This window comes from Shinella kummerowiae, assembly GCF_009827055.1.
Classification (GTDB): Bacteria; Pseudomonadota; Alphaproteobacteria; order Rhizobiales; family Rhizobiaceae; genus Shinella; species Shinella kummerowiae.
The window spans coordinates 1-57005 of the sequence record NZ_WUMK01000016.1; the positions used below are offsets into that span (position 1 = coordinate 1).

The 57005-nt window shown below is 58.6% G+C and carries 51 protein-coding genes and 8 pseudogenes (1 of these 59 running past the window's edge); 24 read left to right on the forward strand and 35 right to left on the reverse strand.

What is annotated here, in order from left to right:
* From GR138_RS28170 to GR138_RS28220, 11 genes are all read right to left on the reverse strand, one after another.
* Positions 1–273, reverse strand: a 273-nt coding sequence (locus tag GR138_RS28170) for an arsenate reductase ArsC (protein WP_160862598.1), incomplete at its 3' end; no start/stop codon positions are given.
* 15 nt (positions 274–288) lie between these two features.
* Positions 289–729 carry an arsenic resistance N-acetyltransferase ArsN2 gene (arsN2, locus tag GR138_RS28175; RefSeq protein ID WP_160862599.1) on the reverse strand — a complete coding sequence of 147 codons (441 nt, stop codon included), beginning with the start codon at positions 727–729 and terminating at the stop codon, positions 289–291.
* Positions 726–1079 carry an ArsR/SmtB family transcription factor gene (locus tag GR138_RS28180; protein WP_160862600.1) on the reverse strand — a complete coding sequence of 118 codons (354 nt, stop codon included), beginning with the start codon at positions 1077–1079 and terminating at the stop codon, positions 726–728. Before GR138_RS28180 ends, arsN2 begins: the two co-directional genes overlap by 4 nt.
* A 338-nt stretch (positions 1080–1417) precedes the next feature.
* Positions 1418–2185 carry an SDR family NAD(P)-dependent oxidoreductase gene (locus tag GR138_RS28185; RefSeq protein ID WP_160862601.1) on the reverse strand — a complete coding sequence of 256 codons (768 nt, stop codon included), beginning with the start codon at positions 2183–2185 and terminating at the stop codon, positions 1418–1420.
* Between the two features lie 63 nt (positions 2186–2248).
* Entirely contained in the window at positions 2249–2947 is a 699-nt protein-coding gene (locus GR138_RS28190) for an NADPH-dependent F420 reductase (protein WP_160862602.1), read from the reverse strand.
* Positions 2948–3134: 187 nt separating this feature from the next.
* On the reverse strand, positions 3135–4046 hold the full coding sequence (locus GR138_RS28195; RefSeq protein ID WP_202402894.1) for a LysR family transcriptional regulator: 912 nt from the start codon (positions 4044–4046) through the stop codon (positions 3135–3137).
* Between the two features lie 144 nt (positions 4047–4190).
* Positions 4191–4562 (reverse strand): DUF427 domain-containing protein, encoded by a 372-nt coding sequence (locus GR138_RS28200; protein WP_160862652.1) that lies wholly within the window; start codon positions 4560–4562, stop codon positions 4191–4193.
* Between the two features lie 96 nt (positions 4563–4658).
* A complete protein-coding gene (locus GR138_RS28205; protein WP_160862603.1) occupies positions 4659–5456 on the reverse strand; it encodes an NADPH-dependent F420 reductase in 798 nt (265 codons plus the stop codon).
* A 325-nt stretch (positions 5457–5781) separates the two neighbouring features.
* Complete coding sequence (locus tag GR138_RS28210; protein ID WP_160862604.1) at positions 5782–6690, reverse strand: LysR family transcriptional regulator; 909 nt, start codon at positions 6688–6690, stop codon at positions 5782–5784.
* A gap of 297 nt (positions 6691–6987) precedes the next feature.
* On the reverse strand, positions 6988–7614 hold the full coding sequence (locus tag GR138_RS28215; RefSeq protein ID WP_160862605.1) for a hypothetical protein: 627 nt from the start codon (positions 7612–7614) through the stop codon (positions 6988–6990).
* A 483-nt stretch (positions 7615–8097) separates the two neighbouring features.
* Positions 8098–11688: a TonB-dependent receptor domain-containing protein gene (locus tag GR138_RS28220; RefSeq protein ID WP_202402895.1), complete on the reverse strand. Its 3591-nt coding sequence runs from the start codon at positions 11686–11688 to the stop codon at positions 8098–8100.
* A gap of 204 nt (positions 11689–11892) precedes the next feature.
* On the opposite strand from GR138_RS28220, the pseudogene GR138_RS28225 reads away from it, so the two are divergent.
* Positions 11893–12069 (forward strand): annotated as a pseudogene (locus tag GR138_RS28225) (ATP-binding protein); the annotation flags it as partial.
* On the opposite strand, the pseudogene GR138_RS30995 reads toward GR138_RS28225, so the two are convergent.
* From GR138_RS30995 to GR138_RS28255, 6 genes and pseudogenes are all read right to left on the reverse strand, one after another.
* Positions 12070–12252, reverse strand: a pseudogene (locus tag GR138_RS30995) (hypothetical protein); the annotation flags it as partial.
* Between the two features lie 127 nt (positions 12253–12379).
* On the reverse strand, positions 12380–13735 hold the full coding sequence (locus tag GR138_RS28235; protein ID WP_160862606.1) for a HipA domain-containing protein: 1356 nt from the start codon (positions 13733–13735) through the stop codon (positions 12380–12382).
* The gene (locus GR138_RS28240) at positions 13735–14250 is read right to left on the reverse strand and encodes a helix-turn-helix transcriptional regulator (RefSeq protein ID WP_202402896.1); all 516 of its coding nucleotides are present in this window, start codon (positions 14248–14250) and stop codon (positions 13735–13737) included. Before GR138_RS28240 ends, GR138_RS28235 begins: the two co-directional genes overlap by 1 nt.
* Positions 14251–14651: 401 nt before the next feature.
* Entirely contained in the window at positions 14652–15833 is a 1182-nt protein-coding gene (locus tag GR138_RS28245) for an MFS transporter (protein ID WP_160862607.1), read from the reverse strand.
* 50 nt (positions 15834–15883) lie between these two features.
* Positions 15884–17293, reverse strand: coding sequence for a chromate efflux transporter (chrA, locus tag GR138_RS28250; protein WP_160862608.1), 1410 nt, complete (start codon positions 17291–17293; stop codon positions 15884–15886).
* 1 nt (position 17294) lies between these two features.
* Positions 17295–18110, reverse strand: coding sequence for a chromate resistance protein ChrB domain-containing protein (locus GR138_RS28255; RefSeq protein ID WP_160862609.1), 816 nt, complete (start codon positions 18108–18110; stop codon positions 17295–17297).
* A 345-nt stretch (positions 18111–18455) separates the two neighbouring features.
* Here GR138_RS28255 and GR138_RS28260 point away from each other — a divergent pair, with 345 nt between their 5' ends.
* The 7 genes and pseudogenes from GR138_RS28260 to GR138_RS28290 all read left to right on the forward strand — a co-directional run bounded on the left by GR138_RS28260 (position 18456) and on the right by GR138_RS28290 (position 26622).
* Complete coding sequence (locus GR138_RS28260; protein WP_160862610.1) at positions 18456–21041, forward strand: AMP-binding protein; 2586 nt, start codon at positions 18456–18458, stop codon at positions 21039–21041.
* Between the two features lie 36 nt (positions 21042–21077).
* Positions 21078–21829, forward strand: a pseudogene (locus tag GR138_RS28265) (IS6 family transposase).
* A gap of 75 nt (positions 21830–21904) precedes the next feature.
* Positions 21905–22166, forward strand: a pseudogene (locus GR138_RS28270) (transposase); the annotation flags it as partial.
* Between the two features lie 275 nt (positions 22167–22441).
* Positions 22442–23749, forward strand: a complete 1308-nt coding sequence (ugpB, locus tag GR138_RS28275) for a sn-glycerol-3-phosphate ABC transporter substrate-binding protein UgpB (RefSeq protein ID WP_160862612.1) — start codon at positions 22442–22444, stop codon at positions 23747–23749.
* 87 nt (positions 23750–23836) lie between these two features.
* Positions 23837–24718 carry a sn-glycerol-3-phosphate ABC transporter permease UgpA gene (gene ugpA, locus GR138_RS28280; protein WP_160862613.1) on the forward strand — a complete coding sequence of 294 codons (882 nt, stop codon included), beginning with the start codon at positions 23837–23839 and terminating at the stop codon, positions 24716–24718.
* Positions 24719–24727: 9 nt separating this feature from the next.
* Entirely contained in the window at positions 24728–25576 is an 849-nt protein-coding gene (gene ugpE, locus GR138_RS28285) for a sn-glycerol-3-phosphate ABC transporter permease UgpE (RefSeq protein ID WP_160862614.1), read from the forward strand.
* Positions 25576–26622, forward strand: coding sequence for a sn-glycerol-3-phosphate import ATP-binding protein UgpC (locus GR138_RS28290; protein ID WP_160862615.1), 1047 nt, complete (start codon positions 25576–25578; stop codon positions 26620–26622). The genes ugpE and GR138_RS28290 overlap by 1 nt, the downstream gene beginning before the upstream one ends.
* A gap of 132 nt (positions 26623–26754) precedes the next feature.
* On the opposite strand, the pseudogene GR138_RS28295 reads toward GR138_RS28290, so the two are convergent.
* Both GR138_RS28295 and GR138_RS28300 read right to left on the reverse strand, forming a co-directional pair.
* A pseudogene (locus GR138_RS28295) lies at positions 26755–27329 on the reverse strand (IS5 family transposase); the annotation flags it as partial.
* Between the two features lie 1262 nt (positions 27330–28591).
* Positions 28592–28788 (reverse strand): annotated as a pseudogene (locus GR138_RS28300) (IS6 family transposase); the annotation flags it as partial.
* A gap of 284 nt (positions 28789–29072) precedes the next feature.
* Here GR138_RS28300 and GR138_RS28305 point away from each other — a divergent pair.
* Both GR138_RS28305 and GR138_RS28310 read left to right on the forward strand, forming a co-directional pair.
* Complete coding sequence (locus GR138_RS28305; RefSeq protein ID WP_160862616.1) at positions 29073–29810, forward strand: SDR family oxidoreductase; 738 nt, start codon at positions 29073–29075, stop codon at positions 29808–29810.
* Between the two features lie 289 nt (positions 29811–30099).
* A complete protein-coding gene (locus tag GR138_RS28310) occupies positions 30100–30660 on the forward strand; it encodes a TetR/AcrR family transcriptional regulator (RefSeq protein ID WP_246200798.1) in 561 nt (186 codons plus the stop codon).
* Positions 30661–30823: 163 nt separating this feature from the next.
* On the opposite strand, the pseudogene GR138_RS28315 reads toward GR138_RS28310, so the two are convergent.
* From GR138_RS28315 to GR138_RS28340, 6 genes and pseudogenes are all read right to left on the reverse strand, one after another.
* Positions 30824–31021, reverse strand: a pseudogene (locus GR138_RS28315) (IS6 family transposase); the annotation flags it as partial.
* A 149-nt stretch (positions 31022–31170) separates the two neighbouring features.
* Positions 31171–31536 (reverse strand): patatin-like phospholipase family protein, encoded by a 366-nt coding sequence (locus GR138_RS28320; protein WP_160862618.1) that lies wholly within the window; start codon positions 31534–31536, stop codon positions 31171–31173.
* Positions 31529–31981: a Mov34/MPN/PAD-1 family protein gene (locus GR138_RS28325; RefSeq protein ID WP_210253456.1), complete on the reverse strand. Its 453-nt coding sequence runs from the start codon at positions 31979–31981 to the stop codon at positions 31529–31531. The genes GR138_RS28320 and GR138_RS28325 overlap by 8 nt, the downstream gene beginning before the upstream one ends.
* The gene (locus GR138_RS28330) at positions 31933–32505 is read right to left on the reverse strand and encodes a hypothetical protein (RefSeq protein ID WP_160862620.1); all 573 of its coding nucleotides are present in this window, start codon (positions 32503–32505) and stop codon (positions 31933–31935) included. Before GR138_RS28330 ends, GR138_RS28325 begins: the two co-directional genes overlap by 49 nt.
* A gap of 14 nt (positions 32506–32519) precedes the next feature.
* Entirely contained in the window at positions 32520–33770 is a 1251-nt protein-coding gene (locus GR138_RS28335) for a ThiF family adenylyltransferase (RefSeq protein WP_160862621.1), read from the reverse strand.
* Positions 33771–33773: 3 nt separating this feature from the next.
* Positions 33774–34628, reverse strand: a complete 855-nt coding sequence (locus tag GR138_RS28340; RefSeq protein WP_160862622.1) for a ComEC/Rec2 family competence protein — start codon at positions 34626–34628, stop codon at positions 33774–33776.
* 403 nt (positions 34629–35031) lie between these two features.
* Between GR138_RS28340 and GR138_RS28345 the strand changes: the two genes are divergently transcribed.
* The 4 genes from GR138_RS28345 to GR138_RS28360 all read left to right on the forward strand — a co-directional run bounded on the left by GR138_RS28345 (position 35032) and on the right by GR138_RS28360 (position 36371).
* Positions 35032–35241, forward strand: a complete 210-nt coding sequence (locus tag GR138_RS28345) for a cold-shock protein (protein WP_130520340.1) — start codon at positions 35032–35034, stop codon at positions 35239–35241.
* Positions 35242–35362: 121 nt separating this feature from the next.
* Entirely contained in the window at positions 35363–35587 is a 225-nt protein-coding gene (locus GR138_RS28350) for a hypothetical protein (RefSeq protein WP_160862655.1), read from the forward strand.
* Positions 35588–35617: 30 nt separating this feature from the next.
* Positions 35618–35998, forward strand: coding sequence for a DUF6481 family protein (locus GR138_RS28355; RefSeq protein ID WP_160862623.1), 381 nt, complete (start codon positions 35618–35620; stop codon positions 35996–35998).
* 97 nt (positions 35999–36095) lie between these two features.
* A complete protein-coding gene (locus GR138_RS28360) occupies positions 36096–36371 on the forward strand; it encodes a hypothetical protein (protein ID WP_160862624.1) in 276 nt (91 codons plus the stop codon).
* A gap of 374 nt (positions 36372–36745) precedes the next feature.
* Here GR138_RS28360 and groL read toward each other — a convergent pair whose 3' ends face one another.
* Both groL and GR138_RS28370 read right to left on the reverse strand, forming a co-directional pair.
* Complete coding sequence (groL, locus tag GR138_RS28365; RefSeq protein ID WP_160862625.1) at positions 36746–38374, reverse strand: chaperonin GroEL; 1629 nt, start codon at positions 38372–38374, stop codon at positions 36746–36748.
* 53 nt (positions 38375–38427) lie between these two features.
* Complete coding sequence (locus GR138_RS28370) at positions 38428–38742, reverse strand: co-chaperone GroES (protein WP_160862626.1); 315 nt, start codon at positions 38740–38742, stop codon at positions 38428–38430.
* Positions 38743–39024: 282 nt separating this feature from the next.
* Here GR138_RS28370 and GR138_RS28375 point away from each other — a divergent pair, with 282 nt between their 5' ends.
* From GR138_RS28375 to GR138_RS28385, 3 genes are all read left to right on the forward strand, one after another.
* Positions 39025–39297, forward strand: coding sequence for an usg protein (locus tag GR138_RS28375; protein WP_160862656.1), 273 nt, complete (start codon positions 39025–39027; stop codon positions 39295–39297).
* Between the two features lie 151 nt (positions 39298–39448).
* Complete coding sequence (locus GR138_RS28380) at positions 39449–39925, forward strand: Hsp20 family protein (RefSeq protein ID WP_160862627.1); 477 nt, start codon at positions 39449–39451, stop codon at positions 39923–39925.
* 73 nt (positions 39926–39998) lie between these two features.
* Positions 39999–40298: a DUF982 domain-containing protein gene (locus GR138_RS28385; RefSeq protein WP_160862628.1), complete on the forward strand. Its 300-nt coding sequence runs from the start codon at positions 39999–40001 to the stop codon at positions 40296–40298.
* Positions 40299–40753: 455 nt separating this feature from the next.
* Here the strand turns inward: GR138_RS28385 and GR138_RS28390 are convergent, their stop codons facing one another.
* Positions 40754–41665 (reverse strand): LysR substrate-binding domain-containing protein, encoded by a 912-nt coding sequence (locus GR138_RS28390; protein ID WP_160862629.1) that lies wholly within the window; start codon positions 41663–41665, stop codon positions 40754–40756.
* 99 nt (positions 41666–41764) lie between these two features.
* Between GR138_RS28390 and GR138_RS28395 the strand changes: the two genes are divergently transcribed.
* The 5 genes from GR138_RS28395 to GR138_RS28415 all read left to right on the forward strand — a co-directional run bounded on the left by GR138_RS28395 (position 41765) and on the right by GR138_RS28415 (position 47069).
* Positions 41765–41983: a YdcH family protein gene (locus tag GR138_RS28395; RefSeq protein WP_160862630.1), complete on the forward strand. Its 219-nt coding sequence runs from the start codon at positions 41765–41767 to the stop codon at positions 41981–41983.
* A gap of 389 nt (positions 41984–42372) precedes the next feature.
* Complete coding sequence (locus GR138_RS28400; RefSeq protein WP_160862657.1) at positions 42373–43356, forward strand: TerC/Alx family metal homeostasis membrane protein; 984 nt, start codon at positions 42373–42375, stop codon at positions 43354–43356.
* A 763-nt stretch (positions 43357–44119) separates the two neighbouring features.
* The gene (gene folE / locus GR138_RS28405; protein ID WP_160862631.1) at positions 44120–44728 is read left to right on the forward strand and encodes a GTP cyclohydrolase I FolE; all 609 of its coding nucleotides are present in this window, start codon (positions 44120–44122) and stop codon (positions 44726–44728) included.
* Between the two features lie 38 nt (positions 44729–44766).
* Positions 44767–45474: an SDR family NAD(P)-dependent oxidoreductase gene (locus tag GR138_RS28410; protein WP_246200800.1), complete on the forward strand. Its 708-nt coding sequence runs from the start codon at positions 44767–44769 to the stop codon at positions 45472–45474.
* 47 nt (positions 45475–45521) lie between these two features.
* Positions 45522–47069, forward strand: a complete 1548-nt coding sequence (locus GR138_RS28415) for a cryptochrome/photolyase family protein (protein ID WP_160862632.1) — start codon at positions 45522–45524, stop codon at positions 47067–47069.
* A gap of 36 nt (positions 47070–47105) precedes the next feature.
* Here the strand turns inward: GR138_RS28415 and GR138_RS28420 are convergent, their stop codons facing one another.
* From GR138_RS28420 to GR138_RS28440, 5 genes are all read right to left on the reverse strand, one after another.
* On the reverse strand, positions 47106–47633 hold the full coding sequence (locus GR138_RS28420) for a lipocalin family protein (protein ID WP_160862633.1): 528 nt from the start codon (positions 47631–47633) through the stop codon (positions 47106–47108).
* A gap of 163 nt (positions 47634–47796) precedes the next feature.
* Positions 47797–47991 carry a hypothetical protein gene (locus GR138_RS28425; RefSeq protein WP_160862634.1) on the reverse strand — a complete coding sequence of 65 codons (195 nt, stop codon included), beginning with the start codon at positions 47989–47991 and terminating at the stop codon, positions 47797–47799.
* Positions 47992–48165: 174 nt separating this feature from the next.
* Entirely contained in the window at positions 48166–48636 is a 471-nt protein-coding gene (locus GR138_RS28430) for a fasciclin domain-containing protein (RefSeq protein ID WP_160862635.1), read from the reverse strand.
* 274 nt (positions 48637–48910) lie between these two features.
* Complete coding sequence (locus GR138_RS28435; protein WP_160862636.1) at positions 48911–49828, reverse strand: DUF6671 family protein; 918 nt, start codon at positions 49826–49828, stop codon at positions 48911–48913.
* 73 nt (positions 49829–49901) lie between these two features.
* Positions 49902–50819, reverse strand: coding sequence for a LysR family transcriptional regulator (locus GR138_RS28440; RefSeq protein ID WP_160862637.1), 918 nt, complete (start codon positions 50817–50819; stop codon positions 49902–49904).
* Positions 50820–50936: 117 nt separating this feature from the next.
* Between GR138_RS28440 and GR138_RS28445 the strand changes: the two genes are divergently transcribed.
* Entirely contained in the window at positions 50937–52520 is a 1584-nt protein-coding gene (locus GR138_RS28445; protein WP_160862638.1) for a proton-conducting transporter transmembrane domain-containing protein, read from the forward strand.
* A gap of 4 nt (positions 52521–52524) precedes the next feature.
* On the forward strand, positions 52525–54942 hold the full coding sequence (locus tag GR138_RS28450; protein ID WP_160862639.1) for a YbcC family protein: 2418 nt from the start codon (positions 52525–52527) through the stop codon (positions 54940–54942).
* Between the two features lie 81 nt (positions 54943–55023).
* Here the strand turns inward: GR138_RS28450 and trpB are convergent, their stop codons facing one another.
* Positions 55024–56250: a tryptophan synthase subunit beta gene (gene trpB / locus GR138_RS28455; RefSeq protein WP_160862640.1), complete on the reverse strand. Its 1227-nt coding sequence runs from the start codon at positions 56248–56250 to the stop codon at positions 55024–55026.
* Between the two features lie 267 nt (positions 56251–56517).
* Positions 56518–57005: pseudogene (msrQ, locus tag GR138_RS28460) on the reverse strand (protein-methionine-sulfoxide reductase heme-binding subunit MsrQ) (it continues 136 nt past the right edge of the window).

A 57005-nucleotide genomic window follows, 5' to 3' on the forward strand; every position in this document is an offset into this window, starting at 1 on the left:
CGCGCTGTCGCAGACGGTGAAGATGAAATCCATCTGCGGCGCGCCGGGTTCTGCGAACACGTCCCAGCTCTTCGATGAGAAGCCCGTCGATGGATAGCCCAACGCTTCCAGTTCTTTCAGGGCATGCGGATTGACTTCGCCCTTCGGCTGGCTGCCGGCGGAGAAGGCTTTAAATCGTCCGCCACCTTCCTTGTTGAGAATGGCTTCGGCAAGAATAGAACGAGCGGAATTGCCCGTGCAGAGGAACAGCACGTTATAGGTCCTATCGGTCATGGTCGTGGTCCGTGGTTAGGTCGGCGGCCGGGTAAGCCTCATGATGGTCGCTGACGATGGGCAGATGGAGGAAAGCTGGCGGGTCGCCAGCACTGCTGCGGGAACGATGTCCCGTTGGACTTCAGAAAATCCGATGCGCGTGAAGAACGGTGCTGCATTCGTCGTGGCAAGGAAGACGTCGCCGGCATGGTCGAGACCCGCCACCGCCCGCTCGACCAAAACGCTGCCCAGTCCTTGCCCCCGATGATCGGGAAGCACGACAACCGAACGGAGGAGAAAGTCGTCACCGCAGCGCTCGACACCGAGGAAACCGATAGCCCGGCCATCCGATGACTGCGCCCTGAAGAAGGTGCGACCGTGATCCTCGATGTCATCAGTTGGCAAATGCGCTTCCGTCAAGGCTGCCTTGAGGCCAGCGTCGTTGCCATCAATTTGCTCCAACCTGATCGCGCTCATGACAGCTTCGCCTCGGGGGCGCAGCAAGGCGTCAACTCGGCGATGAGCGGAGCGCAAAGCTCTGTCGATCCGCCGCAGCAGTCCTTCAGGAGGAACAGCGTCAATTCCCTCAGGCCGTTGAGGTCTGCCCGGTAGATGATCGACCGGCTCTGCCGCTCGCTCGTCACCAAGCCTGCCCGCGAAAGCGTTGCGAGATGCGCCGACATGGTGTTTTGCGGCACATCGATGAGGCGGGCCAGCTCACCGGCCGGGATGCCGTCAGGCTCGTGCCGCACAAGAAGCCGGAAGGTCTCCAGTCGCGTGGTCTGTGCCAAGGCGCCGAGCGCCGCGATCGCCGTGATATTATCCATATATCCAGAATAGCAGATATGTTGAGATTGTCAATTGGAGACGACTACTGACATCGCGTAGGGCTAATCCGTGCTTGGCCCTATAGACGCCTGAGCAGCAGGATGGCCGCTTCTCGAGATTTGATCGCGAGAGCAGACTGTCAGCAACCGGCCCCATACCGGACATTCGAGAGCAAGTGGTTGGCCGGGTTCGAAAATTTAATGCGAATGTAGCCAATGAATGACGGGGTCGGCGGTTCGAATCCCGTCAACTGCTTCATAGAATTCAAAGGTGAGATCAGTTCTGGCATTATCGTTGAATATCCTCGTAATTCTGCAGGACTGATCTCACCAGGGGATTAGAGCCTGTAGCCGCCACTCGCTTCGATAACCTGGCCGGTCACCCACCGGCCTTCATCCGAGGCCAGGAAGGCCACCACCGCGGCGATGTCCGACGGTTCGCCGAAGCGGCCAAGGGCGGTATCTGTTTCTATGGCGGTCACCATTTCGGCGCTTTCGCGGACAGCCGCGTTCATATCGGTTCGCGTCCAGCCCGGCGCAACGGCATTCGCCGTGATGCCACGGGGACCCAGTTCAATGGCGAGCGAATGCGTGAAGACGTTGATGCTTCCCTTGGCCATCGAATATATAGACGCCCTCGGCGAGGGTCGTGTGGCGAAACCGGAAGACACGTTTACCACCCGTCCGCCATCGCTCAGGCGGCTGAGTGCGCTCTGAACGACGAAAAAGGGTGCACGGACGAAGACGTTGAACATGGCGTCAAAGCTTTCAGGCGTCGCATTGTCCAGACCGCCAAAACCGCTACCGCCGGCATTGTTCACGACGATGTCCAGCGTTTTGCTGCCGTTGCGGCTTTCAAGTTCGGCATCAAGCGCCTCGAACAACGGCGCAATCGAGCCCGCGTCCAGCAATTCAGCTTTCAGCGCGAAGGCGCTGCCGCCGGCTTTTTCGATCTCGGCGACGGCCTCGTCGGCACCGGTCTTGCTGGAGTTGTAAGTCAGTGCGACGGTCGCGCCGTCGGCGGCGAGACGCTCTGCGATAGCGCGACCGATGCCCCGTGACCCTCCCGTCACGAGAGCCGTTTTTCCATTGAGAGACTGCGACATAGAATTTTCCTCCGTTAGCCGAAATGTGATTTCAGTGATTTGCGGACGAGCTGGCGCGCGGGTTCACGCGATCCGTTCGCGTGTGATCGGGCCCGGATTGGCTTCGACGACCGCGAGCGCCAAGCGGATCAGGTCAGCGTCGCCGCCATATTCATTGTCTGCGATGTGATGCAAAAGCACGCCGACCTGTTCGAGCTGCCGGGCGCCCTTGAGATTACCGGCGTTGACGGGCTTGAAGCCCGCGTCGGCAATGAGGCCCCGCGTTACGTCGCCAGCGGCACTGTCGTCGGTTGCGTAGAAGACGTTGGCCTGCACAGGCGCCGCAGCCCACGCCGCCGCTTCAAGCGACGGAGCCGCTATCAGGTTGAAGCCCTTGACGATGCGCGCCTTCGGCAAGCGCCGCTGCAGGTCTTCCGAAGTCGAGCTGTCGCGCATGAACTCCAGATCGTGGAAGTGCACGAAATCGGCGGTAACGCCGAGCGGGTTCATGGTCTCGATCACGACCTTGCCGTCGAGCGCGTCGCCGACCTGGCTCACGATCGCCTCGACCCGTGGCCAGTAAATCGAGAAAAGTACGACTTCACCGAACTCCGCCGCCTCGCGGATCGTGCCGAGCCGAGCCTTGTCCCCCAGTTCCGTAAGCAGAGGTTCGATCTTCCGGTCCTCACCATCCGTGGCGATGACGAGTTCATGACCTGCGGCTGCCCAGGCGCGGGCCAAACGACTACCGATATTCCCGGCGCTCAAAATTCCGATCTTCATTAGATATCCTATTCACTTCAACGTTCGCGCTTCCTCTCGGAGCGGTTCGGTTGGAAGGTAGGATATCGCTCAGGAATAGATTAGATGCCCGACGAACCTCAGTCTGTTGTTCGTGCGAGCAACAATGTTGAACCGACGCTCACTCGCCGGGATGGCCTTGCGCCCAACTCCGGCCTTCGGCGAGCCCTCACTGTAGGTTGGTGTCACTACCATCCCCGAAAGCATCACGGCAAAGATCAACGAAGCCACGTACCTTCGGATCCATGTAGCGCGTGGAGGCAAAAACAGCGTGAACCGGCATCGGTATGCTTGCCCAACCGGGCAAAACCCTCACCAAGCTTCCCTCCGCTACATATGGTTCAGCCATGAACCGCGGAAGCTGCGCCACCCCCAAGCCGGAGACGGTCAGGTTCTTGGCGGCCACGATGTTATCGAGCGCGCAGCGTGGCGCCTGCGAGACCTTCTCTATTGCTTGGCCATTCACAAGGTTCCAGCTTGCGCGGCCGCTGGACGTTTTCATAATCAAGTCGTGGCGCTTCAAATCGTCGACGATCCGGAGCGCCGGAGCTTCCTTCAGATATCGAGGCGCGGCATAGAGACCGTAGGTTATTTCTCCAAGCTTGCGGGCCGACAGATCAGAATCTTGCAAGGTGCCGATGCGGATCGCGACATCGATCCCCTCATGAATGATATCGATGAACCGAATTGAGTATATCGCTTCCACCGTGACCTTCGGCCACTTGGACAAATAGGCGGCGATCCAATTGTCGACGCGTGTTGTGCCGAACTCTGGTGTCGCTGTGATCTTAAGACGGCCCTTGGGCTCCTGCCTCTGCTGAGCGACTGCGGCTTGGGCCGCCTCTGCGGCGGCGAGGATCGAAGAGGCGCGTTCGAAATAGTCTCTTCCGACTTCCGTCACGCTGAGGCGGCGCGTCGACCTGTTCAGCAGCCTCGCGCCGAGCTTTTCCTCGATCCGCTGCACGATGCGGCTCACCCGAGCCTTGTCAGTCTCAAGGCGATCGGCCGCAGCGGTAAAGGACTCCTCCGTCACCACTGCGACGAAGACCTGCATTTCGGAAAAGCCGATTGTTGATGTCATAGACAACATTCTGTCACGCGTCGCTTGAACCATCAATCAGCGCGAGCCCCATATCTCCGACATTAATGAGCTAAGCTCGGATGCGCTGTTGTCATGGAAACAACAATAGAATTGGCCGATTTTGCTCGGCGCATATTCCAGCATTTAATCGCGGGCCGTAGTTTCGATAGCATCGACGCGGTCAGGGTAAAACGCGAGGTATCCCTTAATCATCAGCATGTGGTCGAAAGTATCCTCGTAAGACCAGGCGACATCCCTGGCGGCGCCACCTCGCGCGCTGAAATAGCTGGCGTCGCCCTTGTAGGGGCAGTGGGTGCTGGTGTCGCTGCGGCTGAGTTCATCCATCGTCACGTCAGCGCGCGGGATGTAGTAGACCGGATTGAGGCTCGCCTCTTTGAGGATGAGGGCGTCACGGCTGTCGGCGAGGACGGACTCATCCAGCTTGACGACAACCCTCTCGCCCGCAGGAGCGATGGTGATCGGATGATCGGGACCTGGCTTTCTTCCACCTTGCATGTCGTATTCCTTTGTGTTGCTCGCGCCGGGCCGGCAGCGGTCGGGGCCTCTCTCAACCGACATCCGGACGCCCTTGGAGGGGCGTCCGGCAGGAGGTCAATTCGCGACGGTCGCGGCGCTTGCCTGGGCCATGAAGAGGTCGACGTGGACCTGCGGCATGCCCTCGAACGTGCCGCCGATCGGCGACGGGCGCTTTGCCTCGTCGATCAAGCGCCGAGCATCTTCGCGCGACACGGGCGTGCCGGGCTGCGTGTAGGCGCGCTCGGCTTCTGGCCCCGTCGCCTGCAGGTCTACCTTCGGAGCATAGGCCCAGAAGTAGATCGGCGTGCTCGGTTCGATGCGCCAGCTGTCAGCGAGCGAACCAGCGTCGATGGAATCGAAGCCGATCTTGTCGAAGAACTCGGTCACCGCCTGCTTCGCGCCGGCGTCGTCACCCGCGATCGGCAGCGTCGTGCGGTTCGCCGAACCATTCGGCGTCGCGTTGGCCTTCATGTGGAGCCAGCTGAGGTTGTGAAAGCCCTTGACGACCTTCGCCCCCGGCAGACGCCGCTGGATCAGCTCACTGGAAGTCAGCTCGGCCTTGTCGAGGACGTCATTGTTACCGAATGCGGGATAGTAGTTCGTCTGGTCGAGTACGACCTTGCCCGCGAACTTGTCGGCGGGCAGCTGCTCGGTGGCGGCGATCGGGATCGAGAGCGTGACGACGTCACCCGCCGCGATGGCCTCCTCGGTGGTGCCGGCGCTCGCCAGCGGACCAAGCTCCTCGATCAGGTCGTTGATGGTGTCCGCGCCGCGGGAGTTGCTGATCACCACCTTGTAGCCAGCTGCGGTCGCGAGGCGCGCGACTGCCTTACCGACGAGGCCGGAGCCAATGATTCCGATTGTTTGTGTCATGTACGATGTCTTTCTTCATAAGGGCGGTAGCCGCCGACGGGATCAATGCGGCCGCACTGTCCCGCGCGCCCTTCGACGGCGAGCGCTCCAGCAAGCGACACGAGCGAAGTTATGAATCTGATCGAGGAGTTAACAGTCGCGCCGCGGGCAACACACTGTTGTCCCTCGGACCGACAATAAATCACCAGCCGTGCAGGCACACTCACTCCGAGAACCACAAGGTCGCTCGAAAGGTAAGCGTGATGACCAGATCGCTAGAGACCCGGTGACAATCGAACGGCTTCACGCCGGTTAGAATGTAACGCATTGGGCGCAGCAGATCGTCTCAACTGAAGCCTTCGACAGCACTCCTGAAGCCATCGCGGCAGACGTCGACAAACCCCCGCACCTTCGGATCCATATAGCGCGTCGAAGCAAAGACGGCGTGGACCGGGACTGGGATACGCGCCCAACCCGGCAGGATCCTAGCAAGGCCGCCTTCCGCTACATGCGGCTCGGCCATGTATCTTGGAAGCTGCACGATTCCTAGACTCGACAGCGCCAGGTTCCTGGCGGCCATGGTGTTATCGAGGGCGCACCGTGGTGCGTGCCACACCTTCTCCGTCTTTTCACCATTCACCAAGGTCCAGCCCGGACGGCCGTGCGGCGCATGCATGATCAGGTCGTGCCGCTTCAGATCATCAACCTTGCGGATAGACGCTGCACTCCTCAGATAATCGGGGGAAGCATACAAGCCGTAGGTCAACTCTCCCAGCCTGCGGGCCGAAAGCTCCGAGTCATCCAACGGACCGATGCGAATCGCCACATCGACACCTTCATGAATGATATCGACGAGACGGTTCGTGTACTCCGTTTCGACGGTGACCTTCGGCCACTTGCGCAAGAATTCAGCGATCCAGCCATCGACCCGCATCGTTCCAAATTCAGCCCCAGCCGTAACTTTCAAGCGGCCCTTCGGTTCTTGAGTCCGTTGCGCCACTGCGGCTTCGGCGGCTTCAGCAGCCGCCAGGATCGATGAGGCGCGTTCGAAATAATCGCGCCCGACTTCCGTCACGCTTAGATGCCGGGTCGACCGATTCAAAAGCCGTGCGCCGAGCTTCTCTTCCATTCGCCGCACGACGCGGCTCACCCGCGCCTTATCCGTTTCGAGGCGTTCCGCTGCGGCTGTGAAAGACCCTTCAGTCACCACTGCGATGAAGGCCTGCATCTCTAAAAAATCTATTGTTGCTGTCATAGCAACAGTCTGAAACCATTGACGGAATTGTCAATCCTTAAACAACCAAAATCGCATCCATTGGACACGACCGGGTTAAGACTTGCATGGCTTTAAAACGTGAGTGTCTTCAAACGACAGATCGTTTAGTTCGGATTTTTCAGTAGTTTAACATGATGGCGGAGAGGCCGAAGGTTCGATGCCGTTCAAGAGCTCATCGTCGAAGCAATGGCGTCTTCGTGCATCGGAGTGCGTTAGCAGGCGTGGCGGGTGATCCCGCAACCGCATGTAACCAGGCCTCCGAAATCCGGATGGTGGTCAGCGGAGCAGCCCGTCAACGTCGAAATCTTCCCAGCCCCGAAGCCCGGTTGCGGGTTCGTCGATAACGCCCGCAGCCTTACGCGACCGCTTTTCCTTTTTCGCTAACCGCACAAGCTTCGCCTGGTACGCCGCATTTTCTCTCTTCTCAGCCTTTGCCTCGGCATCTTCGACCCGCCATTCGTCGACAGCCCCGCGATCGAGGAGATCCACAACGATATCTGGATCGAAGACATGGAAAGTAATCTGTCGAGCTCGTCCTGCTAGCCTGACGGTTCTGGTCCCGGCGCTTGGAAGGCGGCCGTCGGCAAGCCAACGATGCCGCTCGCTTGCCTTCATTCCAAGAATGTCCTGAATCTCGCGCGGAATGACGGGCAGCCTCGGTGCGTCTGCCATCACCTTGGAGACAACCGACACTGCGGCGTTGAAGGCAGCTCTTTCATCAATCGGCATCGCAAGAATCAGGTCGACGCCTTCGAACGAGATCGCTTTCTTGGACGTTTTCGGTAGTCGGGCCTGGATTTCCTGCAGGATACCTTTGGCTCGGATTGAAGACCCCAAGGTGGCATCGGCCGTCAAGGTCCAGGTCCTGAGGAGTTCGTTGTCGTTCTTCTGTGATTTCGGCATAGGAGCTAAATGGTGCCGGTGTCGCGCGTGATCAATGAACTTCTATGTAAGGCATGAGTCCATCGCCAATATTCGGTAAAGCCCGCAGACCCGAGGAACTTTCTGTGGTGAGCGAAGTTAGCAGGCTCCACCCCCTGAACGGAGAGAACTTCATGGTCACCATGGTCGGCAACGAAGGCAACATCGAGAGCTTGTCGATCATATCAGCGATTGCGGCGATACGGAGGGATGACCGCTCGATTTCACTCATTGCCTCGACGGCCTGAACGACAACCGCGCTCGCTTTCTCTATCTTTTCGTTTGCATGCCTTGCGGCAGCCGATACGTCGGTGGCGAGCTGGCTGCCATGGCGGGCGACGGAAACAATCTCGTTCCTGCCGCAACAATCGCTTCGACGACTTTCTTCTTTTTGTTGAGGTCGTCCGAGCCGGCACGGCGGCAATTATCAACGTGGGTCACGGGAGCGCAACTTAACCAACAAGGTTAGAAATTGGCGCGCATGACAGCAAGAAGGCTTCGTCGCGGACCTGGCACGTCGTACGCCATGTCGACATGATTGTCGAAGATGTTCAGCAGCGTCAGGCCGAGCTCGAGATGCCCCGTCGGCGATTTCCAGGTCAGCGCCGCATCAGTGGTTGTGTAGTTTTCGACATTGACGAAATAGGGGCCAAAGTCTGGGTCGTAACCTTTGCCGCCCACGCGCTTGCCGATGAAGTTCTGCGCAAGGCTGAAGGTCACGCGTGAGGGATGCACATAGGTAAAGCCGATCTGCGCGAGATAGTCGGGTACGAGCGGAACCGGTGTGTCGCCGCCGATCAGCGGGGTGGTGTCCACGCTATCGTTCCATGTGAACGAGCCGAACAGACCCAATCCATCCCCGAGCCAATAATTCGCGCTGACATTGACCCGGTCGATCTCGCCCGTCGCCGTATCGAAGAGGCCGGAGAGACTCGGGATGCCGAGGCTTAGGCCGTCGAACCTCACATGCTTGTAATCGACGGAGGTGAAGAAGCGCTCGCTCCATTCCGCATCCCACCGCAGCATCACGGTTTCCTTCTCGCCTTCCATGAAGAGTGGAATATCGAGCGGCACCAGGCCGACGGTGGAAACGGGCGAGAGCGTCTGATCGACGGGATACTGCGTATCGCGCCGATAGGCAGCACGGAGCCAATGGTTTTCAACCGGCGTCCAGGCGACGCCGAAGCGCGGGTCTATGGCCTCGAGCGTGTCGCTGCTCAGCGTATCGAACCAGGAATAGTAGGCACCGGCCTGAAGCTTCAGGTGGTCGGACAGGTCGAAGGTCGCGTCGGCATAGAGCCGCGCCGCCTTTCCGCCCAGGGGGTAGCCGTATTCCACGATCAGATCGCCTGCCGGCTCGTTGAAATAGCGCACAACGTTCCAGGAGGTGTTGTCGTACAGTTCCGCGCCGTAGCGCATGGTGAACGGCCCCAGGCCGAGGAGATGGCTTATGCCGCCGCTGAGGCCACGGTTCTTGGATGTCTGTTCGAAGCTATAATCGCCATTGACGGGGTTGATGTCATAGCTGGTGCCTTCGTAGTGCTCCAGCGAAGTGCCGTTTTCATACATCGCGAAGGCTTGAACGATGTTCTTCTCCGAAATCGTGTGGCTCCAGCCCCCGCCGATCGTCTCGCGCTCGCTGCTGAAACGATCGTTCAGTGGGTCGTAGAGCTGGCCGGGATAGCCGATCTGCGTGTCGATGAGATCGCCGAAGAGAAAGACATTGTCGGCCAGCGTCGGGCGCAGTCCGATTTCGAAGGCGCCCCCTTCGAAATCGCTTCGGTCGTTCTCCCGCACACTTTCCGGACGGGAGAACTGGCCCATGACATTGTAGCTGAATGGAACGACATCGTAGTTGGTGCCGTGAACGTTGATTCCTTTGCTCCAGCCGGTGGCGCCGGGTTGGGCGGAAAAACTGCCGGTCAGCGTGGTTTCCATAAACGCGCGGCTTTCGAGCGCGTTGGCGCGCTGTTGCGCCGCAACGCTCATCGGATCGAGCAGGAAGTTCTGAATGTTGGTCGGCAGGCGCACGGACCCGAGCGAGTAGCGGTCAAGGCCGCTCGGCGGCGTCGAGACGAAGGGATAGACCTGACCGGCGGCCTGCTCGTCGTCATAACTGGCGCCGAGGAAAGGATCATAGGCCCGCGCCTTGTGGTATTTTCCCCATTCCGCCAAGCCGATGTTTTCCAGCGCATCGCCGAGAACGGAGGATGCCTGCCGGTGCACGTCGTAGCCGGAATAGTAGCCGCCACGCCCCTGGCGGCGGCGTAGGGCTTCGCGCGCGCTCTCGATCGCTTCGTCGGCGCGGAACTGGTCGATGGCGACCCCGGCGCGGATCATGGCGATCGTCGGATCGTCCTTGTCGAAGCGGTCGGCATTATCGAGCGCTTGTTCAGTCTCCGCGACGGCCCCGCTCTGGTAGCTGGCGATGGCCAGGCCGACCAGGGCATTGCCATAGGTCGGGTTGATGGCCGCCGCTTCCAGAAGAATCTTCTTACCCTCTTCCGTCTTGCCCATGCGCAGGAGATAACGCCCCTTGGCGGCAAGCACGGCATAGGTGTCGGGGTCCAGCGCCTCGGCTGCGTCGAGCTCGCGCTTTGCCGCGGCCATCTGCTCGTGGCTCATGAGAAACAGGGCATAGTTGGTGCGGACGGCGATATTGTCAGGGTTGAGCGCGACGGCGCGGCGATGGGTGGCGTCCGCCTCTATCGTGGCGTCGCGATCGCTCTGGATGCCGGCAAGATCATCCCATGCGGCGTCGTTGCCCGGGGCGATCTCGACGGCGCGTTTCAGGTCGGCGAGGGCGCCATTGATATCGCTCGAAACGGCGGACAGATAGCGGGCATTCGTCGTGAGATAGCCGATGTCGTCGGGATCGATCGCCCGGGCGCGGTCGAGGGCGGCGCGCGCTTCCTCGCGCCGGTCGAGCTCGAGCAGAAGGCTTGCGCGCATGGCCGTCAGGCCGGCGTCGTCGGGAAATCGCGTCTCCGCCTTTTCCAGAAGTGCGATTGCCTCCGCCTGGCCCTGCAGGTGGGCGACGACCGAGGCCTGGACGGAAGCTTCGCTTGCGGTGGCCGGCATGCGGGTGAGGTAGGACGGCGCTTTCTTCGTATCGGGATCGGCGAGCGATGCGGCGACCCATTCGCCATAGTCGGCCATCACGCGCCGTTCGCCGGAAAGTCCGGCCCGCGCCTTGCGAAACAGCCGGATCGCTTCATCATAGCGCAGGGCGTTGCCGGCGATCATCGCTTCGACCAGCGTCACTCGTGCTTCCATCGCTGCAGGAAGGGGGCGCGGCAGGTGCGAGAGGGCGTCTTCCGCCGCCTTGCGGCCGTCGGCGCCCAGCGCCAGTTCGGCGAGCTTCAGCCAGTCCTCGCGGCTGCGCGACGCTTCCGGCTTGTCGAGAAGCCGCCGCCGGTCGCCGCGCGCGTCGATCGTATCCTCGCCGGAGATCGGCAGCGTGATGAACAGGCCGCGGATTTCGCCATAGAGCAGGATCTGCTCGCGCTCGTCGAGATTGACCAGCACATATTTGCGCGGAGCCTGCCCTAGCGTCGCCACGGCCCCTTCACCCTGATTAACGGTGACGCTGCCCTGGGCGTTGCTGAGTTCCACGGTGCCTTCGAGCACCGTGAGCGTGGTGCGATTTCCGTTTGTGTTGAGCGCCCAGTCGGTGCCGCGAATGGCGGCTGCTGCAGCCGGCGTATCGATGACGATGCCGCTCCCGCCGCGCTCGGCACGGCCCCAGATCATGCCGCCTTCGAGATTTAGCAGGCTGTCGGAGGCGCTGTCGATCTTGCGCACGCGCAACACAGTCTCGCGTGCCATGCGCACCAGCGTGTTGTCGGCGAAGCGGATGGCGAGGCTGCCCAGCGCATTGGTGCGCAGCGTGTCGCCGGCCAGCAGGTCCTGGTTGACCTCGACGCCGCGCCAGTCCTTGGCCTCGACGAACTGCACCTCTTCGCCGGACTTGCGCTCCACGACGGAGCCATCTGCGGCGGAGACGCGCGGGAGCAAGTCGGCAAAAGCCGGCACCACACCCGCAACGAAAGCCATCGTGGCTACGCTTAACCTCAACGCACAAATAAATTCTTGGTGGTAACTCAAGTCGACTTGTCCGTTATCTGGACGCCTTTATTGCGCAGCGGGATGAGCAATTCCTCAGGGCACCTCTACCGCGACGCTGTCGATATCATAGAAGTCCACGACGTTGTATGCCGAAACTGAACCTAACTTCTCCCTGGACCTAAGGGCAATGGTTTCGGCGGATCGGCCACGGTCTTCGGCGACGCCAAGATGACAACAGCTCTCCTCGACCGCCTGACCCACCGTTGCCATATCCTGGAAACCGGTAATGACAGCTTCCGCTTCAAGGCCAGCTCGGCCGCTGCAGCACAGAAGAGAGGAGAAAAGGCCAATCCCTTGACCAAGGCCTGATCAGAAAACCATACTTAGAGGTGGCTCACTTCTCGGTGGAAAAACCGGCTCAGTTCCGCGTGCAAACCAACAGAAGAGGTCGCGGACAGCGGAGAAGACGGAGATGAAGCGCTGAAGGCCTCCCGATGAACGGAAGCCCTGCATCATCCGCTCCCGTTTTCGAAGGGGCACATGAGAGTTCTCGCCCAGACGCTCCTCCCAAGGCGTTACCGTGACATCGCCCACGCTATCGATGACAAGGGACGGTTTCCCCTTTTCGAGAATTAACTCCTGCCGCTGTGGCTCGCAGCGAATGGTGATTGCCTGCGGTTCATGAGTCAAGTAGCCAACCGCCACCGCGGTCGATGTATGCGTCGCGGCGGCGAACCTCGTCGGGTACCGCGAGGCCGAAGGCAGTCAGAATCTCATCGATATTGTGACCGATGAGATCCGCGAAACGCTTCATTCCGCTTCGGTCCATGCCATGAAGTTGCGCGACCAGCCTTCGGGATATGCTTCCGGTCAGGCCTTCAGTCAGGCGTCGCTTCGCGCCGGGTGCGTCAATGCCGAATGCTTGAAGGAAGAGGAAGAAGTCCTCCTCCGTTATTTCCGTGAGCTTCGTTGCCTCGCCGATAGCATAGGGCAGGAAATCCGTCAGGTTTGGATCGAGCCGGGTCGGCATCAGGTCGTATCTCGGTGCAACGCGGACGCCACCGGTAGGTTCGTAGAGGAGGGCGAAATTCTTGGCATGAGCATCGACATTGCCGATCATCAGGTCGAACAAGGTCGCCGAGATGAACCGTCGCTTCTCGGCCGTGGGCTCGTTCGTTGCCTCGAGCACGCGATTGATAGCGGCGGCATCGAACCTTCGGTCCTCGGTACCGTTTCGCTCGTATTTCATGGACGGCGGCAGGCCTAGCGCCTGTGCGAAGTCTTCCTGATGGATGCGGACAACCAAATCGTTGCCATCGAGGGCTCGATCGAAGCGACGAATTATGAGGGCATTGACCCCCTCGAACTCCCGGACGATCGCTTCGGCCGTCTCGAATCCGAGCCCCGCAGATAGCCGCAAAGCCTCCAGTTCAAGTTGTGGATCGCTCGGGTGTCCCTGGTCCGGAACCTTGACGATGTGTGTGGTCGGCGCGCCGGTTCCTGGCAATGGCTCTGCGAACGATCCGTCCGGCAGGATCGTCAATGCGATCTTGCTCTGGACGCCTGCAAGCGGCGAGGGATCTTCGGTCTCGTCCGGCAGGCGCTGGCGCCGGTATAGGGAATGGACGATCCTTGTCATCCAGGCTTCGTCCAGCCGACGGTAATCGGTCTGGAAATTCCCCGGGACCTTGGCCGCGGGCGCCCCCAGCGGCAACACCGAGATCGATCCCGGGCAGTCGCGTCCAAGATGGAAAAGCAGCCCGGCGACATCGCTTCTTGCCAGCCCTTCGCGATCCATGACCCGTTGGAGCGGGCCATCGCGCTCCTGCAGGAGATTGTCGAAGAACGGCCGTGCATTCGGGTCGACATAGGTGGCGTCGGTGAGCGGAAGCGATAGCGAGAGTGGGATGGCGTTGGGATTGTCCAGGTACTGCGATCGGTAGGCGAATGCCAGTGCGCCCTCCTCATCGCGAACTAGGTTGCCGATCGGGTCATCGAAGCCATCCAGGCGGACATCGAGCGCGATAATGTCCATCAGCGCTGGCGTCCCTGGAGCCAAATGCCGGCGCCAAGGGCGACCTTCAGCGCCTTGCCGAATTCGACCGTTGACTTGCCGTTCTCAAATTCTGAGATGAAGCGCCGGCCAACCCCCGTTAAGTCAGCGAATTCCTGCTGCGTCAGACCCTTTTCCTCGCGCGCTTTCTTGACCAGTCGACCGAGGTCCGCAGTCGTGTGTATGTCCTGTGCTATGTAGGTCGGGGCAATCGACGAGGATTGCAGGACCGTTGCGATGGATTCGGAGAATTCTTCGTATTTCGACGGTGCGATGTGCTTGCTGTCGATGACGGTCGCCACCGGCAGTGACCCGGAGTTGAAAGCTTCCTTGATGCGCGTCGACATGGATGGAATGGAACCAGTCGGCCCTTCCTTGTTCGAAGGCTCCTTTTGTGTAATCGCCTCGCGCAGCTCTTGCCCGCTCGGAGATTGGGCCAAGAGCCTTGCGAGTGTCGCGGCGTCTTTCGGGGGGCTTTTGCCGGGTTGCTTACTCATTTTTTTGCTCCTGTACGGGAGCATATAGCAATCCGGCTGTCGCTTCAACACCTCGTGCTCCCGAGCGGGAGCGGTGCGATATTGTCATGATACCGAACGGGAATTTGAACGCGGAAAACGAAAAAACGGAAGGCAATGTTCCCGTTCGGGAGCATGATTTCCGTTGAACAAAAAATTGGTATGGGATAAACGTTGATGCAGCCTTTTGCAGAAATATCTCCGCGTTGGAGGTATCGAAACGCCCAACGGCTTTGATTTTCAACGAAAATTGTGACGCACGGCGCGGGTTCGATTCCCATCAAGAGCTTAAAACAGACTAGTGTGCTCTATTGAGGATTGCCAGAAGCCTGATTGCCGATCCTTCCCATTGCCGGGCGGTTTCGCCAGGCTCCGTCGAAAAATCACGGATTCGTCGGCCGTCTGCATAACGCCAACGTCAGAACCGAAAGGGCCAGCAAGGAAAATCCCGCACCCGCGATGAAGGTTGCGGTGGCGCCATAGCTATCCCAAAGCAGGCCGGCGGCCACGTTGCCAATGAGGGCGGCAAGGCCCGTCATCAGGTTGAAGACGCCGAAGGCCGTTCCCTTGAGGCCGGGTGGCGCCGTGTCGGCGACGAGGGTGGCAAGCAATCCCTGTGATAGGCCCATATGCAAACCCCACAGGACAATGCCGATCAGGAACATCGGGATCGAGCCGGCGAGAGCCAACACCAGATAGGCGGCGGTGAGCAGGCCGACACTGACAGTGAGGATGTCGGATCGCCCGAGCCTGTCTGAAAGCTTGCCAGCCGGATAGGCCGTCAAACCATAGACCGCATGCATAATGACCATGGTGATGGGGATCCAGGCCGGCGTGAAGCCGGCTTCTTCGGATTTCAGGAGCAGGAAGGCTTCGCTGAAGCGGGCGAGGGTCAGCGTAGAGGCGGCGACGATGACGGACCACACCGCGGAGTTGAGACGGATGATGTCGCCTGTCCTGAGCGGTGGTGCAGCGGCTTTCGCGGCGGCTGGGGTTTCCGGCTCCCTAATGCCGATGATCAGGACGAGAACGGACAGGAAGGCGGGAACAACGGCAATCCAGTAGACCGTGAGCACATCGCCGCTAAGTGCGATCATCAGTCCGATCGCTGCAAGCGGGCCGATGAAGCCACCAACCGTATCGAGGCATTTTCGAAGGCCGAAGGCGGCGCCCCGGATGTCCGGCGGCGTAACGTCGGCGATCAGTGCATCGCGTGGCGTGCCGCGAATACCTTTTCCGACGCGGTCCACCGCCTTGGCGGCGACAATCCAGTCGATCGAGGTAGCGAAGGGGAAGGCGAGTTTCGCGAGGGCGCCGAGGCCGTAGCCGATGACCGCCAGCGTCTTCCGTCGCCGCGTCCAGTCGGCGATTATGCCGGAAAAGAGCTTCGTGATGGTGGCTACGACAACCGAGAAGCCTTCGATGAAGCCGACGACCACGGCCGAAACGCCGAGCCCAGAGACGAGATAGAAAGGCAGAAGCGTCTGAACCATCTCCGAGGAAACGTCCATCAGCAGGCTCACGAAACCGAGGACCCAGACGGTTGCAGGAATTCCTGGGCGCATAGCTGCGGACTTAGGGGAGGGAATAGCGATCTGCCTGTCTGCGTCTCCATTCATGTCGCTACAGATCCCGTCAGCAGCGTCCAGACGATGCCACCCGCCGCGCAGACTGCGAGCGTGGCGACGACGGAGACCTTCAGCCTGAACAGGCCGATGACGGCGAGTGCGGTCAGGGCCAGCGACGCTAGGTCGATGGAGGCGAGGCGGGGCACTTCGACGGCAAGCGGGCCGAACGCCCGTTCGTCCACTTCCCGGAAGAGGACGTGCAGGGCCAGCCAGATGGCAAGGTTGAGGATGACGCCGACGACCGCGGCCGTGATCGCCGACATGGCGCCCGTCAGCGCGGGATTGCCGCGGAGCTTTTCGATGAAGGGCGCGCCGAGGAAAATCCACAGGAAGCTCGGCAGGAAGGTCACCCAGCTCGTCAGCATCGCCGCCAGCGTCGCGGCAACCAGCGGGTCGAGCGCGCCGGGCGCGCGATAGGCGCCCATGAAGCCGACGAACTGGACGACCATGATGAGGGGCCCAGGCGTGGTCTCGGCCATGCCGAGGCCATCGAGCATCTCGCCGGGCCTGAGCCAGCCGAAGTTCTGCACCGCCTCCTGCGCCACATAGGCAAGCACCGCATAGGCGCCGCCGAAGGTGACGACCGCCATCTGGCTGAAGAACACGGCGATTTTCGTGAAGACATTGTCGGGGCCTAGACTGATCCAGAGGGCCGCGACCGGCAACAGCCAGAGGGCGGCGAGCAAGGCGGATGACTTCAGCGACGCGGTCAGGTTCGCCTGCGTGTGCGGCGTCTCCTCGCCCAGAAGGGAATCCTTGTCCTCGAGTATCCTGCCGGTCCCTGCCTTGTGGCCGCCGCCGAGCCTGAACATTGGCGAGCCGGACCGCCCGGCGATGAAGCCGACGAGGGCGGCGACCGCGATGATCAAGGGAAACGGCACGCGGAAAAAGAAGATCGCAACGAAGGCCGCGCCGGCAATCACAAGCATGGCGGTGTTCTTCAGGGCCCGGTTTCCAATCCGGAACACGGCCTGCAGGACGACGGCGAGGACGGCGGCCTTCAGCCCGAAGAACAGGCCCTCGATGAAGGGCACATTGCCGAAGAGCGCATAGACATAGCTCAGGGCGAGGATGGAGAGGAAGCCCGGCAGCACGAACAGCGCACCGGCAATCAGGCCGCCGGCGGTGCGGTGCATCAGCCAGCCGATATAGATGGCGAGCTGGTGGGCTTCCGGGCCGGGCAGCAGCATGCAGTAATTGAGGGCATGCAGAAACCGGTGCTCGCCGATCCAGCGCTTCTCGTCGACGAGGATCCTGTGCATGACGGCGATCTGCCCCGCGGGGCCGCCGAAGCTGAGGGCGGCGATCCTTGCCCATACCCGGACCGCTTCCGACAGGGGAACGCCGTGCGCGCCCGCTTCCGCCGGGGCGAAGCCTTTCTCGAGGGTCTCGCTCATCTCACTGGCCCTTCTTCTGGTTCGGCCAGTTGTGGGTCTCGCCGGTCGCATCGCGGCACCAGCGATAGAAGGCGTCGTAGAGAAGCATGCCGGCATCGAGTTGTTCGAGATCGTCGTTGAACATGCGCGACAGGCCGAGCGAGGCCGCGACCAGCCCCGCCACTTCCGGCGCAAGGTCGGGCCGGGCGGTGTCGGCGCCGCGCACGATCGCGGCGAGCCGGGAAAGCGGCTCCGAGGCAAGGCCGAACTCCTCGATCATCACGTCGAAGGTGCACAGTTCACCCCGATGGCTCCAGAACACCTCCTCGATGTCGAACGGCGTCGCGCCGAACCGCTCGCCGACCAGGGAGACGTCCGCTGCCGGCACGAACAGGAACAAGGCGGAGGGATCGACGAAGCGCCGGATCAGCCAGGGGCAGGCGATCCGGTCGATCTTCGGCCGGGACCGTGTGACCCAGACGGTACGGTCCTGCGCATCGCGCGCCGGCAGTTTTTCCTCCGGCACGGCCGCGCCGCTAAAGCGGATCCAGGCCTCGAAGCCGCCTTCCAGCACTTCGGCGTCGATGCCCGCGTGCCGTAGATAGGCGGCGACGCCATGGCTGAGCTTGCGGCCGGCCTGGCAGACGACGACGGCGGGCCCGGCGATCTGGCAGCACCAGTCCGCGACGTCCTTGTGGCGCCGGCGGATGGAGCCGGGCAGAAGCCTGCGGTCGCGTGCAAAGTCCTCTTCGGTGCGCACGTCGACGATGACGGGCGTATTGGGCGTGCCGATAAGGCGGTTGAGCTTGTCCGGGGAAATTTCGAGAAATGACGGCATGACGCGTCCTCCGTTTTGCGGGTGTGATGGACGCGATTCTTCAGCCTGTCGCCTCGTGGGGTGATCGCGACCCCATGCGCTTCCTATGCGCGTGCGCGCTTTTGCTGTCAAGCGTATAGGTCGCGCTTGAGGCCGTGACCCGCTAGAGGCGGGCGCGCAGGCGACGCTTCAAGAAGCGGCTCTGGAAGGGGCCCGCTGAGAACTTCTGTCTGTGGGATATCGGCGGACCACACAACGTCATGAAAACAGTCCTTTAGGGGAAACTTTCTTGACATATGCACTCATATTAAAATAAGCGCGGCTGGTGCGGCCACGAGGCCGTGTGAGGCTTGAGGCGGACCGGCGATGTCGCTGTCTTTCATCCAGAAATTCGCGGCGCGGGGCGACCGGCCGGCACTGGTCTTTCCCGGTCACCGAACCGTTACATACGCGGAGCTTGCCCGGCGTATCACCAGTCGCGCCGCACTGTTCGGCTACGGTCGCCGCCTGGTGGCGATCGAGGCGGGTACCTGCGAGCATGCCATCATCACCTACCTCGCGGCCCTTGCCGCGGGGCATGCAGTCGCGCTGCTTCCGCCCGGCCAGCCGGCGCTGCTCGACCGCTTCTGCGACGATTTCCGGCCGGAAACCACCTGCCGCTCTATCGACGGGCGCTGGCGGACGGACGCGGACACCCATCTCGATCCTGCGCCGTTGCATGCGGACCTCGCCTTGCTGCTCTCCACCTCCGGCTCGACCGGGGTCAGCAAGAGCGTGCGCCTATCCGCCAGCGCGCTGGAGGCGAATACCCGGTCGATCGCCAGCTACCTAGCGCTTTCGGAAGCCGATCGCGGCCTGCTGATGCTGCCATTGCACTATTCCTATGGCCTCTCGGTGCTGAATTCCCATCTTGCCGTTGGCGCCAGCCTTTTCGTGCCGCGCCATTCTGTGCTCGATGCAGGTTTTGCCGAAGACCTTGCAGACCACGGTGTTACCAATATCGCTGGCGTGCCGTTCAGCTACGAGCTCTTCGAGCGCATCGGTCTGCGCGAGCGGCACCTACCTTTGCTTCGCTTCATGACCGTGGCCGGCGGCAGGCTTTCGCCGGACCTCATCACCCGCTATCGCCGGCATATGGAGGATCGCCTCTTCGTCATGTACGGCCAGACTGAGGCGACCGCCCGCATCGCCTATATGCCGCCGGAACGACTGACCGGCCACGAGGACTGCATCGGCATGGCGATTCCGGGTGGCCGGCTCTCGCTCGTCGGGGAAGACGGGGAAGAGATCACCGGGCAGGGGATTTCCGGCGAACTCGTCTATTCCGGCCCGAATGTCATGATGGGTTATGCCGCTGGCCGCGACGACCTCGCGCAAGACCACACGATAAAAGATCTGAAGACCGGCGACCTTGCCGAGCGCACCGATGACGGTTTCTTCCGCATCGTCGGACGCCTGAAACGGTTTTCGAAGATCGCCGGACTGCGCATCGCGCATGATGCGATCGAGCAGGCTTTTGCCCGCGACGGTCTCGATGTCGTCGTGACGGGCACGGACAGCCAACTCACCGCTTTTTTCACCGGAGCGGCCCGGGAAGAAGACGTGCGGGCAAAACTTGCCGGCGCAAGCGGGCTCGCCCTGCTGCACGTCGCTGCCCGCCGCATTCCGGCTCTGCCGCGCACGGCGAACGGCAAGATCGACTATGCCGTGCTAACGGCCCTCTCATCCCGCGAGGAACCCGCATCCGGCGGCGTGCGGGAGGCCTTTCGCCGGGCTTTCTTCCCGAAGGCGATTGCCGAAACGGATAGTTTTGCCACGCTCGGCGGCGATTCGCTGCGCTTCGTCGAACTCTCGGTGGGACTGGAGCGCACGCTCGGTGCCCTGCCGGAGGGCTGGGAGCGCATGACGGTCGGCGCGCTGAGCGCGCGCGAACCGCAGGCGGCGGCAAAACCCCGTATCGGCATCGATATTCCGCTGCGCGTCATCGCCATCCTGCTCGTCGTCCTGCATCACGAAATGCTCTGGCCCATTCCGGGCGGCTCGGCGCTGATGCTGGTGCTGGTCGGCTTCTCGTTGGCGCGCTTCCAGCCCGGCAATTTTTCGCGGGGTGATCGCAAGGCGCTGCTGCGGCCGCTCATGACGGTACTCGTGCCCTATGCCGGGCTTCTGGTCGGTTATGCCGCCGCCTGGGGGGAGGTGCCCTGGGCCTCGGTGTTCCTCGTCGGCAATTTCGGCTTTGCCGATCCCGACCGGCACACCATGCTGCCCTATCTCTATTGGTTCGTGGAACTCTTCACGCAGGTCCTGCTGATCTTCACCGGGCTCTCCTTCCTGCCGAAGGCGCGTGCTGCGGTGGCGCAAAATCCCTTTGGTGCAGGGCTTTTTGTGCTCGGGCTGGCGGTGGCGGTGCGGTTCGTTGCGCCGTTCTTCATCGATATTGGCAACCGGCAGATTTTTACCCTCTACTGGAATGTCTACCTCGTCGCGCTCGGCTGGTGCGCCTTCCATGCGCCGGGGCCGCGCAGCCGGACGCTGCTGAGCGGTTTTGCGGCGGTGCTGTTTTTCGTCCTCGGCTTCGTCGATGGCGTGTGGATCGGCACGACGATCAAATATCTCGTCGTCTTCGCCGGCTTCCTCGCCCTCGTCCATCTGCCGTCGCTCGCCCTGCCGCGCTGGCTGTTCATCGGGCTGATGCCCACTGCAGCGGCAAGCTACCACATCTATCTGTTTCACCGGCTGGTGCCGGACGTGATGATGGTGCCGCTGCACGGCACCGCCATCGCGCCGGCTCTGTTCCACGCAACCGCGATCGTCGGCGGGCTGGCGCTCGGGATTGCGGTGTGGTTCGTCCAGCGCACGATCATTCGCCGTCTCTCGGCGTTGCGGGCTAGGGCGCCGGACTCAGTGGTGAATGTTGCGCGCGACTACACAACCTTGGCAACCAGAAGGTAGCGCTAGCCATCCGTTTTTGCATCTCTGGTAGGGGCGTTGTCACGTTGTTGGTGGCTTAACGGTTGATTGGCTATCTGGGCCTGATGAGCAGTCTCATCGTCAGCTATAAGAACCACCGTTTTCCGCCGCAGATCATTGCCCGCGCGGTCTGGCTTTATTTCGGGTTTCCATTGAGCCTGCGGCTGGTTGAGGAAATGCTTCTGGAGCGCGGCATCATTGTCTCTTACGAAACGATCCGGCGATGGGGTCGCAAGTTCGGGGCGGCCTACGCAAAGCAGTTGCGCAGAAAGAAGCCATCGCGAAAGGATATCTGGCATCTGGACGAGGTGGTGATTTCCATTGGTGGTCGGAAGCACTGGCTTTGGCGCGCCGTCGACCAGGACGGGTATGTACTCGACGAAATCGTACAGGCTCGTCGCGACACGAAGGCTGCCAGGCGATTGCTGCTCAGATTGCTGAAGAAGCAAGGCCTTGCTCCAAAGCGGATCGTCACCGACAAACTGCGCTCGTATGGGGCAGCAAAGCGGGATCTGATGCCTGCCGTCGAGCATCGATCGCACAAAGGCCCGAACAATCGCGCGGAAAATTCTCACCTGCCGCTACGAAAGCGAGAAAGGGTGATGCAGGGCTTTCGATCTGTCGGCGGCTTACAACGTTTCATCTCGGTCTTCTCGGCAGTCAGAAATCACTTCATCCAGCACCACCAGAAACACTCTGCACTCGCCACTCATATTCATCGGATCCGCGCTATGGCGCAGTGGAAAGCCGTGACCGTTTCAGTTGCCTGAGTTCAATGGCAAGCGCTTCATCTCGCCTCAGCAAAACAACGTGACATCACCTTCCGCCGTCATCGTATCGGCAAGATGAAGTTCAAGGTGACCAACTGGGCGGAGTATGAGGCAGGCCTTGGTCGGCGTGGCAGCCTGACACTTTGACGCCGGAGGCACTGTCGTCATGACAGGCGCCGAAGCGCACGACACGCGGTGGCCACCGCGCTATTCCGATCTGGCGATCGAGACCGCCCTGACCCTGGGAATGGTGTTCGGTCTGCGCCTGCGTCAGACGGAAGGCTTCGTGACCTCGGTGCTGGAGTTGATTGGACTAGACTTCGCTGTTCCCGATCATGCGATCCCGTACCCATCGTCATTCCTGCCAGACCACACAGGCCTCCCGCGCCGAAGATAGCCGCCTAACGTAAGAAAAGGCTTAAGCGCCGGGCAATCTTTCGACGGCGGACCGTCCTGCAAATTCGTGTCGCAAAGCGATAATTTCGTTTGCAGGTTCGTTTTTCTTCGTTTTGAATGCAGCTTGCTTCGCTGCGAAGCGGGCCGGGGCGGGATCGAGGAGGATCTCCCTTCGGAACAGGTCGTTTCCAGCGGCCGGAACATCAGGGAGGAAACATGTCTAATCGTCTCATCGCCACCTCGACAGCCGCCATCACCCTTTCGCTCCTGCTTGGATCGAGCGCACTTGCCGCAACCGAACTGCAATGGTGGCATGCCATGACCGGCGCCAACAACGAGGTTGTCGACCAGTTGGCGAAGGAATTCAACGGAAGCCAGAGCGAGTACAAGGTCGTTCCGGTGTTCAAGGGAACCTATCCCGAGACGCTGAACGCCGGCATCGCCGCCTACCGCTCCAAGCAGCCGCCCGCGATCATCCAGGTGTTCGACGCGGGCAGCGGCGTGATGATGAGGGCCGAGGGCGCCATCGTGCCGGCCGCCGACGTCTTGCAGAAGGGCGGCTACACCTTCGACAAGTCGCAGTATCTCGCGGGCATCGTCGCCTATTATTCCAAGCCGGACGGCACCATGCTGTCCTTCCCCTACAATTCGTCCTCGCCGATCCTCTACTACAACAAGGACGCCTTCACTAAGGCGGGGCTCGACGCGGAGAACCCGCCGAAGACCTGGCCGGAAGTCTTTGAGGCAGCAAAGAAGATCAAGGCGAGCGACGCGGCGAAATGCGGTATCACCTCCACCTGGCTAACCTGGATTCAGACCGAGAATTTCGCCGCCTGGAACAATGTCGCCTATGGCACGAACGAGAACGGCCTCGGTAGCACCGATGTGAAGCTCGAGTTCAACGCGCCGCTGTTCGTGGAGCATTTCCAGGCCATCGCCGACCTTGCCAAGGACGGCACGTTCCGTTACGGCGGGCGCACCTCCGAAGCCAAGCAGCTATTCATGTCGGGCGAATGCGCGATCCTGACCGAATCCTCTGGCGGCCTCGGCGATATCGTCAAGTCCGGCGTCAACTACGGTATCGGCCAGTTGCCCTATTATGAAGGCCACGGCCCGCAGAACACCATTCCCGGCGGCGCCAGCCTCTGGGTCTTCGGCGGCAAGAGCGACGAGGAATACAAGGGCGTCGCGCAGTTCTTCAACTTCCTGTCGCAGACGCAGATCCAGGCTCGCCTCCACCAGGTCTCCGGCTACCTGCCGGTCACCAACGCGGCCTATGAGGAAACCAAGAAGTCTGGCTTCTACGAGAAGAACCCGGCCCGCGAGACGCCGATCCTGCAGATGATGGGCAAGGCGCCGACCGAGAACTCGAAGGGCGTGCGCCTCGTCAACCTGCCGCAGGTGCGCGACATCATGAACGAGGAGTTCGAGGCGATGCTGGCCGGCTCGCAGGACGCCAAGACAGCGCTCGACAAGTCCGTCGAGCGCGGCAATGCGGCGATCGCGGAGGCGATCGGCAACTGAGCGTAGTAGGATGCCGGATGCCGCCCGCCGCCTTCAGGGCGCGGGCGGCGGACGGCGCGTCTTGAATTGTCGCTTCGGGAGACCGCCTTGCACACCGTCGCCTTCCCCAACAAGATCCTGCCCTATCTCCTGGTGGCGCCGCAGATCATCCTCACCGTGGTCTTCTTCTTCTGGCCGGCGAGCCAGGCGATCTACCAGTCGACCCTGCGCGAGGATCCGTTCGGCCTGAAGAGCGGCTTCGTCGGCCTTGCCAATTTTTCCGCCGTGCTCGCCGATCCGAACTACCTCTCCTCGCTGCAGGTCACCGTGGTCTTCATTGTCCTGACGGCGCTGGTGTCGATGGGCGTCGCGCTGCTGCTGGCGACCACCGCCGACAAGGTGGTGCGCGGCCAGACGCTCTATCGCACGCTGCTGATCTGGCCCTATGCGGTGGCGCCGGCCGTTGCCGGCATGCTCTGGCTCTTCATGTTCAACCCGGCCATGGGCACGCTTGCCTACCTGCTCCGGCGCAACGGCTTCGGCTGGGACCCGCTTCTCAACGGCGACCAGGCCATGGCGCTCATCGTGGTCGCGGCCGCCTGGAAGCAGATCAGCTACAATTTCCTGTTCTTCGTCGCCGGCCTGCAGGCGATCCCGAAATCGCTGATCGAGGCGGCCTCCATCGACGGCGCGCGCGGCACGCGGCGCTTCTGGACCATCGTCTTCCCGCTTCTTGCCCCCACCACCTTCTTCCTCCTCGTGGTCAACACCGTCTATGCCTTCTTCGACACGTTCGGCATCATCCACGCGGTCACTGGCGGCGGCCCGGCCAAGGCGACCGAGACGCTGGTCTACAAGGTCTACAATGACGGTTTCGTCAACCTCAACCTCGGCTCCTCCGCCGCGCAATCGGTGATCCTGATGATCATCGTCATCGCGCTGACCGCCTTCCAGTTCCGCTTCGTCGAGAAGCGCGTGCATTACGGGTGAGGAGAGGCCATGATCGAAAAACGCCCCATCGCCAATCTCATCGGCCACCTCGTCCTGATCGTCGGGATCATCGTCGTCGCCTTCCCGATCTACTATACCTTCATTGCTTCGACGATGACCTCGGAGGCGATCATCCGGCCGCCCATGTCGCTGCTGCCGGGCGGGCATCTGGTCGAGAACTATTCCGACGCGATGGCCGGCGGCGTCGAGCGGGTCGTCGGCGTCAGCCTGGAGCGGCTGCTGTTCAATTCCTTCGTCGTGGCCGTCGCCATCGCGGTCGGCAAGATCGTCATCTCGTTCCTCTCCGCCTTCGCCATCGTCTTCTTCCGTTTTCGGCTGCGCATGGTGTTCTTCTGGATGATCTTCGTCACCCTGATGCTGCCGGTGGAGGTGCGCATCCTGCCGACCTACAAGGTGATCGTCGATCTCGGCCTGATCGATACCTATGCCGGGCTGACGCTGCCGCTGATGGCATCGGCCACCGCGACATTCCTGTTCCGGCAGTTCTTCCTCACCATTCCCGGCGAACTGGTCGAGGCGGCGCGCATCGACAATGCCGGGCCGTTCCGCTTCATGCGCGATATCCTGCTGCCGCTGTCGAGCACCAATATCGCGGCGCTCTTCGTGATCCTCTTCATTTACGGCTGGACGCAGTATCTCTGGCCGCTTCTCGTTACCAACGATGCGAAGATGAACACGATCATCATCGGGCTGCGCCGCATGGTGGACTTCACGGACGCCTCCACGCCGTGGAACTACGTCATGGTGACGGCGATCCTCGCCATCATCCCGCCCATCCTCGTCGTCGTGCTGATGCAGCGATGGTTCGTCAAAGGTCTCGTGGAGACGGAGAAATAATGGCCAGGATAGCACTCAACGATGTCCGCAAGACATACGGGACGGTCGAAGCCATCAAGGGCGTCTCGCTCGACATCGCCGATGGCGAACTGATCGTGCTGGTCGGCCCGTCGGGCTGCGGGAAATCGACGCTCTTGCGCATGATCGCCGGGCTCGAAGGTATTACCGGCGGCACGATCTCGATTGGCGACCGGGTCGTCAACGATCTGGAGCCATCGGGCCGCGATATCGCCATGGTGTTCCAGAACTATGCGCTCTATCCGCACATGACGGTGCGCCAGAACCTCGCTTACGGCCTGAAGAACCGCAACACGCCCAGGCCGGAAATCGACCGGCGGATTGCCGAGGCGGCCAAGGCGCTGGAGATCGAGCCGTTCCTCGAGCGCAAGCCGCGGCAATTGTCCGGCGGCCAGCGTCAGCGTGTCGCCATGGGCCGGGCCATTGTGCGCGAGCCCGCCGCCTATCTGTTCGACGAACCGCTTTCCAATCTCGATGCCAAGCTGCGCGTGCAGATGCGGGTGGAGATCAAGCGGCTGCAACGCTCCCTCGCGACGACCAGCGTCTATGTCACCCACGACCAGATGGAGGCGATGACGCTCGCCGACCGGCTCGTCGTGCTGAACGGCGGGCATATCGAGCAGGTCGGCACGCCGATCGAGCTTTACGAGAAGCCGGCGACGACCTTCGTCGCCACCTTCATCGGCTCGCCGTCGATGAGCCTCCTCGTCGCGCCGGCGACCGGCGACGGATGGACGCTTTCCGGCGCGTCGGCCATGCCGGACGGGACGGCCACCCTCGGCATCCGGCCGGAGGACCTGCACCTGGCGGAGGAGGGCCGCGACGATACCTTCCGGGCCGACGTCAAGGTCGCCGCCGTCGAGCTTGTCGGGGCGGAGAGCTACGTGCACGCTACGCTGCCGGATGGCACGCCGATCGTCTTCCGTGTCGCCGGCCGTTCGCGCATCGCGATGGACGACACCATGACCATTGGCGCTGCGGCGTCTAGCCTGCATTTCTTCGACGGGCGGGGTATGCGGCTGGCTTAGCCGAAAGGGGCGTCACGGTAGGATCAGGCGTTCCATGAGGACCTTCAGGTCCCGGGCCACGGCAAAACTGTCGTCCTGGGGCGTTGGTGCATCGGTCGTGAAAAGAACAGACTTCCGTCTGTGATGCTGTGACTACGCTGTAGCTTTCCCACACCGGATGGATTTCGGGCGTGCGCATGCCAGCATTCGATTGAGGATGGTACAGCCGACGGCGACCTCGGTTTGCTGAGCTGAGAATGAGCGTGCCCGCAGCCGACGACCAATAGTCGATTTGTAACGACCGATCGCGGTCTCTACCAACGATCGCTTGCCGTAGCCGGTCGCGACCTGCCGCTTCATCCGGCCATCGGCGTTGATCGCAGCAATGTGTCGGTCTCGCTGAGTTGGGCAATCGCTGTCCGGCCGATCCAGCGCATTGGCGCGGGGTGGAATGACCACCGCGGCTTCGGGACTGTGCCTGGTGACGGCGTCATAGGTCGGATCCCCGTCATAAGCGCCATCGGCCGTGAACTGCCTGATCGACACGCCGATCCGGTCGAGCAGCGGCTCCACCTGTGAAGCGTCGCCGGCGTTCTGGTCCGTCACGACATCTGCGATGATGTCGCCGCTGTCGGCATCCTGTGCCAAGTGTAGTTTGCGCCAGTTGCGACGAGATTTGGTGCCATGCTTTTCCTCGGGCATTGGCCCGCGCCGTAGACTTGCAGTCCTGCCCATGGTCAGGAAGCTGCCGAGTGATGTGCAAACGACTATGATCGCGAAGTTGCTCATGCCGCGAAGATAGCGGTTTTCGGTGGCGGTTGAGTTGTCGAAATAGATAAAGTTGTATCGGCCCGATCATCCGAAAGGCTTAGTGCATCGCGGCAGTTCTTCAACTGAGCAATAACTGTTCCGCCAGTGTTCCTCTGATTTTAGCAACTGGAAATATACATCACTACCGCGCCGCTATGCAGAATACCGACGTGTTTGAACCTTTGTTGCCGCACCCCATACACCTAAGGGCAGGGCGCAAGTCCGACACATAGCGGTGCGTGCCGAGTCTGCTAGCTATCTCCCACCGATCAACTCCGGCGTGCGCTCACAAGGCGAGCAGTGGCCGCCAAGCTCGATAGCCGGCAAAAGATCGCGGAGCGTGGCGTGCTGTCCACGCAGGTACGATTCCAGATCTAACCACACACGCTTGGGGTCTCAATAAGGCGTATTCCTATTTTGTACTTGTCGATATAGGGACTCGTTTGCTCGTCACATTGCTATGTCAAAATCTTGAGCGTGCAAAAACACGGGAGGACTCAATGAACCATGTCTTCGTAAAGTCGGCGTTTGAACCGGAATAGCTTGCGGAACTGAAAGCAACCTTTGACAACATCACCTCACAGCCTTGGTTTGACCAATCAGAAGGCGCATAAGCTGCGTTCGCAAAATATCTGATTGAAACTGTTCCGATTTCGGTTGATGCAAGGCGTTACCGGTCGATTGTCGAGGCGAGCGCGCGCATGTTCTATAGTGCTTAGCAGACGGCTGCATAAGTCCGTCCCCACTTTGATCCGGATTCGCTATCAACGACATCGCTCAATGTGTCTATGCGACGACAGTTGTTCATTCGGCAGTAAATGCTAATGTTTAACTGCAGTCGGGACAGCCTCTTGCCCCTGCGAAACCTGAAGCCGGCTGTGAAAAGAACCCGACTCCGCCAAGCCGGGTTCTTTTTTGCTAGAGTAACTGATGCTTGATCCAATGTGCGGTTGTGCTAATGTGCCCGGATCGTCGTGGGGCCTCTACGATGAATATTCAGCCGGGACCTTGTTTGCGCATGGACCCGGCTTCTTTTATTCGTGAAATAGACGCGTTTATGTATTCAGCCGAAGGCGCAGAAGTGCCGAACAGTGTAGTCAGCGCAACACACTGAGAAAAAGGCGGTCGGGCACTGTAAAGTTAACGCCGCTCAAGTGCGGTCGGCGTAGACGCCCTACCGTCAGGCGTGCGCAAGCTGAGCGATCTCGTTCCACATCTGCTCGCGGCGGTCCGTAGTTCGCGATGATGGTTCGAGGAAATGTCGTGCCGAGTAATGTGGAAGAGATTGGCGATCGGATCGTGGATCGAGACGAAGCGCTGAAGGTGCCGGCGTGACTTGAACCGCCGCATGATCCGCTCACGCCTTCGCGTGTCTTCGCCGAGCGGAAAGCCGAAGGCGATCGCATTGGTGCTGAAGACGGGAGGACCTCCCGTGGTCGCGGCAACCATGGCATTGGCATTCGTTGCTGCAAGACCCACCAGTCCTTCCCGCGCGTGACAACTCGCGCAAGCCACTTCGACCGTGAAGCCGTACAGTTCCCTGGCGGTTGGGGGATCATCCCACATTGCTAGGAGTTATACCGATCGGTACAAAACATTTGACGCCATCGAATTTCGCGGATAGTACTTTTTTACCGATCGGTACATAAGGAGCTGTCGCGGTGAAATTCAAAGGAAAAGTCGCCCTCGTAACCGGAGGGTCACGAGGCATTGGCGCTGCCATTGTTCAACATCTCGCTCGAGGAGGTGCAGATGTCGCGTTCACCTACGCGGCGTCAGATCAAGCGGCGGATCGCATTGTCCGTGAGCTTCGGCTCGATGGCCGCAGGGTACTAAGCATAAAGGCGGACAGTCGTGACCCGGCCGCGGTTCGAAGCGCTGTCGATCACGTCGCCAATCAATTCGGACGGCTGGATATTCTGGTCAACAGCGCTGGCATATTTTACGCTGGACCTGTCGAGAACGTGTCGCTCCAGGAGATCGACGATACACTGGCGATCCATGTACGGGCAGTATTCGTCGCCTCACAGGCCGCCCTCGCTCATATGGGTACCGGCGGGAGCATAATTTCCATCGGTTCCTGCTTTGCCCAGCGAGTACCCTATGGCGGAGTGACATTGTATGCGATGAGCAAGTCTGCCCTGATCGGCTTTACGAAGGGACTGGCGCGCGAAGTCGGTGAACGTGGCATTACGGTCAACATTATCGATCCTGGCTCTACCGACACGGATATGAACCCAGCTGACGGCCCGACGGTTGAGGCCGAACTGGAGCTTATGGCAATCAGGCGTTACGCTGAGCGCAGCGAAATCGCGGCCGCTGTCGGGTTTCTCGCAAGCGCAGAAAGTCGGTTCATCACTGGATCCTCATTGGCCATCGATGGCGGCTTTACTGCATAGCGAACAGCCACGGGAACAATCGAACTGAAGCTGATGATTTCTCGCAGCTCATTCTGTAACGAAGGCCGCGGCGAATATTTTCACGGCCAGAAAGAACTGTGATTCTTCCGGCGGGGGAGTTAATTGTGTTGAACGCAGCGTCAGGGACCGCCTGGCTCTGATTATCAAGAGATTGCCCGTGGCGCGAGTCGGATGATCTAATGTGGCAGCTGATGGTGGAAGCATGAGAACTGGCCCCGACTCGCAAGCGTCACCCGCAATCGGCCGCCCGAGGCAATTTGACCGGGACATGGCTCTGCTAGCAGCCATGCGCATCTTCTGGGCGCAAGGCTATGAAGCTACCTCCATTCAGGATCTGGTGCTTGCAATGGGCGTGAACAAACCGAGCCTCTACTCCGCCTTCGGTTGCAAGGAGGAGATCTTTCGAGAGGCGGTCGAGCTCTACGACCGCCTCGAAGGACGAGCGACGACGCAGAGTTTGACCATGTCGGCGACAGCCCGAGGGGCTGTTGAAACCATGCTGTTGGCCAATGCTCGCGCCTATACATCCGACGAAGGACCGCGGGGATGCATGATTGTTCTGTCGTCTCTTCTGGGTGCTCCAGCAAACGAAGGAGTTCGCGCGTTTCTTGCCAAAAATCGCCTTGACGGAGAAAAGGCATTGAAGATTAGGCTTGAACAGGGCGTTGCGGAGGGGGATCTGAGTCCCGCTGCGGATGTCGATCAGCTTGCTGCTTTCTACACTACGGTTCTGGAAGGACTTTCGATCCAAGCCCGCGATGGAGCGTCTATTGATAAGCTCAATATGATCATTGAAGCCGCAATGTTCATCTGGCCAGCGGACGACTGACTCAAGGCTGGGCGCTCGTCGTTTTCGGGGGCAATCAATTAAAATTCCCGCACGGGAGAACGGGGGGCTGCGACCCGCCGCTACGTTGCAAGTCAGAACCTGCGAGTGAGATATAGGGAGAGAACCCGGCTCCCGTCGTGCGATTGCCGAGTTCATGATGGGCAAGGACCTCATCCAGATGCCAGATGTCCCTGCGCGAGGCTCGCTTGCGACGCAGTTGCTTTGCATAAGCCGGACCAAATTTCCGACCCCACCGGCGGATCGTTTCATAAGAGAGTCCGATCCCACGTTCCAATAGCATCTCTTCGATAAGGCGCAGGCTTAACGGAAACCGGAAATACAGCCAGACCGCATGCGCGATTCTTGGTTGTGTTTCGGCGTGGCATTTGACTCCACCATCGGCGCAGAAGGCTAACCCTCGCTACGCCGAAGAAACAACAAATTGATCAGCGTGTTTCCTGTCCGAGCTGGGGTCATTCTTCCGCGCCGAAAGGGGTCAAACTTCAATGCTTAATCACACTCAAGCAGCCGAGGCAGGATCTGGCCCCCGCTGAAGAGAATCCGATAGTTCTCGCGGAGTACGCCTTCCCACCCGAGAGCACGGATCGAAAACAGATCTCCTTCGGAGAGCCGAGACCGCAGCGCGGGATAGATTACTTCCAGAAACTGCTTGGATGCCGGCCATCGCAGATCGGCATGTGAGAAGATCGCGCCGATGATGAGGCTACCACCAGATACGGTTGATATCTGCGTTACCTGCTCGAGGAGCCTTTGCTCGGCGAGATGCCGAAGCACTCCGAGATGGAACACGGCAGCGCGAATGCCGCCGCCAGACAGGGCGAGCCCGATCCTCCATGTCACAACTTCGTTATCCATGCACCGCTCCCTCCGGGCCGCCGATCAATACGGACACGCTTTTCTCCGCAACAATCACCGATATCGCTGGAAGACCCTCGATCTCCATCGCATGCTTCAGTTTAAGGATCTGGGCTAGGTCCGTCTTGCTTGGCGCGGAGGACATGCCTTCCGGATGGGAATGCCACTCGCCGATGTACCGGATTTGGTTGCCAGCTCTGGACGCAGCGGCCTCAATGTCCATCTTGAGCTTGGAAACACCTCGGATGAACGAGCCTGTCGTACCGACGCTATCCGGCGGAGGCGCCAGCGCACCGACGACATCGATCCGCCGCCGCTCGAAATCGATCATCCCCATCAAGGAGCCGCCCGTCTCATCAGGAAGTGCGGCGCTCCGCTTACTCCGCAACTCATCCTTCAACGATCCGGCATCGAGACGGTCCAGCCTCTTTCCGATAGTCGGCAAGTTTCTCCAGCGACCGAGATCTTTCCGACACCCTGGTCATCGATCGTCCAGATCTTCAGCGTCGATGTAGCGATCTTGGAGCCAGAAGCGATTTCCGCGGAGATGAGAGCAGACAGGATCTGGATCGAAGCCATCGGGATCCGATTTGTCAGCGACCTGCAAGCACCGGTGTATTGCATTCTGTTGGCAGCACCGAGATGGTCCTGCAGACGATCATTGACCAACACCTCTCGTAGATAGGCAGCTTCGAGATCGCGAAGGGTGATCGTGCGTGCTTCATCTTCAATCATGACGATGCCCGACCTGCCATCCGGCGAAAAGAACGCGCACATGCGGCGTGACGTGCCAGGGAGATCAGATACCCAACGGGACACAGGGACCGATGCAGATGCATCGAGGATCAGCTCGGCTTCCGCGATCCTCGCTTCAAGTGCGCCGCTGTCCTTCGGAGCGAGAACATTCTCGACAACGTGCCGGACATCGACATCGGACCTAACGAGATTGAGGCGGCCCGCCAGCGCCACGGCCTTTTTCTGTCCTACAAACTGGCCCGTAAGGGTGTGTGACGGGCGATGTTGTGCGGCAGGAGTGTGTCGTTGTCCACCAGCGTCCACTTGAAAAGGCCCTGACGGACGAGGGTTTCGGAAATTGTCGATCCAGCGGACCCAGCTCCGACCATGAGAATGCGGCGGTTGTCCGCGTGATCGCCACCCGAGAGGACGGCAGCGCCTTCGGCATCGAATTCACTGTGCACGAACGACATCTGGACCTGGATGTCGCGAGTGTTTTCCATGGAAACCGTCGCGGCGAAAGTCGGCAGGAAGTTGATCTCTTTCGCTTCGTCACTCCCGTTGCGATAGAGGAACCCTATCTTCTCGCCGATCTCCCCGGGGCTGAACGACGAAACGAACGCGACGGTCTCCGTGACACCTACCTGATTGGTTGCGGGATTGATCTGCGGCATGCTGATGAGGAAACAGGTAAGACGCATTCCCTCACCGTTCTCATTCTGCCCTTGAATCCATTCCTTGATGCGTTTCTCGAGCACGTCCTGGAAATCGACCCCGGCTCCGGTGAGGAAGTCGCTTAACTGACCTAGATCGCGTGGGGCGCGCTTCATTCGCGCCATCACCTGCGGTTGGATCGAACAGTGCACTGCCATGCACCGCAGGTTGTTCCCCACGACGTTGCCGGGTCGCTTCCCGGAAACGAAGAGGCACTTCGCTTCCTTGTCCGCCGCCCATATAAACAGTGGAGCATTACGCTCCACGGTGACCCAGAAGTCGGACTGAAGGATGATCTCGCTCGAATTGTCGGGAATGAACAAGGGGTCGAGGGGCTGCGCCGCCCCGTGCAATTCGCCCTGACACGCTTTCTCAAACCAGCCGCTCAGCCGCCCCACCAGCTCGGCAGCCGTATAGAAGCTCTTCGTATCCTGCCACGGCCTGTCGTCGATGCAGAGACCTGCAGGAAAACCTTCTATCATCAGGCTCTGGTGCGGAGTATCGGGGAAGTCGGGTCGGGGCACGAGAACCGAGAACCCGCCGGGCTCCGATCTCTGAAAACAGACGGTGACTGACTCGATAGAACGGATATCGTAGACAGGCCGCTGCGGGCGCTCGATGACCAGATCGAATGAGACTAGATCCCAGTCCTTGAAACACCGACATTCGGCCAGGGTTACATAGTTTGCACCAGGGCCACGGATGTAGTTGACGAGCGCCTTTGCAAGCGAACTGGCAAAATCCTTCTCGTCGACTACTTCCGACTCTTCAGGCTGCCAATACATTTCTCAGCCCGTGCGCCCCGCCCGCGTGGGCGTTGAAGCCGCAACGCTGGTTGCAGTGGCCGCGGCGGCCAGCATGACGGATACGCCCTGCGCCGTGATCTTCAAACGGATCGGCGTGGGCCTCGCTTCGCTCGGTGTTGCCATGGTCACCAGGAACTCCCCGTCGGAGTCCTTGATGATCTTGCGATAGTAGGCCGCCGCCTGACGATGTGGCGGCTGCGGATCCTCGTCTTCCTTTGTCCCCTTCTTAGGAATTGGCCAGCTTGGCGAGATGATCTTTTCGTGCTGCCGGGCAAGAGTTTCGAAGAGCCACTTCACATCTTCCACGGGTTCGGTGATGTCGTCACCCTTGTCTGGCGACAACGACAGATAAGAGCAATGATGGAAGAGCTTGAGGACATCCCAGTGGAGGCGATGCTCATTCCCGCGATCACGGCTGGTACGAACGATCTGCGACAAGCTCTCATGATCGATGTCGGCACCGAGCAGCGCGTAGGTCTCGCTCAGTCCCTCGCGCATCGTCATGTGAACCACGATGGACCCCTGGTTGCGGTCGATCAGGCCAGCATCCGTCCGCCATGCGAATGGGCTGTGCACGAAGAACTCCGCCGCTTCCGGCCCCCATTTGTCGAACCCGGGAACGAGCTTGCCCGCGTCGATGATGCAGTGCTCGCGGTCGGGGATCGTAAGGCCGTTGTCCTCGAGGAACGAAGCAAGTGCCTCCGGGCGTGAAAAGACCTTGATGCCGGTTCCCTTGATGAGGCGATGCCGCGCTTCCTGCCGGATGATCCTGGCGTCGTCGTCCAGTGACATCTCGGTAATCGCACCCGCCGGAACCCACAGTTCGTCGATCTTCATGCGATCGCCACCCTGATACTTCTGCGCATGGTCGAACCAGAAGAACTCGCTCGACCGATAAATATGATCCTTGTCGAGATGGGTGAATGCGACAACTCGGTCTAGAAGGCCAGCGCTAAGACACTGAGAATTAAGATCCGCACTCCTCTCCATTCTTAGCAAAGAGGTTAAGTTGCGCAAAAAAATGCAACCCAGAGATATTGGTCGAGGCATTTGAAAACTAATCGTTGACCCAGCGCCTGCCTTCACGTATTGATGTCCCATCGATCTTTTGCTTGCCGAGCTTTGTCTACCGCGCGATTGGCACCGCGCTCTAAGCGAACTTCTCTTTCAAAAATAGTCGGTTTTCGTCTGCGTGGCATCCGCTCCGCAGTTCTTCGCTCTATGCTTGAAAGGGTTCACAATGACCACTGGCACAGTTAAATGGTTCAATTCCACCAAAGGCTTCGGCTTCATTCAGCCTGACGATGGCGGCGCTGACGCTTTCGTTCACATCTCGGCTGTCGAGCGCGCTGGAATGCGCGATCTCGTCGAAGGCCAGAAGATCGGCTTCGACCTCGAGCGCGACAAGAAGTCAGGTAAGATGTCGGCCTGCAATCTGCAGGCTGCCTAAGGATGGCTGCTTCCCTTTGACCACGGATGTACTGGCACTGCCGGAAGCAATTATCACTTTTAGGCCAGGCGTCATGCCTGGCCTTTTTCGTTCTGGCCTCAAGCCACATCGAGGACATTCAGTGACAGAGACATATAGTAAATCTCGCCAGCAGGCCGAGACCGCCTTCGGCAATCTCCAGACGGAGTTCTTCGCCAAGAACAATGCGGCGGAAGAGCTCGAATCCGAAGTTCAAGCACGCGACGCCAAGACAGTCAGGCTGCGCGAAGCGCGCCTCGCGAAGGAGCAAGCAGACCGGATGTCTGCAACATCGGCGCTTCTTGCCAAACGATCCAAGGCCAGTTGATCATCCCAAACGCTAAATCAGGATAATGATTTGAGACCCGCCAGAAATAACGACCTCACCGACCGACGCTCCGCTGCTGCGGACGCCAAGGCCGCTCTTCTCACAGCCTACCGGGCCGCAAAGACGGCGGCAGAGCCGGTTCAAGCCGCCCGACAGGCGGAGCGCATCTCACTTGTTGAAACCCGCGAAGCGCGCCGTGCGGAACGGGAACGACTGAAAATCGAGGAGCGCACCCGCCTCGAAACTCTTGCCACGCAAAAGCAGGCAGCCATCGAGGCAGCCGCCGCAGCCGAGATTGAGGCGCGACAGTCCGCTGAAAACGCTCGGATATTGCGTGTCCTTGAAGATGCGGCCGCTCGCAAGGCCGAACGCGACCGACGTTACGCCGCCCGGAAGGCCCGGCAGACTTAACGCCCAGGCGCCCGCTTTCTAATGGAGGCGGCCGTGGAATAGATCAAGGCGTGATATACAGTCGCGCTCGAACGTACTCATTCCTTGGGAGCCTTTGATGGCACCGAACACGAACGAACTGCAGGCCATCAGTACGGCCTGGCAGATAGCGATCCAGGAAATCCTGCGCATGGTCATCCGTGACATGTACCATGGTGCGGGTGAAGCAGCCTTCAGCGCCCATATAAAGCGGATTGAAGAAGCGGCCGTCGACAGCATCCAGACCGACTTGAGGCTTCGCGCAACCAGCGAGTGGACCGAAATGCTGGTCAAGGAACGGGCAAGCAATTTCGTGACGACGCTGCTGACCTCCTTTACCTACGATCGTGCCTGAACACGATAGACGGTCATCCGAACCGCCGGTCTTTATACGCTACCGTACCTGAACTTTTCTTGTGGTCTGCGAGGCTGCTCTGTAAGGCTCCTGCCTAAATCACTCCAACGCCGCGATAAGCCAAGAGGTCGGCATGGATGAACACAGCACAGAACGCCTCGCGCCATCGTAGAGTTCTCCTTCGAGGCGATCATCGGTAATATCTTTCAGGCACGATCGTGCGCTGGAAGAAGGCCGCCGAACGCATGTTCGGCTACTGGGAAGCCGAGGTGGTCGCATACACGCTATCGCCGAATTCTATCTTGAGTGAACATGCAGTGTAAAAATGCCGGGACTGGTCCGCCCTTGTGCAAGACGGACCAGCGGTGTGTCGCTTAGAAATCCATGCCTGCGCCACCGGGGACGGCAGGAGCGGTTTCCTTTTTGGGCTTCTCGGCGATCATCGCCTCCGTCGTTACGAGCAGGCCTGCAACGGAAGCAGCATCCTGAAGCGCGGTTCGGACAACCTTCGCCGGGTCGATTACGCCCTGAGCGTAGAGGTCTCCGTACTCACCGGTTTGTGCGTTCCAGCCGAACGAAAGATCGGCCTTCTCGCGCAGCTTGCCGACGATGACTGAGCCTTCCGCGCCGGCGTTTTCGGCGATCTGCCGAACCGGCGCCTCAATGGCCCGGCGGATGATATCGATACCGACCCGCTGGTCCTGATTGGCCACCTGGATGTTGTCGAGAGCCTTTACAGCCCGCAACAGCGCGACGCCGCCGCCGGGCAGGATGCCCTCTTCGACAGCCGCGCGGGTGGCGTGCAGTGCGTCATCGACGCGATCCTTCTTCTCCTTCACCTCGACCTCCGTCGAGCCGCCAACGCGGATGACGGCAACGCCGCCTGCCAGCTTGGCAAGCCGCTCCTGCAGCTTCTCCCGGTCGTAGTCCGAGGTCGTCTCTTCAATTTGCGCACGGATCTGGGCAACGCGTCCGTCGATCTCCGCCTTGGAGCCGACACCATCGATGATGGTGGTATTCTCCTTCTCGATGGCGACCTTCTTGGCACGGCCAAGCATATTCAAGGTGACGTTTTCCAGTTTGATGCCGAGGTCTTCCGACACGACAGTCCCGCCGGTCAGAATGGCGATGTCTTCGAGCATTGCCTTGCGACGATCGCCAAAACCAGGGGCCTTGACCGCCGCAATCTTCAGGCCGCCGCGGAGCTTGTTGACGACGAGCGTCGCGAGAGCTTCACCTTCCACATCCTCCGCGATGATCAACAGCGGTTTGCCCGACTGGACGACCGCTTCCAGCACGGGAAGCATTGCCTGCAGGTTCGACAGCTTTTTCTCGTGGATCAGAATGTAGGGCTCTTCGAGCTCCACACGCATTTTGTCCTGGTTGGTCACAAAATACGGGCTGAGGTAGCCGCGATCGAACTGCATGCCTTCGACCACTTCGAGTTCCGTGTCGGCGGTCTTTGCCTCCTCGACCGTGATGACACCTTCGTTGCCGACTTTTTCCATGGCTTGCGCGAGATAACGGCCGATTTCCTCATCGCCGTTCGCGGAAATGGTTCCGACCTGCGCGATCTCCGCGTTGCTGGTGATCTTGCGCGCATTCTTCTTGAGATCCTTCACCACGGCATCGACGGCGAGATCGATGCCGCGCTTCAGGTCCATGGGGTTCATACCGGAAGCAACCGCCTTGGCGCCTTCCTTGACAATGGCCTGGGCGAGCACGGTTGCGGTCGTCGTGCCATCGCCAGCGAGATCGTTGGTTTTCGAGGCGACCTCGCGCAGCATCTGCGCGCCCATGTTCTCGAACTTGTCCTCAAGCTCGATTTCCTTGGCGACTGACACCCCGTCCTTGGTGATGCGCGGCGCGCCGTAGGACTTGTCGATCACGACATTGCGCCCCTTGGGCCCAAGGGTTACTTTCACAGCATTTGCGAGCACATCGACCCCACGCAGCATGCGTTCACGGGCGTCGGTGCTGAACTTGACGTCTTTGGCAGCCATTTCTTTAACTCCTCAATAGGCAGCTATGTGACTGGTTGGATGGGTGGGGTCGCTCAGGCCGCCTTCTTCTGTTCGGCTCGGCCTTCGAGGATGCCCATGACATCGCTTTCCTTCATGATCAGCAGATCCTCGCCGGCGATCTTGATCTCCGTGCCAGACCATTTGCCGAAGAGGATGTAGTCGCCGACCTTTACGTCGAGCGGCTGGATCTGCCCGGCGTCGTTGCGCGCGCCCGGGCCGACGGCGATCACCTCGCCCTCTTGCGGTTTTTCCTTGGCGGTATCGGGAATGATGATCCCGCCCTTGGTCTTTTCATCCGATTCAACCCTGCGAACGAGAATGCGATCGTGAAGCGGTCGGAACGACATGTTTTCCTCCAATGGACAAACAGTGATGACGATGTTCACCCGGAGCCGGACCGGATGACCGGTCCGGGCGGGTACAGGACCTCTCATGAGCGCCCTGCGCGCAAAAATCTGGATTGTCGATTTTTCCATTTCAAGAGGTTGGCCGAAAAAAATCAGCACTCGTCAGAAGTGGCTGCTAACATACTGTAATACTACGAGAAAATCGAAGTTGAACGATGAAATTTGTTGATGATCGTGAACGATGGCGGCATCATTCCGGGGGCGAACAACGGAGATCAAAGCATGCGGTTTGCATCAGATCTGGAGCGCCAGCTCCAAGGCTACGGCCTGACAACTGCGCATATCCTTTATCGCATTCCCGACTTCGAATCCGTTCTCCAGACCTATGTCTGGCAGGACTACGATCTCGCCCCGGACTTTCCCGAAATGCACAAATTTCTGGACTTCTGGCGGACGTCGCTGGATGGGCCGTTGCATTCGGTGCGGTACACCCACAGGCGGCTCGTTGGCGCCAACGACTGGCGGCGTGTCGAAGGCGAGTTCAGGCTGCACTGAACTGGCCGCAAAAAATTCCGCATCATGTCCTTGAAAGTCAGTTGAGGAAAAACCAGATCGTTTGCCACCAGCCGCTGGATCAGGGCTGGCCTAGCTGGGAGCGCCGTCTTTCGGCGCCCCGTACCCATGTTGCTTCAAGGAGGATATGGTTATGGCAACATCCTATGATTATGCGCCGCTCTTTCGGTCGAGCATCGGCTTTGACCGTGTGTTCAACTTGCTGGAAAACGCGCAGCGTGCGCGCTCAGTCAGCGACTGGCCGCCTTACGATATCGCCAAGACCGGCGATGACAGCTATCGAATTGCGATTGCTGTCGCTGGATTCTCGCGAGACGATCTCGACATAACCTTTCAGTCGAACCTGCTCACTGTGACCGGCAGGAAACAGGATGCGCCTGCGGAGGGCTACCTCCACCGCGGCATCGCGTCCCGGCCATTCGAGCATCGCTTCGAGCTCGCGGACCATGTCAGAGTAGACAGTGCAGACTTGAGCAACGGTCTTCTCACGATCGGACTTGTCCGCGAGGTTCCGGAGGAGATGAAGCCGCGCAAAATCTCCATCGGAAGCGCGCCTGCGCTCGGCAAGCTGGATTCTCCCGCGCAGATCGAGGGTCAGAAGGCCGCGTAATTGTTATGGATTGCCAACGGGGGCGCCGGTGGAGCGGCGCCCCACGGCATAACGGGTTGGGAAGGAGGAAATCATGAAACCCGATGTGTTTACGAGACCTGTCCAGATATTGATTGGTCTTGGATTTCCAATGGAAATCCAGACCGCGGCCGAGGCTTATAGGCATCTGGTCGAGTGGCCGCACCTGAACAAGGACGCGTCATACACTCTAGCGCTGAACGCATGTCGCGCAGCTCTGCGAGGGGAGGTGGAGGTCGAGATCGCTCGCGGTCTTTATGCTGCATTTGCCGATAAACATGACCTCTTGGTACCCTCGGGTGACCCTGTCATCGCGCACCGACGACGACGTGACCGCGATTCCCATATTCGGTGAGGTGTGGATGCCGGACATGCCCATGGCGTTAACGGGGCATCAACGGATCGGGTCGAAGCCCTTGAATGTAGGACTCTTGAGTGACCGCCGTTAGGTCTTTTTTCGGCAACCCGGCGGGCCGAGTAAGCTCGGGAGATAGCCGCCGGTACGAAGGTTCGAAATGCGCAGGACGATGGTGCCCGTCGGTATCTCCAAACCCCGATCGCGAAGCCGATGATCTAGCGCCGCAAATCAGCGTCGGCGCCCTTCTCATCGAGTGATGGCAGGTTCATCATGTCGTCAGTCTTCGATGTTGTTGATCAGCTTGCTCATGAGCAACTAGACCCTACCCGCAATCATCGACGGCCATGAAATCCAGCTATACTACTCTATGGGACACGATCGCAATTCGTCTTTCATTGATCTCGCGAACTATGTTGGCGGGAGCGTCGTAGCTCGCGGTTAATACACTATGCTCAGGCAATCCCAACGTTTTTCGAAACCTCATCCGCCTCGTTTGCCAACGTCTCGTAGTGCGTTTGACGCCCACTGCTTTCTCGCCAATAAAATCCCACCTCACGCCGCTCGCTCCAATCGTCGATTGACAGCAACTTCACATCGTCCTCCTTTCTAAACTCGGCGCGTGCGTAAAGCTCTGGGAAGAGCGAACATCCCATTCCGATCGAGACCATTTGACGAATGGAATCAAGGCTTGTGCCTTCGTAGTCGTCAACAACAATGGCGCCCGAAGCTGCTGCCAGATGGTGCACGTTTTCCATGAGTCTGTGACCACTGCCGAGTGCCAAAAGCGTTTCATCGACAAGATCAGAAATCCCAACCGACCGCTTATCCGAAAGTGGGTGGTCTGCGGGCACGCCTAAGAATAGTTTCTCGTTCCCAATGCGTCGAAACTTTAAACCCGATCTCTCGGGCGCCGGTCCAAGACCGCAGTCCAGCGCACCCGTCGCCACGGCGTCTTCAATGTCGACCGGGCGGTCTTCTCTAATGTAGATTTTGAGACTTGGAAACTTGCGATGAAGGCCAGGAAGAAAATGCGGAAGAAAATAAGGACCGAACGTCGGCGCTGTCGCGAGCCGCATCACTCCGCCTAGATTTTCCGTATCGCCGACCGCTCTGTCGACTATGTCGTCGACCGACGCAAGCGCCAGTCGAGCGCCTCGCGCGATCTCGGATCCAATCGGTGTGGTGATGACGCTGCTCGGTGTGCGCTCAAAGAGCGTGACGCCAAGGGACTTCTCCACCAATCCAACCTGAACGGACAGAGTCGGCTGCGAGACATGGCAGTGTTTCGCGGCTTTCCCGAAGTGCCGCAAGTTATCGAGCGCGACGATATATTCCAGTTGGCGAAGAGTAGGTCGGTAGGCCATCTTTCCGATAGTTATGAACTATCGGTGGAATTGCAACAATGAATTGGAACTATGGCAGAGAATGCCCGATATTTGTGTGGTCAACGAAAGGAAAATCAAATGGACCAGTTCTTGAAGTCACTTCGTAGCCGCAAGGCGCATGTCCAGTCTCGTATCGACGACGAACAGTCGCGGCCAGCACCAGATGGCCTCCGCTTGAGCGCGCTTAAGAAATTGAAGCTGCGTTTCCGGGAGCAGATCGAGCTCATCGAGCGTCATAACCGCCAGAGCATGCCGGTCCTCATCCCTGTCGCCAAACGAAGATCGTTCAAGCTCTAGAGGAAGGGATGACAATGTACAAACACATCAGTCGACAAGATCACAGATCTTTAGAGGCTAACGACGCTCTTCACAAGCTCGTCAGTGGCTACCGAGCGCTCAAAAAGCGAATTGGGACCCGCTCAGTCGTGGCGAGCAAGACTACCATGTCCTGACCAGACGATCGCAGTTGATCGCTGCGATGCGTGGGTCACATCAGAGAAGAGCTGGAAATTCGGCGAAAGGCAAGGTCAACTCGCCGAGCGAAGCAATACACTTTTGTTCGTCCCAGCAGCGGACCTATCGCCCCTCAATTTCCTATCGCTGTCCGGGCCCCTCTGACGAAAGATGCCGGTCTTTTCGTGATGTCGGACTTCAATAAAACCGGATCGCCGGCTGGAGTTTCTCACGTGGAGTTAACGTTACTTTTCGCTGATTGGTTGGGAAAACCCGCCTGGATGTGGCTAGGGTTCCTCGGTATCGTGCTTGCACTCCTGATTTTTGACTTGGGCGTTCTCCACCGCGAAAACCGCGAGATCGAGGTCAGGGAAAGTCTGCTTCTCTCATCCGTCTACGTTTCGCTCGGCCTAGCCTTCGGAGGATTTATCTGGTGGCAGCTCGGTCCTGAATCGGGGATGAACTATCTCACAGGTTTCGTGGTGGAAAAGACCCTGGCGCTCGACAATGTGTTTGTCATCGCGCTGATCTTTTCGTTCTTTGCCGTTCCCCGGATCTACCAGCATCGCGTGCTGTTTTGGGGCATTTTGGGTGTGATCGTGCTTCGCGCGATCATGATCGGAGTGGGTGCAACACTCGTCTCTCAGTTCTCCTGGGTGCTCTATGTCTTCGCCGCCTTCCTGATCATCACAGGCGTCAAAATGCTCTGGATCGGCGATAAAGAGCCGGAGCTGGCTGGCAATCCCATCATTTCCTTCCTTCGCCAGCGGCTAAACGTCACTGAAGGGCATCACGGTCAGGCCTTCTTCGTGGAGAAACAGGATCCACTAACCGGCCGCTTGAGGTGGTTTGTCACACCGCTGTTCCTAGCTTTGGTCATGGTCGAACTCGCCGATATCGTCTTTGCAGTCGACTCGGTTCCTGCGATCTTCACGATCACTACAGACCCGTTCATCGTCTACACCTCGAACATCTTTGCGATCCTGGGACTTCGCGCTCTCTACTTCGCGCTGGCAGCCATGATCCATCGATTTAAATATCTGAAGCCGGCCCTTGCCATCGTGCTCGTGTTCATCGGCTCAAAGATTTTTGTCGCAGATCTGCTTGGCCTCGAGAAATTTCCCGCCGCTCTCTCGCTCGGGATTACCTTCGCTATCATCGCGGCGGGCGTGTTCTGGAGCCTCGTCAAAACACGCGACGACACGCATCCTGCTTAACCATCGTTTTATCAAAAGCTAAGAGAAAGCCCCAATGATCTCTCATATTTTCGCAAGCCTGGTCGCATCCTTAGCTATCGATCGCTGCAGGCCGAAACTGTGGAGGAGGTGCAGGCAGCACGCCAACCCGTGGCGACCGTCAAACGCTTAAGCCGCATCGCGTCGCAATGACCGACGCTGCTTGAGCGCGCCTCTAGCGACTGGGGTTGGGTCGCGACGACGGCGATCCATGTCTCGGGTTGCTTTACATGTCTAGAGGATTTGCTTGGTTGGAAAGACCCCGTCTGCTCAAGCGTGATCCGAGCGCTGAATGCCTCAGCTGCGAGCGGGCCTTGATCCGTATGCAGCGTACACGCAACGGAGATGATGCGCGCTGCTCCCTGACGGCGAAATCCGCGGTGTGGCATCGCGCCATGCACAAACTTTTGATTGTTGCTGGAGCTTCACGCGGTTTTTGAGTTCAAAGTGATCTACGCTTTCGGTGAAAAACTGCTTCTTCTTCAAGCATATGTGCCGCTTCAGTCGGGGCTGCGACAGATGAATAGCCGGATTAAATCCGATCGATGGTTCACTGGTTGGCCGTTGTGCGATCATGGCGTCTGGCAAGGGGGTTGCCGAGACGCAATCGCGATTGAAGTTTTTGACGAGGGCCTTCGCCATTCCGTGGATTGAGAGCCTCAGATCCACGCAGATGTACGTCCACGCATTGATCCGAAACAGCCCAATCCGCGTAAAACGGGAGAGATGTATATGGAGAATTTCAATGGATGCTGTCGCCAACCAGGGCTGCCGTTTGTCAGCGGCATATCGTCCGACTCAAGAGGAAGCGGAAGAAGCAGTGCGGACTCTTCTTCGTTGGGCCGGAGACGATCCCAACCGGGAAGGCTTGCTTGAAACGCCGAATCGGGTTGCGAAGGCGTATCGCGAGCTGTTTTCCGGCTACGAGGTGGTGCCGGAGGATGTTCTTTCCAAAACGTTCTCAGAGGTAGCTGGTTACAAGGACATGGTCCTTGTGAGGGACATCGGGTTTCATTCCCATTGCGAGCACCACATGGTGCCGTTTCACGGGATCGCCCATATAGCCTATATTCCGGACAGGTGCGTGGTCGGGCTTTCAAAGCTGGCTCGGCTCGTAGAACTTTATGCCCGCCGGCTTCAAACCCAGGAAACCATGACCGCGCAGATCGCAAAGGCTCTGGATGAATGCCTCCGGCCGCAGGGTGTTGCAGTGATGATCGAGGCTGAGCACATGTGCATGGCGATGCGAGGCATCCGCAAGGAAGGCGCCAAGACGTTGACCACCGTGTTCACCGGCCAGTTCGATGTGTCGGCGGAGCGGCAAGCGCGCTTCATGATGCTGGCGCGGACATGAAACGCTTACGGTGACTGTTGCAACCTAAAGAGCGTGAAATGACCGAAACGCTGATGCGATCATTATCTCACGGGTACTCCGCCTTGGTCCTTGGGGCGAGCGGCGGAATAGGTCAGGCGTTTCGCTGGCAGTTGGAGATGGATGCCGGCTGCGGCAAGGTCGTATGCCTTTCGCGTAGAGATGACGCTTTCGATGTTACCGACGAAGATTCTGTGCTGCGCGCCGCCGACAGGATGAAGTCGGAGGCATTCGATCTTATCGTCTGTGCTACAGGCGCACTGACCATCAATGGGCTCGGACCAGAGAAGTCGCTTCGTCAAATTTCACAGCACTTAATGATGGCGCAATTTGCGCTCAATGCCATAGGACATGCTTTGATACTCAAGCATTTTGTTCCGTTGCTCGCGCGACGAAAGCGCGTGATCTTCGCAGTTTTGTCGGCGCGCGTGGGCTCCATTGGTGATAATGCGCTCGGAGGATGGATTTCCTATCGTTCGTCCAAGGCCGCTCTCAATCAGATCGTTCACACCGCCGCGATTGAAGTGAACCGGACGAACCCCTCATCCTTGCTCGTCACCGTGCATCCGGGCACCGTTAAAACGGACCTGTCCGCGCCATTCGCGTCGGGACACAAGCGTTTCGAGCCCAATGATGCAGCGCGCCGCATCCTGGAGATGCTCGACGGTCTGACGCCGGACCGTACGGGCGGGTTCTTCGCCTATGACGGAACCGCCATCGCCTGGTAGCCGTAGATGGGTGCTCCATATCCACACGGTTTGCAAAGTCGCCTCCCATGAGCACTGTCCGCAATCTCATATTCATACTCGGCGATCAGCTGACGTGGTCGCTTTCGAGCCTTGAAGCTGCCGATCCCGGGCGGGACATCATCTTGATGTGCGAGGTGATAGAGGAAGCCACCTATGCACATCATCACAAATTGAAGATGGCGCTGATCTTCTCGGCCATGCGGCATTTCGCCATCGAGCTTCGCGAAAAAGGCTTCGACGTCCGATATGTCCATCTGGACGATGTAGACAACACGGGTTCGTTCACCGGAGAACTCGCCCGCACCGTCGCGGCAATATCGCCAAAGCGCATAATCGTAACCGAAGCGTCCGAATGGCGCGTTCTTCAAGCCATGAAACCTTGGAAATCTGCGTTTGGCTTGCCAGTGGAAATTCGCCCAGACACCCGGTTTCTGGTGTCCAAACAGGACTTTCAGACATGGACACAAAGCCGCCGCGCGCTGACGATGGAATATTTTTACCGCGACATGCGCCGCCGCACCGGTCTCCTCATGAATGGAAAGGATCCGGAAGGCGGACGGTGGAACTTTGACGCAGACAATCGCAAGCCCGCACAGGCAGACCTTTTCCGTCCAACGCATCCACGCTTCCCGCCGGACGCGGTGACGCGGGATGTCCTCGACCTCGTCGAGCGCAGGTTTCCACGTAACATGGGGTCGACGGCCCAGTTCTCCTTTGCCGTGACCCGCTCCGATGCACAAAAAGCGGCGGATGCCTTCGTTCGAGACTTCCTTCCCGATTTCGGCAAAACGCAAGACGCAATGCTGAAAGAGGAACCATTCCTCAACCACGCGCTCTTGTCCTTCTACATCAATATCGGCTTGCTGGATCCTTTAGAGATATGTCGGATGGGCGAACGTGCCTATAGGGAGGGACACGCGCCGCTCAATTCGGTCGAGGGGTTTATTCGACAAATCATCGGGTGGCGCGAATACATCCGTGGAATCTATTGGCTGAAGATGCCAGGCTACGAGAAGAGCAACATTTTCGAAGCAAAACGACCCCTTCCGGATTTCTTTTGGACCGGCGAAACCGACATGGCCTGTGTTTCATCCGTCATTACGCAGACGATAAAGCACGCATATGCGCACCACATCCAGCGCCTGATGGTCGTTGGGAACTTCTCGATGCTGGCGGGCCTGGACCCCTATGCTGTCCACGAATGGTATCTGGCCGTCTATGCCGACGCTTTCGAATGGGTGGAATTGCCCAACGTCATTGGCATGAGTCAGTTTGCAGACGGCGGCTTCATGTCGTCCAAGCCGTATGCCGCGAGCGGCGCCTACATCGCACGTATGTCGAACTACTGCGGCGGATGCCGATACGACGTTTCGAAGAAGAGCGGAAAGGACGCCTGTCCATTCAATGCCCTGTATTGGGATTTCATCGTTCGAAACGCTGATAGCCTCTCCAAAAACCATCGTCTCGCCCAGATTTACTCCTCTTGGGGTCGTATGAGCCTGGAAAAAAGGAAGGCGTATCGGAACAGCGCATCCAAGTTTCTGCAGAAGCTGGACGATGGTGAACGGGTTTGAAAGGGCTTCATCCTCCAGCGATTCATCCGGTACGTATCATTGAGGCGGAAACTCCAGCTTGCGCACGTCATATCCGAGTTCGCTCGCTTTCCTTATCATGCGCTGGAGCTTCGTCTTGGAGGGAACGGCACGGGCATAGATCCAAAGGTCCGTCGTGGATGGATTGGCGCTGATGAACCAGGATTTGTCAGGTGATTTGTAGAGCACCCAGTAATTGAACGTGATCAGCAACGGGTATCGAACGCGCATCTTCGCATTCGTCGACCCGAAGTCCTCGATCTTGCCGTTTCCGCGAACCGTCTTGAGGCGGCCGTCCGGCGGCTCCATCCGGCAACCGTCCTCAACCAAGACCTCGTCGGGTGCTTTGCCTTGCCGGTAGGTCGAGTAACCCGCGACGCATCCGTCCGTCATGAACATGGGTGTGCGACCGATCTCCAGCCAGGTGCCGCTGTAGTGATCTGGGCCGACTTTGACGACCTGGGGCGCCCCAGATGCAGTTCCAGCAACGCCTAACAGGAACGCTGCCAACAGAGCAGTCCCGATCGTGAGCGTGACCCGTTTCATAAAACCCTCCCTATTACAGGTTATGATCTTCCTAGCGCAGTAAGTAATTGTTGTTGTAGAATGTATTCGTGATATTCATCTGAAGATTGGAAAAAGATGACAGTATTAGCACTGTAAACGCCTAATCTCACTGACAACCAAGAAGGTTGCATTCCAAGTTTCATCAATCGTCACGCATCTCACGATTTTCCGAATCCGAAGGCCAGCCTGATGATTTGCAAAATAACATCACGGCTTCTATCGCTTTTTTCTTGTCTGTAAATGGCCCCTGAAGATAGTGCGAGCGGCCGTTGAATTCGACGAATACTCCTTTTCCGACAACATCATAGATGATGTTAATCTTAGTTTCGCTAGACATTATTGTCTCCAACGCCTTACGATGATTTATTTTACTGCAGTATCGACAAGTTTTGGCATATCCTATGGAGAAATATTTATAGAAGCCGTTTTATTGAAGTTAAAAGTACAATGTAAATGGTGGCACCCCGCATAAGCAGAGTTCGTATCTATAATGCGAGGCGCCATTACTACCTCACATCGGGGGCATGAGGACCTTGTCAATCACGTGAATAACGCCATCGTCGGCTACTACATCCGCATTCACGACTTTTGCCTCGTTGACAGTAACGCCATTTTCCAAATCAACGGAAAGCTCAGCGCCGTTAACTGTTGCTGCCTTCATGTCGTCTTTGAGATCTTTTGACATCACCTTGCCGGAAACAACATGGTAGGTGAGAATTTTGGATAGCTTGTCCTTGTTTTCCGGCTTCAGAAGGTCCTCAACGGTTCCAGCCGGGAGAGCCGCAAAGGCATCGTCAGTCGGTGCAAAAACAGTGAAAGGACCGGCGCCTTTAAGGGTGTCGACAAGGCCTGCTGCTGTTACCGCTGCCACAAGGGTCTTGAACTGACCGTTTGCCTGCGCGGTGTCGACAATGTCAGCTGCGTGAGCGCCATACGCTGCGGAGGAAAGGGCGAGTGTGGATGCAAGAAAAAATCTCTTCATTATGCGTTCCTTCCGTCTCTCTCGCGTGCCATACGCGGTTTTTGAACACCTTCATGTACGAGCACTTATAGAAATCGGATCAGTGAAGATGGCTTGGGTCCAGAAATTCCAATACTCTTTCTGAAGGGAAGTACGGGAACAGTCCGGTGCGACAACTTTCGTAGGCCTGAAGACGCGCCGAAGCCATCGCGCCTCCTCGTGCCCGCGGCGTAGCGCAGTGTGCTGAAGCAGTTTCGGGCATGATGCGACCATCGGTCAAAATCTTTAAGTGGCATTACGGGTTGCATGCTGAGCAGAATGTCGGGGAAGCGCGCTCGCCATTTGACCTTTCAACTAACTGCTCATGGCCGCAAGCGGCGCAACCCATAACATCATGAGACGGCAATTGCGTTTGCGAATTACATTCGCTGCAGCATAGCCCCGCCGCTGTTCCAACCCAGCCCCATCCGGGATGGTCGCACTGGGGACAGGCGGTCATTAGGCGTTTGACAAAGCGCTTGCCTAGCTTGGCAATGACGGACATGCGTCGAGGGTTCATGTGCGCTCGCATGTCTGTCTGGATGCGCGCCAAGCTGCAGGGTGATTGTGTAACGGCTGTTATGACCGCCTCGCTCAAAGCCGCAGCATCTCTTATGCCCTTTGCGGTCACCACGTCTGTGCCGACGACACTCACAATTAAAGCATACTGAGGATACTCAATCGAGTTCAAAAATTTGTCCGCTTCGTTAACGTCTTCCACGTCAATATGGGCAAAATTCGGAGACTCATCGATGATCATATCGACGATCTCGACCCCGGATCGGATATCGAGCCATAAGATAAGCTCCCGACCGATCGGAATGAGCGGAATGAATGGGTGTGGACTGTAGGAGCCTTCACTTGCGATGCCGATCGGCAGGCCGCTTAACGCGGCCGCCGCTTTTGCTTTTGCTCGAGCGGCGTCGAGTATGGTGCCCGCTCGCTTCACTTCGCTGGTGAATGTTCCGAACCTATCCGTGTTGAGATCGCGAGGAACCGCCAGATGAACATCTATATCGGCAAAGGAGGGCGAAAGCGCTGCCTCCTTTCCGTGCATGGTTCCAAGCGCAACCTGCCTTGGTAACTTGAAGTAAATTGATGACGAAAGGCTCGAATCCCTGGATTCTGCGTGGCCGAGCGTCCATTGTTTGCGAGATAGATCAGAAATATTCATTTCAGCTTCTCCAACCGATCGCACTATTCTCTATAGCGCGCGAACTGGAGCTCTAAAAATTCATTGTTTCGATCTATTTATTCTCTTTAATGAATGGGTTTTCTGCAGTCGCTGCGGCTTTGGAGGGTTTTAGCAGAAATGATACGAGCGGATTTGGGAAACGACGTTTCACGGTTATAGCGTAAAATGTCTCGACCATGCCCGGAAGGGCGTCGTACTCGATGAGCTTGCCGGTCTCCAGTTCACCCTTGACAACGATAGGAGGAAGAACGGCAAGACCGGCTCCTTCCAGAGCGAGGACGCGCATCATCGCCATATCGTCCACTTCTGCAGCAATCTGAGGTGTGATTCCAAGTCGTGCTACGAGAGCGTCAAATTGCGAGCGAACCCCACTTTCGAGCGACGGCAGAACGACGGGGTGGTCGGTGAAGAGATCCACAAGGCTAGCACGAGATTTAGTGTAAGGTATTTTGCCCACTAAGCTCACTCGCTGTTGATAGATTTGCTGGGTGATAAATGGTGTGACGGAATCGGTCATCGGGGCTTGATTCAGCAATACGATGTCAAGACTCAGTGCTTCAAGCGCGCCAAGCAACTCGCTTGTACTACCTGAGCGTAGTATCATATCAACGTCTGGGCGCCCGAGAATCGGTCGCAAGAACTCAATCTGGAAATTGCGAGAGAGTGTCGCAAGCGCGCCTATCCGGATGGCACGGCGGGTCCTGCCGGTTTCTTTCAACGTCTCAACGAGTTCCTGCCCTGAGGCGAAGATCGCGTCCGCATGATCGAGCGCGATACGCCCCGCTTCTGTTAGAAATAACTGCCGTCCGCGGCGCTCGAAAAGGGCATGGCCCAAGCGCCCTTCCAGCTGCTTTATCTGTGTGGAAAGAGCCGACTGAGAGAGGTTCAGCCGTTCAGCCGTACGCGTTAGATTTCCATCGTGTGCGACGGCACGAAAGTAGCGAAGGTGATGATAGTTCAACTCTGACATCATTCTAATTTATAGAACGATTTCGTGAAAACAATGAATTTTTTTCATCTCTAGCCGGGTGATAACAACGCCTCGTATCGACGCTTTGCCAAGTGTCGAATGTGCATGGAGACCTTTATGATCACGAGTCTTCCCTTGGTAGCGCCGCTGATCCTTGCGGGTGCTTCCTTCTATTGTTTTACGGCGTCCAGCCTTCGGCCTCGTCTGGCCGTGCGCATAGCTGAATTAACGGCTCTTGCCTCGATTGTTGTTGCGATCCTGTCAGGCATCGTGCTCGCCTTGAATGGACCTACAACAGGTCTGGCAATCGGGTACTATTACTTTGCATTCTCCTCGCGCCTCGATCTGGTCAGTGTCCTGATGCTGTCGCTCGTATCTTTCATTGGTTGGATAGTGCTGCGTTATGCTGGCAATTTCCTGGACGGAGAACGGCGCCAGGGCGCCTTCACAGGCTGGATGGCTGCGACCATCGCTGCCGTCCTCTTGTTGGTTCAAGCAGGCACGCTTTTGCAACTTGTCATGGGGTGGATCACATCTAGTCTGCTGCTCCACAAACTTCTGCTTTTTTATCCGCAACGCCCCGCGGCGCAGCGTGCCGCGCGCAAGAAATTCATCATCTCACGCACTGGCGACGCGGCCCTTATTTGCGCTGCGGTCCTCTTGTCGATTGATTTGAAGACAGGCGATATCGCGACGATCCTTGCCATCGCGCGTGACGGGGATGGCACGCCGCTGACGAGTGCTGCCGCAGCCTTTCTGGCGATCTCGGCCCTCCTCAAGTCGGCGCAGTTTCCGACCCATGGCTGGCTGACCGAAGTCATGGAGACGCCAACGCCGGTTTCCGCCCTGCTGCATGCCGGCGTTGTAAACGCCGGAGGCTTTCTGCTCATACGGCTTGCCGACGTTATGTTGCACGCTCCATTGGTGCTGGCCATATTGGTCATCGTGGGTGGGTTCACAGCGCTTTTCGGCAGCCTCGTCATGCTTACGCAATCTGCGGTGAAGACTTCACTGGCTTGGTCTACTGTGGCGCAGATGGGTTTCATGATCCTGCAATGCGGCCTTGCGCTTTTCCCCATCGCACTCCTCCACATCATCGCTCACTCCCTCTATAAAGCGCACGCCTTTCTTTCTTCTGGCTGCGCCGTCGAAACGGTCTCTGCCATCCCGCGTCCAGGCCCGGTTACAATTCCAAACCTAGGCGCGGTCGGTCGCGCTTTCCTTTTGGCCTTCTTTATTTACGCTGTGTTTGGGGTGATCTTTGGAATCGTGGACAAGCCGCCGCAGGCGATGGCTCTCGGCGCGATGCTCATATTCGGGGTAGCTTATCTCATTGCTCAAGGTCTAGCAGATGCCGCACCACGAGCGCTGACGTGGCGGACCACCCTATATTCCATAGCGGCAGCCACAGCCTACTTCGCCCTGCAGTGGATGTCGGACAATCTGCTGAACGGCACGTTGCCGACAACACCGCAGCCCGGCCCACTCGAATGGACGCTTATGTTGCTCGCTGTCGCCACCTTTGGCTTGGTGGCGTTGGCTCAGTCTCTGTTCCCGCTATGGGCCTATCATCCGGCAGCGGCCGGCTTCAGGGTTCATCTTGCCAATGGCCTCTATGTGAATGCGCTCTTCGACCGCCTGCTTGGCGGCTGGACTATTACACGATCGGTGTCGCCGACGTCTGACTTCGTAAAGGAGTGAATCCATGGCCGATGTAGGAAAAGTCGAAACCTTGCATGGCGAAGCACTGGTACGAGCAGCAAACGAGGCGGTAGGGGCTGTTCCACCAGCCTGGCCGCTGACAACGTCCATAGCCGTCAATCCCTTTCTCGGGCAGGTGAACGAGCGCTTCGATCACACGGCAGCTCGGCTCGCTCGAATTGGCGGCATACGGCTCGCACTACCCCGTAAGCACTATTCGGCCAAGATTGCCAATGGTGAGATCGCGGACGAAGATCTTATCGCCGCCCTTGACGCTAGTGTACTTTTTAATCGGATAGACTTGCGTGAACTTAAGATTGCCGCTGCCGCTGAGCCGCAGCATCTCGCGCCTTTGCCAACTATCTCAGAACTCGCGGCACAAGCCACGGGCACGGATTGGCCCTCACTGGTTTGTGACCGCATCGGTTCTTTCGCCTCCGGCTTCTTCGATGAAGGTCAAGCCCTTTGGGCTGCATCCCGTCGCAATGGTCTCTATGCCGCTTGGCGGGAATTTGCGACCCACGATTTGACGACGGAAATCCACGGTCTAAAGAACTTTTGCTTCTATGTCACCGACGCGCCCGAAACCCCACAAGCAGCCATTGAACGAGCATCCGTTACGCTTGGTCTCGGCGCCGAGCCCGGTACTTATTTTCATCAGCTTCTGCTAACGCTTGGCGGATGGGTCCAGTTGGCACGACACATCCAATTCAAGGCAGAGTTGGAGGGCAGGGATGATACGACCGCGCTTGAATTGCTCGCTGTGCGGCTGATCTTCGAAGAGGCGCTCTACATTTGCCACAGGTCGGCCATCGATACGGAATGGGTAAAGGTGCGGCGGACCCATAGGGCGCCAGTCTCGGTAGAATTCGACACGGCGATCGACGGCATTCTCTTGTCAGCTGCCGAGCGCTCAGGCCAACGTAAGCTCGCCTGTACACTTGCCGAACCAAAACCCGCCAATGTTACTGAAGTGCAGCCGGTGCTGCAGGCGGCATTCTGCATCGACGTGCGTTCTGAGGTTTTCCGGCGATCCCTCGAAAGCTTGGATCCAGGAATCCGCACGATAGGCTTTGCCGGTTTCTTCGGTCTCGGTATCAGCCATAAGGGTTTCGCGTCCGACGTTCCCGAACAACGTCTGCCAGTTCTCCTGAACCCTTCCGTTTTCACCTGTAGCGCGGTGGATCAAAGAGGAGAGACCGATGTGCGGACACGGCTGAGCGCGCGAGGAACGCGTGCCTGGGGTCGATTCAAGCTCGCGGCGGTCTCCTCTTTTGCTTTCGTTGAGGCGATGGGGCCGGTTTATGCTGGTAAACTCGTGCGCGATGGTCTCGGTTTCGGCAAAAGTAAGCGCGCAGACGTCGCCATGCCGCGCTTTAGCCCAAGCCTCGATTTGACTACGCGGGCAAGTATGGCCGAGATGGTGTTGAAGGCCATGTCGCTCACGGAGGGCTTTGGGCGCTGCGTACTTGTTGTTGGCCATGGTGCAAACGTAGCCAATAATCCCTACGCTAGCGCACTACATTGCGGAGCTTGTGGCGGGTATGCAGGTGACGTCAACGCGCGTTTGCTGGCGAGCCTGCTAAACGAGCAGCCAGTGCGTGAGAAGCTATCTATGAAAGGGATCAACATTCCTTCTAACACCATTTTCCTTGGTGCGCTACACGACACAACGACTGACACTGTAACTCTGTTCGATCATGATCTCGGAGATGGCATTGCACGCGGGGACATCGTTCGCATTCGTCATTGGCTCGTCGATGCCGGACGGTTAGCGCGAGCCGAACGGTCGAAACGTCTGCCACGAGCGACGGCAGACAACGTCATCAGGCGTAGTCAGGACTGGGCGGAAGTTTGGCCCGAGTTAGGACTTGCTGGCTGCCGAGCTTTCATCGCTGCACCGCGTTTCCGAACCTCCGGTCGGTCCTTGGATGGACAGGTCTTTCTCCATGATTACGTCTGGCGCAAGGATGAGGACTATAAAATTCTTGAGCTCATCCTGACCGCACCTGTTGTTGTCGCGAGCTGGATTAGTCTGCAATACTTTGGTTCGTCGGTCGCGCCGGTTCTCTTCGGGGCTGGCAACAAGTTACTTCACAATGTCGTTGGCGGCATCGGAGTCGTCGAGGGTAACGGTGGCAATTTACGCGCGGGCCTTCCTTGGCAATGTGTGCATGATGGAGAACATTTCATTCACGAGCCTCAACGGCTGACGGTTGCCGTGGAGGCGCCCAGGGATGCGATCACCGCAATCTTGACCCAACATAACCAGGTTCGCGCACTGTTCGATAACGGCTGGCTAAATCTGTTTGCTCTTGACGAGAAAGGTCATATGGCGTGGCGCTACACTAACGGTTTGATCTGGGAACCATTTCAGCACATGAACAATACCATGGCACCCACGTGTGCGATACGAAGATGAACTTAGGAAATATGATGAGGCGCTCTCCACTGGTGGCGGGTAATGAATGCGAGAGCACCTCATCCTCCTTTTATGCTCCAGCTAGCACGGCTCGTTCACTCGCTTTGCATCCGCATCGAAGAATTCCGAAACCGCGAAAATATCCTTGTCACCACGGCCGCAGAGATTGAGGATGACAATGGCCTCCTTCGGCATGAGAGGAGCAATCTTTAGCGTAGCAGCCAATGCGTGCGACGGCTCGAGAGCTGGAATTATGCCTTCCTCCACCGCAAGAAGCCGGAACGCGCTCAGCGCCTCGGTGTCTGTGGCCGAGGTATATGAAACTCTGCCGGTTTCTTTCAACCATGCATGCTCTGGACCAACGCCGGGATAATCAAGCCCTGCCGAAATTGAATGACCCTCTCTAATTTGCCCGTCGTCATTTTGCAGAAGGTAGGTTCGATTTCCATGTAAGACGCCAGGCTGGCCCGTTGACAACGACGCGCAGTGATCTCCGCTCTCTATACCACGGCCGCCGGCTTCCACACCAAGCATCGATACTTCTGACTCATCGAGGAAGGCATGAAACAGTCCGATTGAATTGGAGCCTCCACCAACGGCTGCCACCAGAAGATCCGGAAGTCTTCCCTCATATTCAACTATTTGCCGTCGCACTTCATGGCCGATGACAGCCTGGAGAGACCGAACCATTTCGGGATACGGATGGGGGCCAGCGACGGTCCCGATGAGATAATACGTGTCATCTATGTTCGAAACCCAATCGCGAAGCGCTTCGTTCATAGCGTCCTTCAGGGTTCCGTTCCCCGAAGACACTGCGTGCACTTCGGCCCCAAGAAGGCGCATCCTGAATACGTTTGGCGCCTGCCGTTCTATGTCCTTTGATCCCATGTAAATTACACATTTGAGACCGAACCGTGCTGCAACTGTTGCAGTTGCAACGCCATGCTGTCCTGCGCCGGTTTCAGCTATGATTCGTGTCTTTCCCATTCGGAGCGCCATCAAGATTTGCCCGACGCAGTTGTTTATCTTATGGGAGCCAGTGTGGTTGAGTTCGTCGCGCTTTAAATAAATACGCGCACCACCTATCGAGGCAGACAAGCGCTCCGCCAGATACAAAGGGCTTGGCCGACCAACGTAGTGTCGACACAACAGCTCAAAGCGCGCCCAGAAGGACGAATCCGCTTTAGCTTCCTGCCATTTTGCATCCAGCTCCAGGAGGAGAGGCATCAGCGTCTCGGCTACGAACCGTCCGCCGAATGTACCGAAGAAACCATCCACGTCCGGCATTCGGGCTTTATATGTTTCCATGTCAATTTCTCCAATCGAACCATCTTACGATTCAACGCGCCATGTGGATCGCAAATCCGGAGAAATAAGCGTCGAAGCCAATCGCTTTGAGGCTCTGAGCACGACTTCGGATTGTTTGTAAAATGTGAGTGCAGTTGGAACCGCCTTATTTTCGCGGTTGCCTGCGGGCTATTTCTGCCCGCCCGTTGGCTATAGTGGCATGCTTGTTGTGCCGTGCATCCGGCATAACTGAAAGCAACTCGTAGCGCATATCGGGCGATACGCGCACTACGTAGGTCGAGGGTATGCCCTATTATGGTTGCGCCAGTTCCGCCGCACCGCGCGCCAAGCCAGAAATAGCGTCACCAGCGCGATGTAGATCCATGGTTCCAGCCTCACGACCTTCACCGACATGGCGAAGTGCAGCGCTCCGGCTGCGGCGATGATATAGACAAGCTTGTGCAGTTTTACCCAGCGCGGCCCGAGCCGGCGGATCGACCAGTTGTTGGAGGTGAGCGCCAGCGGGATGAGCGTCACGAAAGCGGCCATTCCGATGGTGATGAAGGGGCGCCTGGGGATATCGACGAGGATGGCCGTGAAATTCAGGTACTGGTCGAGCACCATATAGGTCAGGAAGTGCATCAGCACGTACCAGAAGGCCAGCAAGCCGAGCGCCCGTCAGTAGCGGATCCAGTTGATGCCGAAGAGATCGCGCAGCGGCGTGATCGCCAGCGTGGCGACAAGGAAGCGCAACGCCCAGAGCCCCAGCAGGTGCT

Coding starts and splice junctions, on each gene's coding strand:
- ugpE (WP_160862614.1), top strand. CDS start 24,728: ATGATCGAAAAACGCCCCATCGCCAATCTCATCGGCCACCTCGTCCTG.
- GR138_RS28200 (WP_160862652.1), bottom strand. CDS start 4,562: ATGCAAGGTGGAAGAAAGCCAGGTCCCGATCATCCGATCACCATCGCT.
- chrA (WP_160862608.1), bottom strand. CDS start 17,293: ATGAGCGAGACCCTCGAGAAAGGCTTCGCCCCGGCGGAAGCGGGCGCG.
- GR138_RS28410 (WP_246200800.1), top strand. CDS start 44,767: ATGACCGAAACGCTGATGCGATCATTATCTCACGGGTACTCCGCCTTG.
- GR138_RS28450 (WP_160862639.1), top strand. CDS start 52,525: ATGGCCGATGTAGGAAAAGTCGAAACCTTGCATGGCGAAGCACTGGTA.
- GR138_RS28310 (WP_246200798.1), top strand. CDS start 30,100: ATGGCTCTGCTAGCAGCCATGCGCATCTTCTGGGCGCAAGGCTATGAA.
- GR138_RS28390 (WP_160862629.1), bottom strand. CDS start 41,665: ATGGCCTACCGACCTACTCTTCGCCAACTGGAATATATCGTCGCGCTC.
- GR138_RS28425 (WP_160862634.1), bottom strand. CDS start 47,991: ATGTCTAGCGAAACTAAGATTAACATCATCTATGATGTTGTCGGAAAA.
- GR138_RS28435 (WP_160862636.1), bottom strand. CDS start 49,828: ATGAATATTTCTGATCTATCTCGCAAACAATGGACGCTCGGCCACGCA.
- GR138_RS28375 (WP_160862656.1), top strand. CDS start 39,025: ATGCGGTTTGCATCAGATCTGGAGCGCCAGCTCCAAGGCTACGGCCTG.
- GR138_RS28185 (WP_160862601.1), bottom strand. CDS start 2,185: ATGTCGCAGTCTCTCAATGGAAAAACGGCTCTCGTGACGGGAGGGTCA.
- ugpB (WP_160862612.1), top strand. CDS start 22,442: ATGTCTAATCGTCTCATCGCCACCTCGACAGCCGCCATCACCCTTTCG.
- GR138_RS28290 (WP_160862615.1), top strand. CDS start 25,576: ATGGCCAGGATAGCACTCAACGATGTCCGCAAGACATACGGGACGGTC.
- GR138_RS28395 (WP_160862630.1), top strand. CDS start 41,765: ATGGACCAGTTCTTGAAGTCACTTCGTAGCCGCAAGGCGCATGTCCAG.
- GR138_RS28255 (WP_160862609.1), bottom strand. CDS start 18,110: ATGCCGTCATTTCTCGAAATTTCCCCGGACAAGCTCAACCGCCTTATC.
- GR138_RS28380 (WP_160862627.1), top strand. CDS start 39,449: ATGGCAACATCCTATGATTATGCGCCGCTCTTTCGGTCGAGCATCGGC.
- GR138_RS28195 (WP_202402894.1), bottom strand. CDS start 4,046: ATGACATCAACAATCGGCTTTTCCGAAATGCAGGTCTTCGTCGCAGTG.
- GR138_RS28430 (WP_160862635.1), bottom strand. CDS start 48,636: ATGAAGAGATTTTTTCTTGCATCCACACTCGCCCTTTCCTCCGCAGCG.
- GR138_RS28240 (WP_202402896.1), bottom strand. CDS start 14,250: ATGAGTAAGCAACCCGGCAAAAGCCCCCCGAAAGACGCCGCGACACTC.
- GR138_RS28360 (WP_160862624.1), top strand. CDS start 36,096: ATGGCACCGAACACGAACGAACTGCAGGCCATCAGTACGGCCTGGCAG.
- GR138_RS28190 (WP_160862602.1), bottom strand. CDS start 2,947: ATGAAGATCGGAATTTTGAGCGCCGGGAATATCGGTAGTCGTTTGGCC.
- GR138_RS28370 (WP_160862626.1), bottom strand. CDS start 38,742: ATGTCGTTCCGACCGCTTCACGATCGCATTCTCGTTCGCAGGGTTGAA.
- GR138_RS28385 (WP_160862628.1), top strand. CDS start 39,999: ATGAAACCCGATGTGTTTACGAGACCTGTCCAGATATTGATTGGTCTT.
- GR138_RS28420 (WP_160862633.1), bottom strand. CDS start 47,633: ATGAAACGGGTCACGCTCACGATCGGGACTGCTCTGTTGGCAGCGTTC.
- GR138_RS28210 (WP_160862604.1), bottom strand. CDS start 6,690: ATGACAGCAACAATAGATTTTTTAGAGATGCAGGCCTTCATCGCAGTG.
- GR138_RS28440 (WP_160862637.1), bottom strand. CDS start 50,819: ATGTCAGAGTTGAACTATCATCACCTTCGCTACTTTCGTGCCGTCGCA.
- groL (WP_160862625.1), bottom strand. CDS start 38,374: ATGGCTGCCAAAGACGTCAAGTTCAGCACCGACGCCCGTGAACGCATG.
- GR138_RS28180 (WP_160862600.1), bottom strand. CDS start 1,079: ATGGATAATATCACGGCGATCGCGGCGCTCGGCGCCTTGGCACAGACC.
- folE (WP_160862631.1), top strand. CDS start 44,120: ATGGATGCTGTCGCCAACCAGGGCTGCCGTTTGTCAGCGGCATATCGT.
- GR138_RS28335 (WP_160862621.1), bottom strand. CDS start 33,770: ATGTATTGGCAGCCTGAAGAGTCGGAAGTAGTCGACGAGAAGGATTTT.
- GR138_RS28215 (WP_160862605.1), bottom strand. CDS start 7,614: ATGCCGAAATCACAGAAGAACGACAACGAACTCCTCAGGACCTGGACC.
- GR138_RS28245 (WP_160862607.1), bottom strand. CDS start 15,833: ATGCGCCCAGGAATTCCTGCAACCGTCTGGGTCCTCGGTTTCGTGAGC.
- GR138_RS28320 (WP_160862618.1), bottom strand. CDS start 31,536: ATGGATAACGAAGTTGTGACATGGAGGATCGGGCTCGCCCTGTCTGGC.
- GR138_RS28415 (WP_160862632.1), top strand. CDS start 45,522: ATGAGCACTGTCCGCAATCTCATATTCATACTCGGCGATCAGCTGACG.
- GR138_RS28340 (WP_160862622.1), bottom strand. CDS start 34,628: ATGAAGATCGACGAACTGTGGGTTCCGGCGGGTGCGATTACCGAGATG.
- GR138_RS28205 (WP_160862603.1), bottom strand. CDS start 5,456: ATGACACAAACAATCGGAATCATTGGCTCCGGCCTCGTCGGTAAGGCA.
- GR138_RS28345 (WP_130520340.1), top strand. CDS start 35,032: ATGACCACTGGCACAGTTAAATGGTTCAATTCCACCAAAGGCTTCGGC.
- GR138_RS28235 (WP_160862606.1), bottom strand. CDS start 13,735: ATGGACATTATCGCGCTCGATGTCCGCCTGGATGGCTTCGATGACCCG.
- trpB (WP_160862640.1), bottom strand. CDS start 56,250: ATGGAAACATATAAAGCCCGAATGCCGGACGTGGATGGTTTCTTCGGT.
- GR138_RS28445 (WP_160862638.1), top strand. CDS start 50,937: ATGATCACGAGTCTTCCCTTGGTAGCGCCGCTGATCCTTGCGGGTGCT.
- GR138_RS28220 (WP_202402895.1), bottom strand. CDS start 11,688: ATGGCTTTCGTTGCGGGTGTGGTGCCGGCTTTTGCCGACTTGCTCCCG.
- arsN2 (WP_160862599.1), bottom strand. CDS start 729: ATGAGCGCGATCAGGTTGGAGCAAATTGATGGCAACGACGCTGGCCTC.
- GR138_RS28260 (WP_160862610.1), top strand. CDS start 18,456: ATGTCGCTGTCTTTCATCCAGAAATTCGCGGCGCGGGGCGACCGGCCG.